Raw genomic sequence first — 57,671 nt, forward strand, 5'->3', positions numbered from 1 at the left:
GCTCGTCGGAAGCGTAAGATTTGTAAAAGAGACATTAAAAATACTGAATAAAAGAATTTGTTATTTCAGAAGTCAAGGCCGAAACCGCCGTACTCGTGGGACTTATCACTCAGGAGCAGGATGAGGCAAAGACCAAAGAATACCTTGACGAACTGGAATTCCTTGCGGATACAGCAGGAGCCGTCACCGTGAAACGCTTCACACAGAAGGTGCAAGGCCCCAGCCAGGTTACCTATGTGGGTAAGGGAAAACTGGAAGAAATCAAGCAATATATCAAAATGCAAGAGGATGCTGCCGACGACGACCCTACCGGCGAAACCCAACCTGTAGGTATGGTGATATTCGATGATGAGCTGTCTGCCAAACAGATGCGCAATATCGAGGCTGAACTGAAAGTAAAGATTCTCGACCGCACCTCGTTGATTCTTGATATATTCGCCATGCGCGCACAGACTGCCGAAGCTAAAACACAAGTAGAATTGGCACAGTATCGCTATATGTTGCCTCGTCTGCAACGCCTGTGGACCCACTTGGAACGCCAAGGCGGCGGCTCTGGTAGCGGTGGTGGTAAAGGTAGTGTTGGTCTTCGTGGTCCTGGTGAAACACAGTTGGAGATGGACCGCCGTATCATTTTGCACCGCATTACGCTATTGAAACAACGTTTAGTAGAAATCGACAAGCAGAAAACCACCCAACGTAAAAACCGCGGTCGCCTGATTCGTGTAGCCTTGGTGGGATATACGAACGTAGGAAAATCGACCATGATGAATCTGCTTTCTAAGAGCGATGTGTTTGCAGAAAACAAGCTATTCGCCACGCTCGATACCACAGTACGCAAGATGGTTATCGACAATCTCCCTTTCCTACTTGCCGATACAGTAGGTTTCATCCGTAAGTTGCCAACCGACTTGGTAGATTCCTTCAAATCCACTCTTGACGAAGTGCGCGAGGCCGATTTATTGGTACATGTGGTAGATATCTCGCATCCCGACTTTGAGGAACAGATAAAAGTTGTGGAGAAAACCTTATCCGATTTAGGCTGTGCCGACAAACCGTCAATGATTGTATTCAACAAAATTGATGCCTACACCTGGATAGAAAAAGAGGCAGACGACCTCACTCCCTCTACCAAAGAGAATGTGACACTCGACGAATTGAAGAAAACCTGGATGGCAAAAATGCAGGGAGACTGTCTCTTTATATCAGCCAAAGAAAAGCGAAACATCGACACGCTTCGTGAGATCCTCTATCAAAAGGTTCGCCAACTCCATGTACAGAAATATCCCTACAACGATTTTCTCTATCAAGTAGAGGAATCAGAAGCATTGTGAGCAGAAACGTCATATAGAACATACAACAACAAAGTAAAGCATGTACAATCAAACACAGATAGAAATGAGAGATTACAGACAATTGACCCAAGAGGAAATAGACGTCCTCGAACGGAATAACTGCTGGGCAGAAAATTGGGAAAGCGTTAAAGTGGCAGATGATTTCTCACCATACGGATTCCACCGCGTGATGTTTTATGGCGACATTCGGCTTGGCGTATTCGACCTTCAAGTAGAAGTCACAAAGGGATTTACCAAACATGCAGGCATTAACGATGCCACACTTCGCAACGTAACCATTGGTGACAACTGTCTGATAGAGAAGATTGGCAATTTCATCAACAACTATACCATCGGCGACAACTGTTATATCTCTAACGTATCAACAATGGAGACGACAGAGGGAGCTACCTATGGTGAAGACCACATGATATCGGTGCTAAACGAAATGGGCGATGGCAACTTGGTGCTTTTCCATGACCTCAACTCCCAGTTAGCCGCTTTCATGGTGAAACACTTCAACGATAAGGTATTAAAAGAGAAGATTACTCGTCTCATCCGCGAAGAAGTGCGTTTCTCCCTTCCCGACCGTGGTACCATCGGCAACAACGTAAAGATTATCAATACCAAGGAGATTACCAATACGGTTGTGAAAGATGACTGTGAGATCAATGGCGCATCACGATTGAGCGATTGCACGATCCTCAGTTCGAAAGATGCCTCTGTATATATTGGCACAGGTGTAATCTGCGAAAACTCCATCATTTCCAATGGTTGCAGTATCACCAATTCTGTCAAGATGCAAGACTGTTTTGTAGGCGAAGCCTGTCAGGTGGCCAACGGATTCACAGCCCAAGCCAGCGTCTTCTTTGCCAATTCCTATATGGCCAACGGTGAGGCATGTGCTGCCTTTTGCGGACCATTCTCAGCCTCCCACCACAAATCAAGTTTGCTCATCGGCGGCGAGTTTTCGTTCTATAATGCCGGTTCAAACACCAATTTCTCCAACCATGCTTACAAAATGGGACCATTACATTACGGCACTCTGGAGCGCGGCACCAAGACGGCCAGTGGTGCCTATGTCCTTATGCCAGCAAAGATTGGAGCCTTCTCCGTATGTTTCGGCAAACTGATGAACCACCCCGACATGCGTTGTCTGCCTTTCGCCTATCTGCTGGCTTACGGCGACACCATGTATATCGTACCTGGACGCAACATCACCACGGTAGGTCTCTACCGCGATATCAAGAAGTGGCCCAAGCGTGACAAGCGTGCCGCCTCCTGTCGTAAGAGCATCATCAACTTCGACTGGCTATCACCCTTTACCGTGGGCGAAATCGTGCAAGGCAAGAAAATCCTTGAAGCACTTCGCCAAGCCGGAGGTGACAACGTATCTTCATACAACTACCATGAATACATCATCAATGCCACATCGCTACGCAAAGGCATTAAGTATTACGATATTGCACTTCGCATCTATATGGGTGCCGTTCTAAAGCGCGCCATCAAAGGCGGATTCCTCGGCAAACCAACATCAGATATCGGTTTGGGCCACTGGACAGATCTCTCAGGCCTTCTCTTGCCCATCAGCGAAGAGGAACGACTTATTGATGATATCAAGAATGGCAACATTGAAAGCATCAAAGAGATTCTCGACCGCTTTATCGATATCGACAACCACTATCGCCAATACCAGTGGACCTGGACCTATCGTCTCATTCTCGACTACTATGGACTCGACGAACTGAGCGATAGCGACCTGCCCCGCATCCGCGAAGACTATATCCGCGCACGTCGTGCATGGGTGGCAGAGATTCGTAAGGATGCCGAGAAAGAGTTTGCCATGGGCGATGTAGAACAGTCTGTATTCGATGATTTCATCACAAAACTCGATCACGAAATAGACTTTGAAGACTAAGCCGATACGATAGCTAAGTGTTGCAGCGACGCAGAACAACAAAAAGACAACTCACACGCTTCTCAATCCGCAAACATCGGAAGTAGGCAAAACATCTGGAAGAATAACAGAACAAAATATAAAACATCCGCATATGAAATTAAAGAGTATCCTCTCCCTGTTGGCACTTGCTGTTGCCACCACAGCGGCAGCCAAGGACTACAAGTTTGAGACCGTCAGCGGCGACATGACGAAAACCCGCATCTACACGCTTGACAACGGTCTGAAGGTTTATCTTAGCGTCAACAAAGATAAGCCACGTATTGAGGCACACATCGCCGTTCGCACCGGTTCGAAGAACGATCCTGCCGAAACCACGGGTCTCGCCCACTATCTGGAGCATCTGATGTTTAAAGGCACCAACCATTTCGGTACCAATAATGCCGAATCCGAAGCACCATTGCTTGCCGACATCGAGGCTCGTTATGAGCGTTACCGCCAACTGACCGATGCCATGGCACGCAAGCAGGCCTACCACGAGATAGACAGCGTGAGCCAAATAGCAGCCCGCTACTTCATCCCCAACGAGTATGACAAACTCATGTCAACCATCGGCGCACAGGGTACCAATGCTTATACCAGCAACGATGTGACCTGCTATACAGAAGATATTCCCTCCAACGAGATTGACAACTGGGCCAAGATTCAGTCTGATCGTTTTCAGAATATGGTAATTCGCGGCTTCCATACCGAACTTGAGGCCGTTTATGAGGAGTACAATATCTATCTCACCGACGATAACGACAAACTTTGGAGCGCCATTGGCAAGAAACTTACCCCAACCCATCCCTATGGCACACAGACTACCATCGGTACCCAGAATCACCTGAAGAACCCTTCCATCACCAATATCAAGAACTATTTCAGGAAGTGGTATGTGCCCAACAATATGGCGATCTGTATGGCTGGTGATTTCGATCCCGATCAGGTAGTAGCCATCATCGACAAGTATTTCGGCACTATGCAACCCGGTCAGGATGTCAGCCAACCAATATTCCCTGCCCAACCAGTATTGACCACTCCGTCCGATACAACTATCGTTGGTCAGCAGGCAGCCTTTGTCTGTGTGGCATGGCGTGGCGAAAAGGCAGCATCTCTGCAGTCCGACACCCTTGACGTCATTTCTTCTATGCTGAGCAACGGTCGTGCCGGACTCTTCGACACAAACCTCAATCAGCCTATGAAGGTTATGGCAGCACAGGCTTTCTGTCAAACTCAACAAGACTACTCCAGCTTTGTACTCTATGGCGTTCCCCGTCAGGGCCAGACACTGGAAGAGGTAAAGGATCTGATGGTAGCCCAATTGGATAATCTGAAGAAAGGAAACATCGACGATGACCTGTTGCCTTCTATTGTCAACAACCTCAAGCGCAGATATATGCAAGCACTCGACAACAACAGATGGCGCGTCTCAGAGATGGTCAACTCGTTTGTCAATGGTGACAGTTGGCAACAGCATGCCAATAGCATTGCACGCATTGAGAAGATGACAAAGCAGGATATTGTGGCTTTTGCCAATCGTTTCTTCACCAACGGTTATGCTGTAATCTACAAAACACAGGGCACCGACAGTCTTGCCAAGAAGATTGACAAGCCTGCCATCACTCCTATTCCTGCCAACCGCGACATGGTGAGCCAGTTTGTGAAAGACATTCAGAACACAGAGGTGACGCCCATCCAACCCGTCTTTGTGGATTTCAAGAAAGACTTGACCCTTGCCACCACCAAGAAAGGCATACCCGTTGTCTATAAGAAAAACACCGATAATGGTCTCTTCTTTCTCGGTTTCGCCTACGATTTCGGTAATCAAGACGACAACCGTTACGATATGGCAAGCAACTATCTGAACTATGTTGGAACCGACAAATACTCGGTGGCAGAACTTAAACGCAAGTTCTACAAGCTGGGTTGTGACTATGGAATTAGTGTATCTGGCAACCGTATCACCATCCGTCTGAACGGCTTGAGTGAGAACATGGCAGAAGCACTGTCACTGATGGAGAATGTGCTCCAAAATGCTAAAGCCGACCAAGCATCCTACGACCAGTTCGTATCGCTCATCTTGAAAGAGCGCGACGATGACAAGAAAGACCAACGTAACTGCGCCGAACATCTATACGCTTATGGTGTATATGGTAGCCGTAATATCTATACCGACATGATGAGTGCCGACCAGTTGCGCAATACCAATCCACAGGAGTTGCTCGATCTCATCAAAGGTCTCCGCAACATGAAGCATGAGCTCTACTACTATGGTCCGATGGAGTTGAAAGACATGACAGCCGTTATCACAAAGTTGCACGCCACTCCCAAAAAACTTCAGGACGTGCCCCATGCCACTCCCTATCAAGCCACTCAGACTCCAACAAACGAAGTGTTGATGGCACCGTTTGATGCCAAAAACATCTATTTCCGCATGTACCACAATGAAGGCCGTCCCTTCAATCTTGCCGATGCAGGAAAGATTTCCGTATTCAACGAATACTTCGGTGGCGGTATGAACAGCATCGTATTCCAGGAGATGCGCGAAGCACGCGGTCTTGCCTATAGCGCCGGAGCCGTATATACCCGCCCTTCAAAGAAGAGCGACAAGGAGAGTTTCTTTGCAAATATCATCACTCAAAACGATAAGATGGGCGATTGCATCAGCGAGTTCCACAACATTCTCGATACCATCCCACAGAGCGAAGCAGCCTTCAATATTGCCAAGGATGCCGTCATCAAGCGTCTTGCCAGCCAGCGCGTCACCAAGTCATCGGTTATCGACCGTTACTTCAGCATGCGCAAATTGGGATTCGACTACGATATCAACGAGACCATCTACAAGGATGTACAGCGAGTAACGCTACAGGACATTGTGAATTTCGAGAAATCACAAGCAGCCGGTAAACCCTATCGATACATGATCCTTGGCAATGACAAAGAGCTCGATATGAAGGTTCTGGAGCGCATAGCACCAGTAAAGAAACTCACTCTTGAGGATATCTTCGGTTATTGATAAACCAATCAACAGGTATTAATTATTCATTATAAAAAACTAAACGAATATGAATCCAGAATTCAAGTATGCCCCTATGTTCCAGTTGGGCAAGGACGACACTGAGTACAGACTGCTCTCGAAAGAAGGCGTCAGCACAGCTGAATTTGAGGGTAAAGAAATCGTAAAAGTATCGAAAGAAGCCCTGACGCTGTTGGCTCAGCAGGCATTCCACGATGTAGAGTTTATGCTGCGTCGCGCCCACAACGAGCAGGTAGCCCAGATTCTTACCGATCCTGAATCGTCTGAAAACGACAAGTATGTAGCCTTGCAGTTCCTGCGCAATGCCGAAACAGCTGTCAAAGGTGTTCTTCCTTTCTGTCAGGACACCGGCACAGCCATTATCCATGGTGAGAAAGGTCAGCAGGTATGGACCGGATTTGAGGATGAGGAAGCCCTCAGCCTTGGTGTATATAACACTTTCACACAAGACAATCTGCGTTATTCTCAAAACGCCCCGCTCAACATGTACGACGAAGTCAACACCCGTTGCAACCTTCCCGCACAGATTGACATCGAGGCTACAGAGGGTGCCGAATATCGCTTTGTGATGGTTGCCAAGGGTGGTGGTTCTGCCAACAAGACCTACTTCTACCCCATGACCAAGGCCACCATTCAGAATGAAGGCACGCTGTTACCCTTCCTCGTAGAGAAGATGAAGAGCCTCGGAACTGCTGCATGTCCTCCTTACCACATCGCATTTGTTATCGGTGGAACTTCAGCAGAGAAAAACTTGCTGACAGTGAAACTGGCAAGTATCAAGTACTACGACAACCTGCCTACCACTGGTGATGAGACAGGACGCGCTTTCCGCGATATCGACCTTGAGGCAAAACTCCTCGACGAAGCCCACAAGATTGGACTGGGTGCACAGTTTGGCGGTAAGGCTCTGGCTCACGACATCCGCGTGATCCGTCTGCCTCGCCACGGCGCATCATGCCCCATCGGTATGGGTGTCAGCTGTTCGGCAGACCGCAATATCAAGGCTAAGATCAACCGCGACGGTATCTGGTTGGAGAAGATGGATGAGAACCCCACAGAGCTTATCCCTGAGGAACTGCGCAATCCGGGCGAAGGCACCAAGGGTATCGAGATTGACCTCGACAAGGGTATTGATGCTGTTCGTGCCGAACTGTCTAAATATCCCGTATCTACTCGCGTCAACCTGAAAGGTACCATCATCGTGGCACGCGACATCGCCCATGCCAAGCTCAAGGCACGCCTCGATGCAGGTGAAGACCTACCACAGTATTTCAAAGACTATCCCGTGCTCTACGCTGGTCCTGCTAAGACCCCAGAGGGTTATCCTTGCGGTTCAATGGGACCAACCACAGCCAACCGCATGGACCCATACGTTGATGAGTTCCAGGATCACGGTGGTTCACTGGTGATGATAGCCAAGGGCAACCGTTCACAGATGGTTACCGATGCTTGTCAGAAGCATGGTGGATTCTATCTCGGCACTATCGGTGGTGTGGCTGCTGTACTGTCTCAGTCGAGCATCAAGAGCATCGAATGTGTGGAATATCCCGAACTGGGTATGGAAGCCATTTGGAAAATCACTGTTGAAGACTTCCCCGCATTCATCCTTGTTGACGACAAGGGCAACGATTTCTTCAAGCAGTTGAAGCCTTGGACACCTTGTAAAGCCTAATGGCAATATGGGGTTCTAAGCTATAACCCAACTCCTTACAAAAGGGGAAAACATGTTGATTTACTCGGCAATTCCACGTGAATTGCTGGGTAAATCAATTTTTTATTGCCTAAATGCCTGTTCCTCTTTCAGACAATAGCGCAACACACAAAGACACCATGTGTGCATACATTTTTTCAGTTTTTCAAAAATATTCGACCACAAGGCCACACCAAAAGCTCAAAACACTACTATTCAATATCTTAAGCTGTGGTCGATGGCGGTTGCTACGGTATTTTCGACCATGCTTCGACCACACTATAAAAATTGTTGGCAACATGACCATCTTCAAAGCGAACGATATTTTCTGAGTTTTTCTAACCGCTGATAAAAGTATTATCAAACGTTGGATAAAAGTATTGTCAAACGTTGGATAAAAGTATTATCAAACGTTAGAAAGAAGTCTTTTCAAACGTTAGAAAGAAGTCTTTTCAAACATTGGAAAGAAGTCTTTTAAACGTTAGACAAAAGTATTGCCAAATATAGGGCAAAGGTATTGGCCAAACATTTGGCAAAAACATTTTCAGCATCATGATTTACTCTGGCAAAATACAAACATCGTCTTTATGACAACCTCACGCTTACAACAAACAACACTTGTGGTGGTCGAAAGGTGGTCGAAAACACCCCTCAAAAACGATTCGACCACCAACATAAGACAATATTGCTCAACCTGTTACAACACGCTGGTGGTCGAGTGGTCGATTTCTTGCGACATCGCGTGCGCGTGCGCGTATAGAAATAAAAGAGGTTCGTCCGACAGCATCGGACGAACCATCTTATATGTTTAGATGTTATCTTGCAGGTTACAGTCTATCAGTCACGCTGATAGTCGAAGCTATCCACATCGACCCATCCACCTGTCTGACGTGTGGCAAAGTTATAGATAGCGAAACGTGTGCCCATAAACAATCGGCGATAATCATAAATCATACGGAAATCTTTGATGGCATCTGTCCATTGTTTACCATCTGCGCTGTACGACAGTGTGGCAAGGTCTTTGCCCAATCGGAAGTCGCACGCCATGCGCAACCAAACCTCTTTGCCCTTGAGTTCGCGACGGAACACTTCCTCTCGTTTTACACCCACAACAGCTTTATCCTTATCGGTCAACTCCACCGACTCTTTCGTTGCTACAATATATAGGCGTTTGCCTTTCTTCACAACCGACAGTAAGGCTGCATCGCCTTGGAAGGCAGAGAGTCCAGCCACGTCGCCATCCTTCATATTGCTCAGATCAAGATGTATTGTTCCTTGGCATGCAGGACCCTCGGTACGGTTTGTCAGCGTATTGGGAGCAAGGAAGATGTGTGGTGCGATGCGTGATGTCTTCAGTCGGAGCCAACCTTTGCGATCGGTCAGCGACCATGCCTCATCCACTGGATTGTGGTTCCACTGCCATTGCAGCGCCAACTTATCGCTGTCAAAATGGTCGCTATAGACTATGGATTTCTTCTCAAATCCCTTCACAGGAACAGGCATTAAATAGGGAATCTTACCATCCCAATCGGTCAAGATAGGCCATCCGTCGAGCCAGCGAACGGGTTCGAGCGTTGGTGTGCGCCCCACTCCGTCACGGTCTTGGAAGATGATAGCATACCAACGTCCGTCGGGTGTATCGACAATGGTGCCTTGTCCCACACCGCCTTTACCTCCAAATTCGGTTTCAAGAATAACCTTTTTCTCGTATGGACCGTAGATATGGTCTGCACGATAGCACACTTCACGACGCGGATGTCCATTGGTCAAAGATATCATCAGCAGGTAGTATTTACCATTGTGCTTAATCATGCGAGAGCCTTCAAGTAGGTTGGTTTCGGTTTTATCGCGTTTGAAAAGTATATGATGACTGCCTTCTACCACATCGGTCAAATCGTCATTGAGTTGCATGATTTCTCCTGTACCATACACGATATAGCCCTTTCCGTCATCGTCGAACATCAACGTAGCGTCGTGGAAGTGGCGCATACGGCTATGAATGGTCCATTCTCCCTCTGCACGGTCAGCCACACAGAGATAGGTTTCACCGTCAGAATTATCGTTTGGTGCAAAGAGTGCATAGAATTTGCCATTGTGATATTTCAGCGAAGTGGCCCACTGACCACGCCCATAGACAGTACCTTCGCGCATATCGTAACGTGGCGAGCCGGTCAGTCGGGGGAAGATATAGTTGACAATCTCCCAGTTGACCAGATCTTTCGAAGCCATGATAGGAGCTCCGGGCATGAGATGCATGGTGGTGCTGACCATATAATAGGTGTCACCCACACGAATCACATCGGGATCGGGCACGTCGCTCCACAGCACAGGATTGTGCATCATGCCTTCTGCTGCCACTTGATTCTGATCGAAACGCCACCAGTCGAAGGTGAAGAGTTTGAGACCTTTCAGGCCTTTGAATACGAAATAGAGATCGTGTTTGCCCACAAGAGGACGCTCTACAAGTGTCTCTACAGTCTGCCACTTCTCCCATCCACCGGTATAGGGCACTTTCACTTGTGCCACAAGTGGACCTGCCACGCTGTCGGTACGCACTTCAAGCCATCCGCCTTGTAGGGCGCTTGCCACACGAGCTTCGAAACGCAACGGTTGTTGCTGACCGAAATCCACTTCACGCACTTTGATATAATCGCCATTATGAATATCTGAAAGATACACACCGGTATCTTCATTCCACTCTGACTTAATGCCCTTCGACCATGCCATAGTCTCTGCTTCCACACGATTGTATGGGCAAAGTGTACCTATAGGACGCACTCCTTCGGCTGTAGCATTGATGATAGGGAATGTACCATCTGGTTGATAGGTAAACTCTTCAACTGCTACGCTGCGACCAAAGCCACCTCCCAACTTGCCGGTATGATAGAAGAAATATGAATGTCCCTTGAAATCAGCTACACCACAATGGTTGGTAAACGAACCTGTGTCCTGCAGTGGCATGATGTTGCCCATGTATTTCCAAGGTCCTGTAGGCGTCTTGCTCATAGAATAAGCAATATGTTCGGGCACTCCACCTGCGGCATAGAGCATGTAATAGTTGTTGCCACGCTTACTAATCCATGGACCTTCAGTATAGCAATCTTTGTATTTTACATTTTTGTCGCGCTTTTCCATATCGGGAGCGCCGAAGCCTTCAACACGCTGTTCGATGCGTTCCACTTCGCCACGGATAGATATCATATCATCGTTAAGACGGGCACAGTAGAGATGCGGATTGCCCCAATAGAGGTATGCCTGACCATCGGTATCTATCAAAACCGTGGGGTCTATATTGTCCCACGAACCGTTATCGAATAATGGTTTGCCTAAGGCATCACGGAAAGGACCTGTCGGTGTGTCGCCTACAGCCACACCGATAGCCATGCCACCGGTTATTTTGGAGTGGGCACAGACATACCAATAATACTTTCCATTGCGCTCGATTGCCTGTGCTGCCCACGCACGGTCGTCAGCCCAAGCAAATGACGATTGATTGAGTGGTGAACCATGGTCAGTCCAGTTGACCATATCGGTTGAAGAATACACACGCCATTCATTCATCCAGAAGAAATCGGCATGGTCTTCATCGTGGCCGGTATATACATAGATGCGGTCACCACACACCAAAGGCGCAGGATCGGTAGTCAGCTGGGTTTGAATAATAGGATTCTGTGCCAAGGCTACAGTTGAGGATGCCAAAGCTGTGGCGAGAAAAAGAATGTTGTTGTTTGATTTCATCGTTTTATTTCTTAAAAAGGTGTGGAACAAACTGGCGAAGACAACGACGCCAGGTGAGCCATTCGTGGGCAGTACCCTTCGACTCATAATAAGTAACATTGATGCCAAGGGCCTTCAGGTCGTTGACCATCTTGCCTGTACCGAAGTTTTCCTCCGTACCGCAACCCATGAACATATACTTCATCTGCTTGTTGAAACGGTCAGCATCGGCAAACACACCGTTGTGACAGGTCTTTACATCAACACCGAATATGGCACCACTAAAGGTTCCAAGATATGCAAACCGGTCGAGATGGGTCAATACGGTATTGAAACTTTGGAAACCGCCCCAAGACAGTCCTGCCATTGCACGACTTTCGCGATCGGTTTTAGTACGGAAGGTCTTGTCTATCATCGGGATGAGGTCGTCGTTGAGAACCTGATAGAACGATGCACCATAACCGTTGCGCGATGCATCAGGAGTCGCTCCACGCTTAGGTACGAAGGGCGCTTTCACATCACCACTCTCCATAACAACTATCATGGGCACACACTCGCCAGTGGCTATCAGATTGTCGAGAATATGGTTCATGTGGCCTTGATGACTCCATCCGGTTTCATCTTCACCCATGCCATGCTGCAGATAGAGCACAGGATAGCGCTTGCTCTTATTACGTTCGTATTCGGCTGGCGTATATACCATGGCGCGACGGAACTTGCCTTGCGAAGCTGCAAAATAAGCGCAAGAGCGTACTTGTCCCTGTGCCACGCCCTGTTGGGGATGGTAATAGTTACCCTCGTCACCTTCAGGAACATCCAAACCGCTCATCAGACGGTGGCATCCGAAATAAGTATCACAAGCAGGATCAGTAACCGAGACACCATCTACATTGAAGACATAATAGTGGAAACCAACAACCAACGGATCGGTCACTCCATACCATTCGCCGTTGGAATCGCGCAACATGGGATATTTCTTGCCACAGATATCTACCTTCACATCACGTGCTTCGGGAGCATGCAGACGGAAATAAGCACGATGCTGGGCATCAATGCGAGGAAATTCGTTGCCTTCAATAGCATTTTCTGCCAAACTACCTTTTTTGGCAGAAGCATGCATCTGCTTGGGGGCACCCAATAGTTGAAGCATTACATCGGCATAGCGTTTGCCAAGGATTCGATAGCCTTCCGCGGTGAAATGCAGTCCATCGCCACGCTGAGGGCAATCCTTCGACGATATCACATGAGCGGTTGGTATGGTCTTGGCAATATCATCTATGATAGCATTGTGTGAACCACAGTGTCCTCCCTGATCGGTCTGAACCACCTCGCCCATCAGCAATGGGACGTCGACTGCTTGCAGGCCGAGGTCGGCAAGAATATCATCATAGACCGTTTTTACACGTGCTGGCCATGTTGGATCGGCAGTATTGGTCTCACCCTGATGGAAGAGTATTCCCTTAATGACACCTTGCTTCATGGCCTCACGAGCGGCTGCTATCAAGCAAGCATAAGGGTTGCCGTCATAGCGGCGAGCAAAGTTTTTCATCCAATCGGGCTGTTTCTTGAGGTAATCGCTATAGAGGCGCTTGTCAAACAGGTCGATGCTGGCGCCGCCAACAGCTGCCATTACCACACCCACCCTGACTTCTTCGGGCAGAAAATCCACCATGCGACGACCGAAGTAATCGGCAGGAGTAAGACCTGTCTGAGGTGCTACCAATGGCGGAACAGCTGTGCGCCATTGGAATTTGTGCCATCCAGCCTTTTCATCGTCAAATACATTCATCGACACAAAGCGGGGATTTACACCTACACGGTCACATGCCTCAGGAGTGGCATTGCCTTCCATGTTTGACTGTCCCAAGCAGAGATAGATTTGGAAATTAGGATCTACTCCAACCGATAAGACCGTCTGGTCTGCTGACGATGCACTGACATGCAATATCATCAACAGCAACATACTGATAATAAGTTTGAGTCTTTTCATCATTATTGGTATTTTAGGTTTGAATTAGTATCACTACCTGCCGTCCCATGACAAACGCAATGTGGATTTCTTCATACAGTCAGCAGTCAGCGCAACGGCTTTCGTTTGCAAATATAGCAATTATTCCACGTGCGGTCTTTGTCTTATGTTACACCTTTTATCCAAAATTGTTCATGAGGTCAAAAAATAGTTTTCAAATACCCAAAAGCAACAGATGATGGTAGGGATAATAATATCCCTTCCACACCATAGGTGCAACTGGGAATAAATGAATATATCAGTCGTGCGACACTATGAGAAGGCCGCTTCTGTTGACAGTTACTGATCAGGATCACCCAAATAATGGTATTCCTGCACATTGGGATTCTCACCCAAGTCATCATCGGTAATAACCGGTGGAGTGATAATATGTGTCTTGTTGTAGTTCTTGATTGGACTGACAAATAGTATCAAATCCTTATAACTCACCGTAGGAATGACAACACCAAACACACCGATACCGACACGGACGCCACTGGGATGAATATTATTAATAATGTGTGCGGTAGAATAGAATGGATGCTGGTATACTTCCAAACGGTTAAACTTCTTGTAAGCAGCAACGACATCACTGTCGGAGGCTAACTCACCGGCAGTTGTGAAGATGTTGCAGAAGTTGTTGACAACATCATCAACGCCATCTGCCTTGATGCTATCGTTTTCCTGGAGGCATTCGCGAATGTTGTCTTCCATCTCATCGAGCATCTGCTGCTTTGTAGGACGGGTAATCAATGCCACAAACAGCAACAGTGCCATCATCAGCAACAGGATTATAATCTTGCCGAAACAACTGTGATAGAACTCTTGCAGAAGGTTCTGATTGGTCTTGTATGATTCTTTCTGATTGGCTGCCATGGGTGTATGTTTATTAGTTTTATGAATGATTAGGAGTTACTTATTATGGATGAGGTTCATGAATTCTTGGCGAGTTTTGGCCTGGTTGAAGGCACCACTGAAGTCGCTCGTGGTAGTGATAGAGTTTATTTTCTCTACACCACGCATCTGCATACACATGTGCTGAGCCTCGACCACAACCATCACACCTAGCGGATGCAAGGTCTGTTCGATACATTCCTTAATTTGCAGGGTCATACGCTCTTGCACTTGAAGGCGATGACTAAAGATATCTACTACACGGGCAATCTTTGAAAGGCCAGTAATATATCCATTTGGAATATACGCCACATGCACTTTACCATAGAAAGGCAACATATGGTGTTCACACAATGAAAAGAAATCGATGTCCTTGACAATGACCATCTGACTATAATCTTCCTTGAAAAGTGCATCAGTCAGCACTTTATGAGCGTCCATTTTGTAGCCACGTGTCAATATCTGCATGGCCTTTGCCACACGCATGGGGGTCTTAAGCAATCCCTCTCGTTCGGGATCTTCACCCAGTAGCGACAACACTTCATGGTAGTGCTCGGCCAACTGGTCAAGTCCTTCTCTATATTCTGTTTCTGGATTCATTTAATACTGTACGGTTATTTTTCCTTTCACAATGGATGCCTGCTTATAGCCAAGCCGTTGCAGGTTAACCAACATATGGTGCGCTTCCTCGTATGTACGGTAGTTGCCGACACGACAAATCCATCTAGGAGAATAGAAATGCACATAGACAGGTACATGAGGATAGTGAGCTTTGATAGCGTTGCGGGTGCGTTCGGCATTCTGACGATCTTGACGCGAGTTGCCACCGGCAAAGGCCTGTACACGATAGCCCATGACTTTTTGGGCATTACGCATCACCTTTTTAGACATATCGACCTCTGCTTCACTGCTACTCTCCGGCGCATTAACTTTCGCTATTGGGGAATTAGCAGCAGAAGGGTTGCCGCTATATTTGTCTGCACCTGATGGTGTCGGAGTATTGGATTTGCCACTTGACACAGCCTTATCCGCAGAAGGTTTAGTTGCTGTGGTACTGCTGGGCGATGTGGGTTGCACATTGACCAGTCGGTCTATCTCCTGACTATGATGAATGGTAACAGTACCCTGACCATCCACTTTCTTCTGGATGCGTTGTGTAAAAGACTGTGCACCGGCATGGATTGCCATGCCGATACACAGAATCATGGTGACTATCCAACGGTCACGACGAAGAGTCTGATGCTTCATCTTGAGTCCGGTTGGTTTGAGCCTTATTTCTTCCAAGCGTCGATAATGCCCTTGAAGTCTGCACATTTTAGTGAAGCACCTCCGATAAGACCACCGTCGATGTCGGGCTTTGCAAAGAGTTCAGGAGCGTTGCTGGCTTTGCAGCTACCACCGTAAAGGATAGTTGTGTCATCAGCCACAGTTGCACCATACTTCTCTTCTACGATAGAGCGGATATAGGCATGGATTTCTTCTGCCTGCTCTGCGGTAGCGGTTTTACCGGTACCAATAGCCCAAATTGGCTCGTAAGCTATAACGATGTTGCGGAATTCTTCCTCGCTGAGGTTGAATACGCTTCCTTCGAGTTCAGCCTTCACTACTTCGTTCTGCTTGTTAGCCTCACGCTCTTCGAGAGTTTCACCGATACAGAAGATAACCTTAAGACCGTTCTTCAGTGCGAGTTGCACCTTCTCTTTCAGGATCTCTGGAGTCTCGCTGTAATACTGGCGACGCTCTGAGTGGCCCAGAATAACATACTGTGCACCAGTGCTCTTAACCATTTCAGCGCTAACCTCACCGGTATAAGCACCCTTTTCCTTGTCAGCGCAGTTTTCTGCACCGAGGCCAATAACATTGGCATCAAGCACCTGAGCTACAGAAGCCAGATGGATGAATGGTGTGCAGATTATAACATCGCAATTGGGTTTGTCGGCAGCAAGTGCCTCGTTAAGTTCTTTGGCCAAAGCCACACCGTCTTGCAGGTTCAGGTTCATTTTCCAGTTTCCTGCTACAATTTTCTTTCTCATTTTCTTTTTTCTTAAGAGTTTAAATATCTTGTTTGTTTCTTCTTTGCGTTTCATCCATTTCGACCAAGCCCAGAGTCGGTCTGCTATGGTCAGTAGGAAGAGGGGCAACATATACCACAATACGATATCAAGTATCTTTCTTGGAGTGGTATCTTTTGGCAGATGTCCAATATCCAACTGCTCCAAAGACTTGTTTGCCTGTTCTTCATCGAGTTGTGGCAGATTGTTATGACTCCATTTGCGCACGATTGTTCCGTCTTTCAGCAACAATAGTCCTGGGTTACTACGTATGATGGTCTTCAACACCGTTTCGTCTGATTGACAGAAAGTGTATTCAGCCCCTGTCATGTCGCGCCATTGTCCTATGGCTTTTTCATCGCTTGCGGTGAGTCCATAGAAGCGGTAACCATGATCGCGCGAATATTCATAGAGTTCGTTGATGCGGTCAAACTGGCTATCGTCTGCACTCCCAAGATGTGGTGTCACCAGCAGGAATAGGTATCCCTTCTGTTCCAACAGTTGCATGGTGATGTCTTCTCCTGTTTCTATGTCATTGATATAGAAATCGTGGATGGGCGGTTCATATCCCTTGGTCAGTTGTCGAGTATTGGCCTCGATAAGAGTCCAAGTAGAATCAGGATAGTGGTCTATATCGAATGTCTGCCTCTTACCGTCCTTCTCCATCAGGTATGTCGTTTCGAAGGTTGGCATTTCTGCACCTTCTGGAATCTCCATTCCCTTCAAGATATTGGTTCCTACATGATAAGGACGAAAGTCAAATTGTGGCAAATCATATAGCGACCATGCCGATACAGCAAAGATGAAGAGCATCGAATAGTTGGTCACAATCCATTGATTGGTCTTCGATACAAAGCGCATCATATCGAGCGGCCTGTATCTCACGATAGCGACACAACCCAGAAGCACCACATTTTTTGTAAATGTCTGCCAATTGGTGAGGGTGACAGCATCGCCGAAACACCCACAATCGGTGACAGGGTTGGCCACTGCCAACCATAGTGTTAATGCCGTCATGGGAATCATCATGCAAAGTGCAAGTAGTGACACCAACCGACGGCGTATAGCAAAGAGCATACAGATGCCCAATCCAAATTCCACTGCCGACAAAAGTACAGATGCAGTAAGTGTGAGGAAATCGGGTACAAATGTCCCCAGCTGCATTGCCTTGAGATAGTCGACAATCTTATATTGTGTGCCCAGCGGATCTACAGCTTTGACAAATCCTGATAGGATAAATGTCATTGCGATGACCAAACGGGCAACGTTTACTGCTATTTTTCTAACCATCATTCACTCAACTTGATTGCTCCAAAGACGGCATAGTTGATGATGTCCATGTAATTGGCATCAATGCCTTCACTGACAAGGGTGTCTCCACCGATGTTCTCTATCTCTTTGATGCGTTCTATTTTGGTGAGGATGAAATCGGTATAACTGCTGACGCGCATGGATCTCCATGCCTCATCATAATCGTGATTCTTACGTATCATCAGTTGCAAGGCATCATCGGCATACTTGTCATAGAGTGCAAGGGCTTCATCGGGTTGCATATCGACAGTATCAGAAAATCCGTGGCTGAGCTGTATCAATCCAATAATGCCATAATTGATGAGGGCTATAAATTCTGGTCGTATGCCTTCGCCCACAAGCGATTCCTTCTTAATTTCCAAGGAGCGTATGCGCTTGGCCTTGATAAACAATTGGTCGGTAAGCGACTGTGGGCGCAGTATTCGCCATGAAGCTCCATAATCATGCAACTTCTTGGTGAACAAGGTGCGACATTCACTCATCACCTGTTCAAACTGGGCCTCTGTCGTGTGGTTATCTTTTGTCATAATCGATTGCAAAATTAAAAAATTCCTACCATATCACCAAGGATTAGCGTCAGGAAAATACCTATTTATTATATTTCTTTCTGCTTTTTATGAATATACTTGATTTTGGCACATGCCACATCGAAGCGATTCTGAAGCGAGTCTTTACGCGCTTTCAACTGATTCGCTGTGCGGTTGTGGCGCTTCCATGCCTCTTGATCACCTGATTTATCGGCCTGATTTTGCAGTTGACGGACTTCATTGTATGCACTTCCCACCACCGCCAACAGGGAATCAACTACTGCCAGTTCGTCTTGAGTGCGCAAAAGTTCTGCTTTTTGCCATAGCGGTAAAGCCTGTTTTCGCTCTTCAATGGCACGTGGATATTTATTGCGCAAGGTGTCAATCTTGGCAAGCACATCATCGTAACGCCGTTCGTCTAGTGCCAAACGCGCTTCATCGAGCAATGCTTTCGCTTTGTTGTTGGTATTGCCACAAGCCACTATAAATAGCACTGCGGATAGTATGATAATCAGTTTCTTCGTCATTCTAAGGTGCAAAGTTACAAAAAAATGCGCAATGAACAGCCGAAATAGATGAAATTTGCGTACCTTTGCACACGACAAAGTAGAAAAACATACCATCATGAAGCTATATTCAGACGCTGCACTGGCTAAAATACTCGATAAGCCGATATTCCGCCAAATCAGTGCTTCCGCCGACGAACTGGGGTTAGAATGTTATGTTGTGGGCGGATTTGTTCGTGATATATTCCTCGAACGCCCCAGCAACGACATTGACGTAGTTGTCGTAGGCAGTGGCATTGAAGTGGCCCGACAACTGCAAAAGAATTTGGGAAAAAACCCAAAGACTGGCAGATGGCGTGCACACCTCTCGGTATTTCGTAATTTTGGCACAGCACAAGTAAAGATGGGAAACATGGAAGTGGAATTTGTGGGAGCTCGCAAAGAGAGCTATAGCCACGATTCACGCAAGCCTATTGTGGAAGACGGTACGCTGGAAGATGACCAAAACCGTCGAGATTTCACCATCAATGCTATGGCAATCTGCCTCAACAACGCTCGATTCGGCGAATTGGTAGATCCATTTGACGGTATTGCCGATATGGAAGACCGCATTATTGCTACTCCACTCGACCCTGAAATCACATTCTCCGACGATCCTTTGCGTATGATGCGCTGCATTCGTTTCGCCACTCAGCTCAATTTTCAAATTGAGGACGATACGTTTGAAGCTTTGGAACGCATGGTAGATCGCATCAAGATTGTTAGCGGAGAGCGTATCGAGGTGGAGCTCAATAAAATCATGATGGCACCACACCCAAGCATTGGCTTCGAATACCTACAACGTAGCGGCTTATTACAGCGCATGCTTCCTGAACTTTCCGCACTCGACATTGTAGAAAAGAAAGAAGGCCGGGCTCATAAAAACAATTTCCACCACACCATGGAAGTGCTGGAAAACGTCTGCCAGCATAGCGATAACCTATGGTTGCGATGGGGGGCGTTACTCCACGATATCGGAAAAACGCGTGCCAAGCGTTGGGAGCCTAAGGCTGGATGGACTTTCCACAACCATGACTATCTTGGTGGAAAAATGGTGCCGGAGATATTCCGCCGGCTGAAATTGCCTATGGGCAGCGAGATGCGTTTCGTACAGAAAATGGTAGAACTGCACATGCGCCCCATAGCCATTGCCGATGAGATTGTAACCGATTCTGCCGTTCGACGCCTGCTCAACGATGCCGGTGACGACATCAACGATCTAATGACCCTATGCGAAGCCGACATCACCTCAAAGAATGAGGTGCGTAAACAAATGTTTTTGGAGAATTTCCGCATGGTGCGTGAAAAACTCACCGATTTACAAGAAAAGGATTATAAACGGTTGTTACAACCTGTAATTGACGGCAACGAAATCATGGAGATGTTCCATCTGAAACCCTCTCGCGAGGTGGGAACACTCAAACAATACCTAAAAGATGCCGTACTCGACAATCGGGTGGAAAATGAACGTGAACCATTGATGCGTCTGCTCATGGAGCGCGCCAATGCCATGGGGCTCTCCACCGAACATCAGGAGCAACAATGACCATAGAAAAATAGAAACTATCACAACACTACAATCTATTGATCGTGACAGTCTGCCAAATGGTACCATACCACCATCGGCATTATCTTCTACGACGAGGCTTTGTGCAGTTTGCGCAAAGCCTTGTCGCGTATTTGGCGCACACGCTCACGCTTCAACCCAAGTTCACCACCAATTTCCGCCATGGCCATACGATCAAAACCTAATCCGAAATACCTTTTAATGACTGCTGCCTCGCGCTGGTCGAGCAGATAGATACAACGCTCCAAGTCTGACTTCAACAGTTCCCGTTCCATCTCGGCATCAGCCCGTTGCGAGTTTTTATCCTCCAACACATTTAGTAGCGTATAATTATTACGTGACCCTGCAGGGATACTCTCGTCCGTCGATTTCACTGTCACTTCACCAGTCACTCGACGTATAGCAGCTTCAATGGCGGTACGAATATAAGGTGCGGCAAAAGTAACAAAAGGCTTACCCCGATTCGGATCAAACTTTTCCGCCGCCTTGATAATACCGATAGTTCCTTCACTCACCAAGTCATCTGTATCAAGAAGTTCGCAGGAATATTGGCGCGCCAATGTGACCACATACCCCATATTATCTGTTATCAGTTTTTCTTTATCTGTCATATTCGCTATTTTTAGTCATTATTCTACCTTGCAAAGATACGAATAATTCCGCAAACCACCAAACTTCATCAATCATGCAAGCAAAACCCTTATCATATATTCAACAAAACTAAAAAAAACAGTTTATATAAACAAGGAGATACAGACATAACAAAATAGCGGGCTGCAAAACGAATTTTGCAGCCCGCTACATACGTTTATGTTAAAGTGACTATACTTTCAGCTACGTTATGCAATCTCAATTGCACGTGCCACTTTACTATCTTCCTTCTTCAATTTAGGCATCACCACAGTAAGAATACCGTTGTCAACCTTAGCAGAAATTCTATCCTTAGCTACATCGTCAGGCAAAGTGTAAGTCTGCTGATAGTTTGTATAACTGAACTCACGACGCAGATAATGCTGTTTCTTATCCTCATCCTTATGTTCCATCTTGTTTTCAATGGCTACATGAAGGTTGCCGTCATCGGTCAACTGTACACGACAATACTCTTTTTTGATACCAGGCACAGCCATCTCCATGGTATATTCATTAAGATCTTCTCTGACGTTGACTGCCGGAGCGGTCGTTGTGGCAGTTGCCATTGCATCACTGTTGAAGAAATCATCGAACACTGTTGGGAACCAACTGTTTTTAAACATTACTGGTAACATAATCATACCTCCTAATTTTATTTGTTTAATTGTTCTGTTTTATATGTTGTTTACCGAGCGCCTCTGCCTTCGCTTCCGCGTTCACTAACAATTAATGCAAGTCTCATGCCACACCAATAAAACATGTCACATTGTCACCTTTGTGTGTCATATTGTCGTTTTGTATATAAAATAGCATGCTATTCACTCGTTTATATTCCTCACGAACAACAATTACCGACCAACACCATGGACCACATATGTTTTCCGTTTTTTATAGGCAAATATCTGGCATTTATTGGTTGCGTAGCATAAATATTGTTAAATGTATTATATATATTATATAATTATATATAAGAGTATTTTTTTTTATGTATCTTTGCACTTCGAAAACCAAACTTAAATATTCGGTTTTCCAGTACACAAACAAATAGTATTGAATTTAAGAATAGTTTAAATAAATAGGTATGAAAAGTAAAAACGTTATTACCATTGCGGTTTTTGCTGCAATCGCGATTTTAACCTCATGTGGAGGAAGCAAGAAGGATGGTCTGCCCAACTTCAGTGACGACGAGTTTGCCGTAAGCACCATCAGCACATCAAGTGCTGCTTTACAAACCACGTACCCCGCCACCATTAAAGGTATTCAGGATGTTGAGGTTCGCCCAAAGGTTTCAGGATTCATCACAAAAGTATTTGTCCATGAAGGCCAAACGGTATCAGCCGGTCAACCATTGTTCTCTATCGACAGCGAGACCTATCAGGCTGCTGTCCGTCAATGTCAGGCAGCAGTCAATACGGCAAAGGCACAGGCTAACACCGCCAAGCTGACTTACAAAAACAACAAGAATCTTTTCGATAGTCACATTATCGGTGAGTACGAACTTTCAACCGCAGCCAATACTCTTGCTACCGCAGAAGCACAGGTTGCACAGGCAGAAGCTGCATTGGCATCAGCTCGCGAACAATTGGCATGGTGTGTAGTAAAGAGTCCTTCGGCTGGTGTTGTGGGAAGTCTCCCCTTCAAAGAAGGTGCTTTGGTTAGCGCTTCTGGCCAGGCATTGACCACCGTTTCAAACATCAGTACCATGGAAGTTTTCTTCTCTGTATCTGAGTCTGAACTCTTGAATATGGGCAAAAACAACGGCAATATGCAGGCTGCCATCGCAGCCTTCCCTCCCGTCAAACTGCAACTTGCAGATGGTTCATTCTACGAACAACCGGGTAAGGTTGTAAAAATGAGTGGCGTCATCGATGCTTCTACAGGTGCCGTATCGCTGATTGCACACTTTGCCAATCCCGACAAACTGCTGAAGAGCGGTGGTTCTGGCTCTATCGTTATTTCTAACGACAACAGCAACGCCATCGTTGTTCCACAGGAAGCATGTTCTCAAGTACAGGATAAAATTTTTGTTTATGCCGTAGGCAAAGACAACAAAGTGAAATATACAGAAATCAAAGTTAATCCACAAGATGACGGCAAGAACTACATTGTGACCTCTGGACTCCGTACCGGTGACCGCATCGTTGTAAAAGGCATTACCAAATTGACTGATGGCCAACAGATTAAGCCTATCACACTAGAGCGCTACAATCAGAAGATAGCCGAAGCAGCCAAACTCGCAGAGTCGCAAGACAATGCCCATGAGTTTGCCAAAGCCATGAGCGGCAAGAAGTAATTGCATCATCACTATCAAGCAAGAAGCAATTCTTCAGCAAATAACCATTTATAATATAAGGTATAAAGAAAATAGTAAATTATGACATTTACAAACTTTATAAAACGCCCAGTACTATCGACGGTGGTTTCCATCTTCTTCGTCTTGCTGGGTACCATCGGCTTGATATCGCTACCTATTGAGCAGTATCCAAATATCGCGCCGCCTACTATCTCGGTATCTACCACCTATCAAGGTGCCGATGCCCAGACGGTATTGAATTCAGTCATCGCCCCGCTGGAGGAGAGTATCAACGGTGTGGAAAACATGACCTACATGACCTCTTCTGCGTCAAACTCAGGTTATGCCAGCATCACCGTTTACTTCAAACAGGGTTCAGACCCTGATATGGCTGCCGTCAACGTGCAGAACCGTGTATCACAGGCACTGTCTTTGTTGCCTGCCGAGGTTACACGTGTAGGTGTTACGGTTACCAAACGTCAGAGTTCTAACGTGATTCTGTTCTCGCTAACCACAGACGACGGACGCTACGATGACCAGTTTGTGACCAACTATGCTTTGATCAACGTGGTTCCACAGTTGAAGCGTATCAATGGTGTGGGTGATGTGCAGAGCCCTTCTACCCGTAACTACTCTATGCGTATATGGCTGAAGCCTGAGAAAATGAAGGAGTTTGGTCTCGTACCATCTGACATCTCCAATGCTTTAGCGGAACAGAACATCGAGGCTGCCCCTGGTAGCTTTGGTGAAAGTTCTGATATGCAGTACGAATACACCCTGCGTTACAAGGGTCGCTTGAAGACTCCTATTGAGTATGAGAACATCCTCATCAAGAGCAATACTTCTGGTCAGACACTCCGCCTCGGCGAGGTTGCCAAGGTAGAACTGGGCGGTCTGGTATATAGCGTAAACCTGCTCAACAACGGCCAACCTGCCGTAATGGGTATGGTACAGCAAATTGCTGGTTCTAACGCCACACAGATTGCAACCGATGTTAAGAAAGAACTGGAAGAACTGAGCAAGAACTTCCCTCCTGGCCTAAAATACACCATCGAGCAGGACATCACCGAATTCCTCTTTGCTTCTATTGAGGAAGTAGTATTTACGCTGATTATCACCCTTTTGTTGGTATTCGTCGTGGTATATGTCTTCCTGCAAGACTTCCGATCTACTCTAATACCTATGATTGCCGTACCTGTGGCATTGATTGGTACATTCTTTTTCCTATGGATATTCGGTTTCTCCATCAACCTATTGACGCTGTCAGCCTTGTTGTTGGCTATCGCCATTGTGGTCGATGACGCCATCGTGGTGGTTGAAGCGGTCCATGCCAAACTCGACCAGGGTTATAAGAGTGCACTTACAGCATCTATCGATGCCATGAACGAAATTTCGAGCGCCATCATCTCTATCACATTGGTAATGTCAGCCGTGTTCGTTCCTGTATCATTCATCGGTGGAACCTCAGGATATTTCTACCGTGAATTTGGTGTGACCATGGCTGTATCTATCGTAATTTCTGCCGTCAATGCGTTGACACTATCTCCTGCACTCTGTGCCATCTTCCTGAAACCACACGAAGAAGGACATGAGAAGAAAATGTCGATCATCGACCGTTTCCATACAGGATTCAACTATCAGTTTGAGAAGATTACCAATAAATATAAGAAAGGTGTACAGTGGGTCATTGGGCATGGCGTCATCGCCGGAGGTGTTGTTGCAACAGGTATTATAGCTCTTGTAGCACTAATGGGTGTCACCAAAACAGGTTTGGTACCTAACGAAGATACTGGAACACTGTTTGTTTGTATCTCTACAGCCCCAGGTACTACACAGCAGCGCACAACCGAAGTAGTGAAGCAAATCGACAAAATGCTGGAAGCCAACCCAGCCATCCAGCGCCGTGAAGCTATCATGGGTTATAGCTTTATCGCTGGTGCCGGTTCCAACCAAGGTACTATCATCATCAAACTCAAACCTTTTGAGGAGCGTCCAGGTGGATTCTTCCATCGCATCAAGAGTGCGCTGACAGGTGGTGGCATCGAAGCATTGTTCGTCAACCCCATGGAATATACTTCAGTTTTGGGTATGATTTACAAACAGACCGCAACCATCAAGGATGCTCAGATCCTTGCATTCTCACCGCCAATGATTTCAGGATTCTCTGCCCAGAGTGGTATTACAATGACCATGCAGGACAAGACCGGTGGTGATCTGAACCGTTTCTTTGATATTGTAAAGAATTTCCTAAAGGAGCTCAACGACCGTCCGGAAATCCAGACTGCACAGACCCAGTATAACCCTAACTATCCCCAGTATATGGTGGATGTGGATGTGGCAAAGACCAAACAGGCAGGCATCTCGCCATCATCCGTACTTGCTGTCATGCAGGGCTACCTCGGCGGACTCTACGCCTCCAACTTCAACTCATACGGTAAACTCTATCGTGTAATGATACAAGCAGGTCCCGAAAGCCGCATGCGTCCTGACGATATGAGCAAAATCTATGTGCGTTGCGCCAACGGCACGATGTCTCCCGTGAGCGAGTTTGTTAATCTGAAGAAGGTTTATGGTCCTTCAAACATCACCCGTTTCAACCTGTTTACGTCTATGGACGTATCAGTAACGCCTAACACGGGATATTCTTCAGGTGATGGTATGAAGGCAATTGCCGAAGTGGCTAAGACCACTTTGCCCGAAGGTTATAGCTACGAGTATTCTGGCTTGACCCGTTCAGAGGCTGAATCAAGCAACTCTACTGGTCTGATTTTCGCACTCTGTATTGTATTCGTTTACTTGATTCTGAGTGCCCAGTACGAGAGTTACATCTTGCCATTGTCGGTAGTACTCTCTATTCCATTCGGTCTGGCAGGTGCATTCACCTTCACCAACATCTTCGGCCACGCTAACGATATCTATATGCAGATATCACTCATTATGTTGATTGGTCTGTTGGCGAAGAATGCCATCCTTATCGTACAGTTCGCCCTTGAGCGTCGCCGTACGGGTATGGCCATTAAATACTCTGCCATTCTGGGTGCAGGAGCTCGTCTGCGTCCTATTTTGATGACTTCATTAGCTATGATTATCGGTCTATTGCCACTGATGTTCGCATCAGGTGTAGGTAAGAATGGTAACCAGACTCTAGGTGCTTCTGCTGTAGGCGGTATGCTGATTGGCACCCTACTCCAGATATTCATCGTACCTGCGCTATTCGCCCTATTCCAATGGTTGCAAGAGAAGATTTCTCCGCTCCGTTTCGACGATGAAGACAACGAAGAGGCTGCTGCAGAACTGGCTCAGTATGCAGAGGCTTCTGCCCGCAAAAATTCAAAGAAATAAGGTAGAACACGCAAGTGTAGAATAATAAATGCAAAGCAAAAGATGAAAAAGAATATCACATGCATCATACTGTGTCTCGCAGCGCTCTCTCTGAGCAGCTGCAAGACTCTCTACGGAAAATATGAGCGTCCGGATGTGAAGACCAGCGGTATCGTTCGCGATGTAGCTTCTGATACAGATACTTTGGCTGTAAAGGATACTACTACCTTCGCCAACATCCCTTGGCGCAGCGTCTTCACCGACCCTCAGCTCCAGTCGATCATTGAGAAGGGATTGAACAATAATGTCAACCTCCTCAATGCGGCTTTGAACGTGAAGATGGCAGAGGAACAGTTGAAATGTGCAAAGTTGGCATTCGTGCCTTCTTTGTCTTTCACTCCTCAGGGAACTATCGCTTCCTGGGATGGTAACGCTGCTACCAAGACTTACAGCTTGCCTGTTACAGCCAGTTGGACGGTTGACCTCTTCGGCAACCTGCTCTCTCAGAAGCGCAGTGCCCAGATGGCTCTGCTCCAGTTGAAGGACTATCAGGTGTCTGTACAGACCAACCTCATCGCCAACATCGCCAACATGTATTATACCTTGTTGATGCTCGACAAGCAGGTGGAGCTGGTTAACAATATGGAAGGATTGACCAAGGATACCTGGGAGACCATGAAGGTGCTGAAGGATACCAAGATTGGTTATCGCGGAACTTCCGTGCAGGCTGCCGAGAGCAACTACTATGCAGTGTTGACTCAGAAGACCGACCTGATGCGCCAGATTCGTGAGACAGAGAACTCCCTGAGTCTTCTCATCGGCGACCAGGCTCATTCCATTGCCCGTGGCAAGCTGGAGAATCAGAGTCTTCCTGCAACCTTCTCTACCGGTGTAGGCATCCAGTTGCTCAACAACCGTGCTGATGTTCACGCAGCCGAGATGAATCTGGCTCAGTGCTTCTATGGCATAGAGACTGCCCGCAGCAAGTTCTATCCATCTATCACCATCTCTGGTACAGGTGCATTCACCAATTCTGCTGGTGCAGGTATTGTGAATCCAGGCAAGTGGTTGCTTTCTGCTGTTGGTTCATTGGTTCAGCCAATCTTCCAGAATGGTAGAATCATTGCCGGCTTGAAGGTGGCTAAGATGCAGTACGAGCAGGCTTACAATACTTGGCAGAACACCGTACTGAAGGCTGGTAGCGAGGTGAGCAATGCCCTTGTGCTCTACAACTATTCTGACGAAAAGGGTAAGGTGGAGGCTAAACGCATCGCCGTACTCGAGAAGAATGTGGAGGATACACGTAAGTTGATGTCAGAGGCTGGCGGTTCTTATCTGGAGGTAATCCAGGCGCAGTCTTCACTGCTCAACGTACAACTCTCAAAGGTAGCTGATGACTTCTACAAGATGCAGGCAGTGGTAAATCTCTACTATGCATTAGGAGGTGGCGCAAAATAATCATCGGATGATACATCCAGGAAGCATATCAACCATCATTGTCATGGCGATTTAGCTGCTGGATCTATATAAATATATAAATCAGAAATTATGGCAAGTATTATCAGTCCCAAAGCAGACGTTTCGCCCAAAGCAAAGATTGGCGACAACTGCAAAATATACCCCTTTGTCTATATCGAAGACGATGTAGTGATTGGCGACAACTGCGTACTCTACCCCTTCGTAAGTATCCTCAACGGCACACGCTTGGGCAATAACAACAAAGTGTTCCAAGGCGCAGTTATTGCTGCCTTACCTCAGGATTTCAATTTCGAAGGTGCTGAGAGCTTTGTGGAAATTGGCAACAACAATACCATCCGCGAGAATGTTGTCATCAACCGTGGCACATACGCAGGAAGCAAAACCGTATTGGGCAATAAGAACTTCCTGATGGAAGGTGCACATATCTCCCACGATACTGTAGTGGGTGATGGCTGTGTATTCGGCTATGGTACGAAGATTGCCGGTGACTGCGTCATTGGCAATGGTGTCATCTACAGCACTTCGGTGGTGGAGAATGCCAAGACTCGTGTGGGCGACCTCGCCATGATCCAGGCAGGTACTACCTTTTCGAAAGACATTCCTCCCTACATCATCGCAAGTGGCAAACCTGTGAAATATAGCTGTCCTAACAATGTCATCATGGAAGCAGCAGGTTTCGACCCACGTGTTCGCAAGCATATTGCCAACGCCTACCGCTTGGTATTCCACGGTCAAACATCAGTTTTCGATGCCGTCAACCAGATCAAGGATCAGGTGCCCGATGGTCCAGAGGTGCGCAACATCATTTCGTTTATCGAAGGTACCAAACTTGGCATCATCTCTAAGATGTAGTCCAACCGCTTGGTAATTCCACCGAGCACAACAAACAGTAACCATCCACTACAGTTTGTTTGTAGCCGGAACATCATAATACTTTCATCCGCAATACTGAGACATTTGGTATTGTGGATGATTTTGTTTTTGTTAGGATCTCAAAGCAAAATCAGCAAATATCGATAAATTGTTTTTGCATTCCATCTAACAACCAATTATGGACTTGTTATCCACAAAAGATACAGCATCTATTGATTGACTACTCATCTCTATCAAAGGCGTTTAGTTATTTTTTACGCAGAGTCTATGCAAAAGAGTCTATAAATAAGTTAAATAAAATAAAAAACAAGCATAGAGAGTGACAAAGGCGGACATCTGGGTTTTGTGATATTGTATCTTTGCAAACCAACCTGATAATAAATTCACAAACAAGAAGGCACCTTGGTAACAAACTATTGATCGTACAATTAAAAAAGGTGTTTATGTTTACAGAAACGACATTCAACAACCCAAACTGGTTACAACAGAAGGACCATGAGTCTTCAATTAACACCCGACTGGTTCTCGTTAACTTCTCGTTCGCTTCTCGTTCGTCTCTCGTTCGTTATTCGTTAGTCTATCGAAGACCGATCGAGAACCGAACGAGGATCTATCTAAGAACGAAAGATGAACGAGAAGTTATCGAAGACACGACGAAAAAATGTCAAACCTGACGAGAATGGCAGACTTCAATTTCCGGACTCTTTCTGGTTATGCCAAACAAATACAAAACGCCCCCGTAATGCATTTAATAACTTGCTGAGCAAGGGATGCCAACTGCAACAACCCGATCCCGAATGGCATCAAGCTGTTCATGGGTAGCTTTGAGAAGTCCATGGGCAGGTGTTTCTCGGTCTATCGTATAAACCATTACTTGTTGAGGTGCAATCGTCTTGACCGCTTCAAGCCAAGGAACCACATATTCCTCAGCAGTATTATCCACACTTTCACCATTACAATCCCCACGCATAAACATCGTCTGAATGATGACATGTCCGTTGAAAGCCTTCATACGTTCAATAATCTGGTTGACGTCATAGTTGCCAGCCGGACGATCCACCCGATGGATGTAAGCGCTATCCACGGTATCGAGTTTGAGAATATTGTCATCCACCTTCATCAGCGCATCATGTACCGATTGACGATGAATCTGCGTAGAGTTGCTCAACACACAGACTTTGGCATCCGGACAATATGCATTACGCAAACGAATGGTATCATCTATAATTTCCGGAAAATGGGGATGACATGTCGGTTCACCATTACCAGCAAACGTCAGCACATCGGGCAACTGTCCCTCGCTTTTCATACGCTGTAGTGTCAGTTGGAGTTTTTCTGCAACATCCTGCCTTGTAGGCATCGTTTGTTTAGGTCGATGATCCTCGTTGAACCCACATTCACAATAGATACAGTCAAACGAGCAAACCTTGCCATCGGCAGGAAGCAGGTTGATGCCAAGCGAAATTCCCAAGCGTCGGCTATGAATGGGACCGAAGATGGGAGATGGATAGATAATTGTACTCATAAATCCAAATGTTTTGTTATCGACTGCAAAATTAGCAAATAAAACGTAATTTGTTTTGCAATCTGAGTGAATTATTGTAATTTTGCAAGAAATTAGGTATATTACGGACATTTAGGAACAATGGCAAAAAAAAGAAAAGCTATCAGTTGTCGTAGAGGTATGCAGGGAGTCACCTTATGCATCAGTACCGCCATGGTGCTTATCTTGCTTGGAATGGTGGTATTCTCCGTACTATTGGCACGCAACTTATCCAACCACATGAAAGAAAATCTGACCATGAGCGTCATGTTGAAAGACTATGTCACGGTCAATCAGGGCCACCTACTCTGCCGCGATCTCTATCATAAGCCATGGTCACACCATATCGACTATATCAGTAAAGAACAGGCACAGCGCGAACAGATTAAGGAGTTGGGCAGCGACCCATCAGAGTTTCTCGGCTTCAACCCGTTTCCTGCCACACTGGAGATATGGCTCAATGCCAACTACGCCAACCGCGACTCCTTGCGCATCATATCCAAAGAGTTACGCAAGGATGCCCGCATTAGCGACGTAGCATATATGGAAGACCTTGTGGATCAAGTCAACTACAATCTGAGCCGTATCAGCATCATCCTCCTTGTGCTTGCCATCCTGCTGACATGCGTTTCCTTCTCGCTCATCAGCAATACTGTCCGACTTAGCGTCTATGCACGACGTTTTCTCATCCACACCATGAAACTTGTTGGTGCCTCTTGGGGATTCATCCGTCGTCCGTTCCTTTACCATGCCATGGGAGTGGGTATCATCGCTGCACTCATAGCCATTGCCGTATTGGGCGGATGCTTCTACGGACTCTACGTGATGCAGCCTGGCATACTAACCGTCATCACTTGGGTGGAACTTACTATCACCGGCGTAGCAGTATTTCTCTTCGGTTTGCTCATCACAGCCCTCTGTGCATGGCTTGCCGTCAACCGTTTCTTGAGAATGACAGCTGGCGAACTCTACAAAATCTGACAACACATCAATTTGCGAACAATACATTATGAACAAAAGAAATCTCGCTTTTGACCGCACCAACTATCTGCTTTTGGCATTAGGCATGGCTATCGTCATCATCGGATTCATTCTGATGAGTGGCAGCGGTTCCGACTTAGAGGCATACAATGCCGACATCTTCAGCACACGCCGCATCACCATAGCTCCTATCACCTGCTTGTTCGGGTTTGTATTCATGATCTATGGTGTGATGCGCAAGCCCAAAAACACCGAGACAACAGCTAACGAAACAGAGGAGGGTTGCGCACAATGAATTGGTTTGAAGCACTTATACTCGGACTCATCCAGGGACTGACAGAGTATCTCCCCGTCAGCAGTAGCGGTCACCTCGCCATTGGCGCCTATCTCGTCGACATCAACGGTGAAGACAACCTCACTTTCACCATCATGGTACATGTTGCCACGGTATTGAGCACCTTAGTTATTCTGTGGAAAGAAATCGACTGGATACTGAAAGGACTCCTCAAATTCCAGATGAACGATGAAACCAAATACGCCCTCAACATCATCATCTCTATGATACCTGTGGGCATCGTGGGTGTGTTCTTCAAAGACCAAGTAGAGGAAATATTCGGTTCGGGCCTGCTCATAGTAGGTTGCATGCTTCTCGTAACAGCACTACTTCTGTCGTTCTCCTACTTTGCCAAGCCCCGTCAGCGTGAAAACATCAGTCCACTGCATGCTTTCATCATCGGTTTAGGTCAGGCTCTTGCCGTACTGCCCGGACTCTCCCGATCTGGCACAACCATTGCCACAGGTCTCCTATTAGGCAATAAGAAAGAAAAGATGGCACAGTTCTCGTTCCTCATGGTCATCCCTCCCATCCTTGGTGAGGCATTACTCGACCTATTGAAAGGACTGAAAGGAGAAGAAACCCTTGGCGGCATCGACACCTTCCCCATGGTAGTAGGATTCGTTGCAGCCTTCTTGTCTGGATGCCTTGCCTGCAAGTGGATGATCAACATCGTGAAGAAAGGCAAGCTCATCTATTTCGGTATCTATTGTGCCATAGCAGGTGCTATCACCATCATATGCTCACTCATTTAATACTCACATTTACCTTATGCCCCTGACCTGGTTAGGACATATTCTAAATAACATATATGAATTTTACACAAGGAGAAGTCATCTATATCGATAAGCCCTATCGCATGTCGAGTTTCGGCGCGTTGGCACACATCCGCTATCTCGTATCCCGTAAGATTGGCGTAAAACGAGTGAAGATGGGACATGCAGGAACACTCGATCCCCTTGCCACTGGTGTACTCATACTATGTACCGGCAAAATGACCAAGGAGATTGAGCGCATGCAGTACCACACCAAGGAATATACAGCTACGCTGCAACTCGGTGCTACCACAGCCAGCTACGACAAAGAGCATACCGTCAATATGACCTACCCCACCCAGCATATCACACGCCAGCTCATCGACGACACGCTGCCACAATTTCTCGGTGATATCCAGCAAGTGCCACCACAGTATTCGGCAGTCAAGGTAGCCGGTGAACGTGCCTACCGCATGAAGCGCAACGGCGAAGAAGTGAAGCTTGCAGCCAAAACCGTACATATCGACGAGATTGAGGTAACGTCATTCGACCAACAGCTCATGCAGCTCTCCATCCGAGTGGTATGTGGAAAAGGCACTTACATCCGGTCGCTTGCACGCGACATCGGTCGCGCATTAGGAAGCGGTGCCTACCTCACCGCACTACGCCGCACCCGTTTGGGCGAAGTCAGCATCGAACATTGCATCCAGATGGACGATTTCCCTGCATGGCTTGCCCACCAAGACATAGAAGACATCAAGAAGAAAAAAACAACTTAAAAAAACTATAAGCAATGAAACTGTCACAATTTAAATTCAAGTTGCCCGAGTCACAGGTAGCCCTTGAGCCACCACACAAAGCATTCGAAAATGAAGACGGAACCATTGATAAAGTATATCGGCGCGATGAATGTCGCCTGATGGTTGTACACCGCAAAAGCGAAACATTCGACATCTTCAAGAAAGATGATGAAGGAAACGACACCAATCAACCGCTGTTATTCCGCGACATCATCAACTATTTCGATGAAGGTGACGTAATGATTCTCAACGATACAAAGGTGTTCCCTGCACGCCTCTATGGCACCAAAGAAAAGACCGACGCAAAGATTGAAGTATTCCTGCTTCGCGAACTCAATGAGGAACTGCGTCTTTGGGACGTACTCGTAGAACCAGCACGTAAGATACGTATTGGCAACAAACTCTTCTTCGATGAAGACGGGCCTATGGTAGCAGAAGTCATCGACAATACCACCAGCCGTGGACGCACATTGCGTTTTCTCTACGACTGTCCCCACGATGAGTTTAAGCGCGAGCTCTTTGCCTTGGGCTCTGCCCCACTACCACGCTATATCGTTGACAAACGTGATGTAACTCCCGAAGACGAAGAAAACTTCCAGACCATCTATGCCCGCCATGAAGGAGCTGTTACCGCTCCAGCCTCAGGTCTCCATTTCAGCCGCGAAGTGATGAAACGTTTGGAAATCCGTGGTATCGACTTCTCCTACATCACCGTACACTGTGGTCTTGGCAGTTTCGACGCCATTGAGGTAGAAGACCTCACCAAGCACAAAATGAATTCCGAGCAGATGATTATCGACAGTAAAGCCTGCTCTACAGTCAATAATGCCAAGAAGGAAGGCCGTAAAATCTGCGCCGTCGGCATTTCTACCCTACGTGCTACAGAGAGCGCCGTCGGCACCGACTGCATGTTGAAAGAGTTTTCTGGTTGGACCAATAAGTTCATCTTCCCACCCTACAACTTCAATCTGGCAGATTCGCTGATAGCCAATTTCTATCATCCCGAATCAACCATGATGATGGCAACCGCCGCCTTCGGTGGTTACGATCTCATCTACAACGCCTACGAAGCTGCCGTCAAAAATGGTTTCATGTTCGGTTGCTATGGCGATGCAATGCTCATCCTTAATGACTAACATTTCTCAGCAACAGACAGAGACAACAAGCGACGATCACCTCCATGAGGTGTATCTCGCTTTAGGTTCCAATCTGGGCAACCGTCAGGAAATGCTCGACGAGGCAGTTAGACAGATAGGTCGCCGCATCGGCAAGGTCATTCGTCGATCATCATGGATAGAGACCGAACCTTGGGGGTTTGAATCTTCCAACCGTTTCCTCAACGGCGCAGTATGTTGTCACACCAATCATACGCCCCACGAAGTGCTTCTGCTGACGCAAGCCATTGAACGCGATATGGGTCGTAAGCGCAAAACCGATAGCCATCATGGCTATTCTGACCGCACAATCGATATCGACATACTGCTCTATGACGATCTGCGAATAGACAGTGCCGAGCTAGTCATTCCCCACCCGTTAATGGAAGAACGCGATTTCGTAATGATTCCCCTTCACGAAATTCTGCAAAAAGTTCTGTAGCGAATAATTGATACTACAATGTAATCAAGCATCATGCTGACGGTAGATAAACATCACGTCAATATGCTATAACAAAAATTATCCCGCTTTCTCTTACGAGTCAGCGGGATAATTTTTGTTATGTACCTTTCGTTATTACTTACGCAGTCCGAGGGCTTTGATCAGTTCACGATAGCGGTTGATGTCCTTGTTGTAGAGATACTTCAAAAGTTTACGACGACGACCTACCATTTTGGTCAAGCTACGAGCTGTACCGAAATCCTTGCGGTTCTGCTTCAAATGCTCGGTGAGGTGACTGATGCGATAGGTGAACAGAGCTACCTGGCTTTCGATAGAACCGGTGTCAGTAGCCGACTGTCCGTGCTTCTCGAAGATTTCTTTCTTCTTAGCTGAATCTAAATACATAATTGTTGATGATTTAATTAAATTGTTAATAATATGACATCTTTCAGATGCTCCCCGTCTTCATCACGGCGGTTCACATTTTCAAATGCGGGTGCAAAGGTACGAATAAGTGAGCGAAAAACCAAATAAAACCTTATATAATTATTTATTTTCATAATGCGAGTAGCTAAAATTGGACGTTTTCGTTAAACCATGAGCAGAATAAAGCTCGCTTTAATTATGCCATGGCGAGAAAAAGTGCCATGACTATGGAAGATTAGAGGTACGAATTTCTCCCTTCTGCTACCTTTATTTTCCCATTCGTTTCCCAATTTTTAATAGGAACTAGAAAAAGAGCACATCAATCACCAAAACGCAGCCTGTTAGCAGGAAATCCCCTATAACGTATGCATTTATGCATTATTCCTCAAAAAAACGTTAAAAAGCAAGCAAAAAGGCCGTGTTAGTTCCAAAAAAATGTTACTTTTGTGCAAACAAATCATACACTTCAATAATTATAAAACAAAAACTATGGAACAGCAGCAAACAGGAAGCAGATCCTATTTGATTTCTATTGTGATGGTTGCCGTATTAGGCGGCCTTCTTTTTGGTTATGACACCGCAGTAATCTCTGGCGCAGAGAAAGGACTTCAAGCCTTCTTTATGGGAGCTAAAGACTTCCAATATACCGATTTCTGGCATGGCTTCACCAGTTCAAGTGCCCTCATCGGTTGTATCATCGGTTCAGCCATCTCTGGTTTGCTTGCTACAAAATTTGGAAGAAAACGTTCATTGATATTCGCCGGCATCATGTTCTTCATATCGGCATGGGGTTCTATGTGTCCTGAGAGCATGTTGTTGCCCGAAGGCAAACCCACCCTCACCCTGCTCATCGTGTTCAATCTCTATCGTGTGATAGGTGGTATCGGCGTAGGCCTTGCCTCTGCTGTTTGCCCCATGTATATTGGTGAGATTGCGCCAAGTGGTATTCGTGGCATGTTGGTATCATGGAACCAGTTTGCTATCATCTTCGGACAGTTGGTGGTTTATTTCGTCAACTTCTTCATCCTTGGCGACCATATTGCCCCAGCCATTGCAAGTGTTGGTGGCGGTTTGAACGAAATACTCAACGGCACAGAAGCCCAATGGGCTATCGAGACTGGCTGGCGCTATATGTTTGGATCGGAAATGATTCCAGCCGGACTGTTTACCATCCTCATCTGCTTTGTACCTGAGACACCACGCTATCTTGCTATGATTGGCGAAGATGCCAAAGCAGAGCGCATCCTTGCAAAGATCAATGGTGCAGCAGCAGCCAAACAGATTCTGTTTGACATTAAGAACACCGTTACAGAGAAGACCGAGAAACTCATGACCTACGGATTCCTTTGCATCTTTGTTGGTGTGATGTTGTCGGTATTCCAACAGGCAGTAGGTATCAATGCTGTGCTCTATTATGCCCCACGCATCTATGAAGCCATGGGTTTCGACAATCCTATGATGCTTACCGTATTCAACGGCATCGTCAATCTGAGCTTCACCTGTGTAGCAATCTTCACTGTAGAGAAGCTCGGTCGTAAGCCCTTGCTCATCGTTGGTTCTCTCGGCATGGCAATAGGTGCTATCGGTGTAGCATGTACCTTCGGCAATCCCGAACTGCAGCTCGTCTGCATGGTATCTATCATGATCTATTCAGCTTCGTTCATGTTCTCATGGGGTCCCATCTGCTGGGTACTCATCGCCGAAGTATTCCCCAATACCATCCGCGGTGCAGCAGTAGCCATTGCCGTAGCCTTCCAGTGGATATTCAACTGGATCGTATCAACATCGTTTGTCCCCTTGGCCAACAGTCTGGGTTATTGGTTCACCTATAGCCTCTATGGTGTTATCTGTGTGTTGGCAGCTCTCTTCGTATGGAAGTTGGTACCTGAGACCAAAGGCAAGACCTTGGAGGATATGACCAAACTCTGGAAAGACAGAAAATAAGAATAAAACAAAAGAAATGAATATGAAACGTATCTTAGTAGCAGAAGACAACGAAAGCAACTACGTGCTGATGACTTACGTATTGAGAAATCGATATGAAGTGGTACGCGCCAGCAACGGCAAAGAAGCTGTTGAACTGTCTGACCAACAACAATTCGACTTAATCATGATGGACATGAAGATGCCCGTGATGGATGGTCTTGAGGCAACACGCCTCATCAAGGAGAAACATCCTGACCTCCCCATCATCGCATTGACTGCAAACGCTTTTGAAACCGACCGCCAAGCCACATTCGAAGCTGGCTGCTGCGATTTCATATCGAAGCCATTTAGCAGAGAAAAGTGTTTGGAAACCATCGCAAAGTATATCGGTGAATAAAACCGAAACCTCACCACCAGTACGATAGTCACACGATGACAACTATCGTCTGCTTCTAAAGAAATCTTGCATAAGTTGGCGACATTCTTCCTCAAGAATGCCGCCACTTATTGTTGTACGGGGGTGTAATGCCTTGGGGGCATAGACATGGAATCCTCGTTTATCGTCGGCAGCACCATAGACAATACGCGGAATCTGCGCCCAGCCCAATGCACCTGCACACATAGGACAGGGTTCTACGGTAACATAGAGTGTGCAATCGGTCAGATACTTCCCTCCCAATTCGTTTGCAGCTGCCGTTATGGCTTGCATCTCAGCATGCGCAGTAACATCGTTGAGAGTTTCCGTGAGGTTGTGGGCACGGGCAATAACCCTGCCCTGACATACGATTACAGCACCAATAGGTATTTCACCTGCTGCTCCAGCAGCTTCAGCTTCCACCAATGCCATACGCATATAGCGTTCGTCGGTTTTCAATTGTTCTTTTTGTGTCATGGTTGCGAAATTACAAAAAAATAGTTGAATATCCTCAGAAAAGGATCATAAATGCAGAAGAAAACCGTTTTCACACTAAAATTTCATATACCTTGTTTCATTTAATAAAGGTACGCATGCTTGCGTACGCGCACGCGTTATCATCAAACACCTGCTATCAAACAGCCATCAAAACAGCAAGTTGCCTGCTGTTGTAAGCAAGAGAAATCACAGGCGAATGGTCGTACCACCTACACATATAGTTAATTCAGTTTTCAAAAAAATTCGACCACTCGACCACCGATACTTGCATCATACTATCCTTCAATCTATTATAGGTGTGGTCGATTGTCATTTTGTGGGGTTTTCGACCACCATTCGACCACCATCCGATTTTGGTTTTCACTAACCAGTGATTACCATCTTAAGTAGGCAGCACCTCGGGAATAAAAATAAAAACGAGTTTTTATTTTGTATTCCATTCGGTTTGCACTACCTTTGAAAGGATTTCTTAAGTAGGCGGCACCTCAGGAATAAAAATAAAAACGAGTTTTTATTTTGTATTCCATTCGGTTTGCACTACCTTTGAAAGGACTTCTTAAGTAGGCGGCACCTCAGGAATAAAAATAAAAACGAGTTTTTATTTTGTATTCCATTCGGTTTGCACTACCTTTGTACTATGAAAGAAAAAATAGTGTATATCGAGGAGACAGATTCCACGAACCGATGGCTGAGAGAACATGGCGGTGATGAAGACTGTGTGGTATGGGCAAACTATCAGACAGATGGACACGGACAAGGATCAAACCATTGGGAATCGGAACGAGGCAAAAACCTCACGTTCTCGGTATTGATGCACCCCACACACGTACCAGCCAACCGACAGTTTCATATCTCTATGGCAGTATCACTGGCGGTGACCGACGCATTAGGACAATATATAGGCGACTTAAGCGTGAAATGGCCTAACGATATCTATTGGCGAAATGCTAAGATCTGTGGCATGCTGATAGAAAACAGACTGAAAGGCATGCAGATATGCGATAGCATTGCGGGCATAGGCATCAACGTAAACCAACGCGAATTTCAAAGCGATGCTCCAAACCCCATATCGCTCTGGCAGATAACCGGACAGGAAACCAACCGGCAAGCACTATTGGAAGATATTATCTGTCGCATTGAAAGCTATATGCTGCAGGATGTAAGGGAACGCTACATGCAGGCCCTATACCGCCGAAAAGGCTTTCACCCCTACTGCGATGCGCAAGGCGCTTTTATGGCACGCATAGAAGATGTGGAGGAAGACGGACACCTGGTACTGATGACCGAAGATGGAGAGCGACGCCGCTATGCTTTCAAAGAAGTATCGTTTGTGATCTGAACACCCCTACTACATGATGATAGACAATAATCAATAAAAAACAAAGATAATATGGCAAGATTTAAAAGAATCCTCCTGAAGCTCTCTGGTGAGAGTTTGATGGGCAATCAAGGTTACGGTATCGACGCAGAACGCCTCAGCGACTATGCCCGACAAATTAAGGAAGTCAGTGAGATGGGCGTACAGATTGGTATCGTCATCGGCGGTGGCAACATCTTCCGCGGACTTAGCGGCAGTCAGAAAGGCTTCGACCGCGTGAAAGGCGACCAGATGGGCATGTGTGCCACAGTAATCAATTCGCTGGCACTATCATCAGCTTTGGGAGCTATCGGTGTGAAGAACAAGGTGCTGACAGCCATCCGCATGGAGCCTATCGGCGAATTCTACACCAAATGGAAAGCTATCGAGGCGATGGAAGCAGGACAGGTATGCATCTTCTCTGCAGGTACTGGCAACCCCTATTTCACTACCGATACCGGCAGTAGTCTGCGTGGCATAGAGATAGAAGCCGACGTGATGCTGAAGGGCACACGCGTAGATGGCATTTATACCGCCGACCCCGAAAAGGACCCAACCGCTACTAAGTTTGACGAAATCTCCTATAAAGAAGTATTGTCACGCGGTTTGAAGGTCATGGATCTTACCGCTATCTGCATGTGTCAGGACAACAATCTGCCTATCTATGTATTCAACATGGACGTGGTGGGCAATCTGAAGAAAGTCATGGACGGTGAGGAAATTGGAACCCTCGTACATCCTTAATCCCACTTACTTATACCAACAAAGCGAGCCGCAACACAGAATGTTGCGGCTCGCTTTGTTATATTGATATACTATTTGGATTATTTCTCTTCCTTGAAATCGACGTATTCTCCATCGCCATCATCAAAGATCTTCTTGTTTTCACGACCTCTGCGGTCTATGATGGTTTCACCAAATTGTGTCGTGGTATGCACCTCGACAGGATCTTCCTCTACCGTTTCATTCTCCCATCGACTATTGGTATAACCAGCCGTCTGTGCACGACGATCATACTGTTGGCGCTGCCGTCCAGTCTCGTTGCGATACTGTCTGGCATGTTCGCCTGCAGCATCACGCATCTGTCTCTGCATGCGGCGAATCATTCGCAACACCTGTCCCCCCACAAGTAGGACAAGAAACACGATAAAGAAAAAAACAAAGAGGATCATTCCTCCTATGGCTTTAAACATGACTATAGGGTTTACTTATTTCTTCTTGTTGATATTGGTAAACAATGACAATACCACATACCAGGCAATGATAACGGCAATGCCGCTGACCTGGAGTAGTAAGAGCAATGGAATGCAAGAGAGAATGAATATATACTTCACCTCGTTGCCACGCCATCCCCAATGCTTAAACTTCAAAGCGAAAAGGGGAATCTCAGCGATAAGCAGATAGCTGGTGAAGAAGATGGCAGCCACCACAACATAAATGCTGTAGGGTAATGCCTCAATAGCTTTGCCACTACCCACAATCAAAGCCCCCCAAAAGAGGGCATTTGCAGGAGTGGGCACACCGATAAACGATGTGGTCTGACGCTCATCGAGATTGAATTTAGCCAAGCGCAACGCTGAGAAGGCAGCCATCACAAAGGCGACATAAGGCAACAGGGAATATAATCCTCCCATGCCTTCAACCTGACAATACAGATAGTCGAAGAGGATTGCAGAAGGTGCAAAACCAAAAGTGATGTCATCAGCCAACGAGTCGAGTTCCTTACCAATGGGTGAGCTAACACCAAGGAGGCGTGCACTCATACCATCGAAGAAGTCGAATACCGCACCAATAACGATAAACAGCAATGCCTTATCCCATTCGCTGTAGAATGCCATACATGTTGCGATGCACCCAGAGATGAGATTGCAACAGGTTATGGTGTTAGGAATATGTTTTTTGATGCTCATAATGTAGAATTCGTAAAATGTAACTGTATTACTTCAATACCGCCAATACGGTTTGGTCGCCAGTGGTAGGCTGATCCATGCGGACACGCACCTCTGTACCTATTGGCAGATAGACATCCACACGCGATCCGAGCTTGATGAAGCCTAAGTGCTCGTCGATGTTACATTCCTCTTCAGCCTTTGCATAGGTAACTATGCGACGGGCCATAGCACCGGCAATCTGTCTGACCAGCACATCCTCACCTTCTGGAGTGGTAATCATGATGTCTGCATGCTCGTTTTCCTCACTGGCTTTGGGCAACCAAGCCTTGTGATAATTTCCATTGTGATGACTCACAAACTTCACCTTACCGTCAACGGGAAACCAGTTGGCATGCACATTGAGCGGACTCATAAAGATGCTGATGAGCAAACGCTTATCGTGGAAATAGACATTCTCATCCACTTCCTCAATTACAACGATCTTTCCATCGGCAGGTGCCACGACCATCTTGTGGGTATCTCCATTGAAATAACGGATAGGACAGCGATAGAAATTGAGCGCCAGCATCCATGCCGTGCCCAAACCAAGTATGCTAATCCAAAAAGGAATCTTCGTATCGAAGGCAAACCACAATCCGATAGCCAAAACAATGATAAGTATCATGCTAATGGCCAATTCGCTTGTACCTTCACGGTGTATTCTAATTTTCTTAAGTTTCTTTAGTCTTTTTCCCATACGTAGTGGTACGATTGTTTTATTCCATCTGCAAAGGTACGCTATTTTTATCTATTTCACAAATTTTTTATTCCATTCTTTTGGAGTTCTCACCTTTTAGGCGTAACTTTACACCACATTTATCAAACAATAAACAATAGATATGCAAGATTTCATACATTTACACGTCCACACCTATTACTCTATTCTCGACGGTCAGTCGAGCATTAAGAAACTGGTGGATAAAGCCGTTGGGAACGGCATGCGCGGCATGGCCATCACCGACCACGGCGACATGTTTGGCATCAAGGAATTCCACGATTATGTGGGCGGTGTCAACAAGGGACGTAAGAAGGAAGGTCTCGAGCCTTTCAAGCCCATATTCGGATGTGAGATGTATGTGGCTCGCCGTGGTAGCAAGGAGAATCGCCAAGGCAAGGAAGACATGGGCGGTTACCACCTCATTGTGCTCGCTAAGAATTATAAAGGTTATAAGAATCTGATCAAACTGGTGAGCAATTCCTGGATCGATGGTTTCTATATGCGCCCTCGTACCGACCGTGCCGACTTGGAGAAATACCACGAAGGACTCATCATCTGCTCGGCATGTATTGCCGGCGAAGTGCCCAAAAAGATTCTTGACGGTGATATGGCTGGTGCACGCGAAGCTTTGGAATGGTATCACCGCGTGTTTGGCGACGACTATTATCTTGAACTGCAGCGCCATGAGGTGCGCGATCCCCACCAGCGTGCCAACCGCGAAACCTTCCCTTTGCAGCAACAAGCCAACAAGGTATTGATAGAACTGGCACACGAATACGGCATCAAGCTCGTCTGTTCAAACGATGCCCACTTTGTGGATCAAGAGAATGCCGAGGCCCACGACCACTTGCTCTGCCTCTCTACGGGTAAGGATTTGGACGACCCTACACGTATGCTCTACTCCAAACAGGAGTGGTTTAAGACCCGCGAAGAGATGAACGAGGTGTTTGCCGACATTCCCGAAGCCCTCTCGAACACAACCGAAATACTCGATAAGGTTGAGATCTACAGTCTCGACCACGACCCTATCATGCCTTTCTTCCCCATCCCCGAATCGTTTGGTACCGAAGAAGAATGGCGCCAGAAATACACCGAACAACAACTCTACGACGAGTTTACCACCGACGAGAATGGTGAAAACCCTCTCTCGCCAGAGGAAGGAGAGAAGAAAATCAAGAAACTTGGCGGTTACGACAAAATATACCGTATCAAGTATGAAGCCGACTATCTGGCAAAACTCGCCTATGAGGGTGCCCGCAACCGCTATGGCGACCCTATCCCCGACGAGGTGCACGACCGTGTAAAGTTTGAACTGCACATCATGAAGACGATGGGTTTCCCCGGCTACTTCCTCATTGTGCAAGACTTCATCAACTCTGCACGCGATGAACTCGGTGTAATGGTAGGCCCCGGACGTGGCTCTGCTGCCGGTTCTGTGGTAGCCTACTGTCTGGGAATTACAAAGATTGACCCGTTGAAATACGACCTGCTGTTTGAGCGTTTCCTCAATCCCGACCGTATCTCACTTCCTGATATCGATACCGACTTCGACGATGACGGACGTGGTAAAGTGCTGAAATGGGTGGAAGATAAATACGGTCATGAGAACTGTGCGCATATTATTACTTATGCGTCGATGGCAACCAAAAACTCGCTGAAGGACGTGGCTCGTGTGGAAAAGCTGCCCCTTGCCGAAGCCAATGCCCTCTGTAAAGCCATTCCCGACAAGTTGCCCGATGGCAAAAAGATGAACCTCACCAATGCCATAGCCTGCGTGCCGGAGCTGCGCGATGCCGAGGTATCGACCGATTCGAAGATGGCAAACACTATCAAATATGCGAAGATGTTGGAGGGAACGGTGCGCGGTACGGGCATCCATGCCTGCGGATTCATCATCTGTCGAGACCCCATCAGCGACTGGGTGCCGGTATCTACTGCCGACGACCCCGATTTCAAGGGTGAGAAAACCAACTGCACCCAATACGATGGTCACGTCATTGAATCGACCGGACTGATCAAGATGGACTTCCTTGGACTGAAGACACTGTCGGAGTTGAAGGAGGCCTGTGCCATTATCAAGCAGACCCGTGGCATAGAAGTGGATCTCGATACCATCCCGATAGACGATGCCAAGACCTACGAACTCTATCAGCAAGGACGCACCATCGGTACCTTCCAGTTTGAATCGGCAGGTATGCAGAAGTATCTTCGCGAGCTCCACCCTACCGTTTTCGAAGACCTTATCGCCATGAACGCCCTCTACCGACCGGGTCCAATGGACTATATCCCATCGTTTATCGCGCGTAAAAACGGCAAAGAGGAAATCTCCTACGATATTCCCTGCATGGAGAAATATCTGAAAGACACCTACGGCATCACCGTTTATCAAGAGCAGGTGATGTTGTTGTCACGTCAGTTGGCAGACTTCACCCGTGGTGAGAGTGATGCGCTGCGTAAGGCGATGGGTAAGAAGAAAAAGGACATCGTTGATGCGATGAAGCCTAAATTCATCGAAGGCGGCAAGAAAAACGGGCACGATCCTAAGGTATTGGAGAAGATATGGGCAGACTGGGAGAAGTTTGCATCCTATGCGTTCAACAAGTCACATGCGGCATGTTACTCATGGGTGGCATTCCAGACAGCCTATATGAAAGCCAACTACCCTGCCGAGTTTATGGCAGCCATCATGAGCCGACGTCGCGATCAGATTACAGAAATCACCAAACTGATGGATGAATGTAAGGCCATGGGCATTGCAACACTGGGTCCCGATGTGAACGAGAGCTATCAGAAGTTTGGTGTGAACAAGAAAGGAGAGATACGTTTCGGTCTCGCAGCCATTAAAGGCGTGGGCGACCCTGCCGCCATAGCCATCATTACCGAGCGCGAGAAAAACGGTCTTTACAAGGACATCTTCGACTTTGTGCAGCGTGTAAGCCTCAGCGCTGTCAACCGCAAGACGATAGAAAGTCTTGCGCTGAGCGGTGGCTTCGACGGTTTCCGTATTCCGCGCGAAAATTTCTTCGCAAAGAACAACAAGGGCGAATCGTTTCTCGACACCCTTGTGCGCTACGGACAGATGTATCAGGCCGAGCAGCAAGAGGCGCGCAACTCACTCTTTGGTGGTGAAAATGCTGTGGAGATAGCCACACCGCCCATTCCCAAAGGCGAACAGTGGAGCAACATTATGCGACTAAACAAGGAGCGCGATCTGGTGGGCATCTATCTTTCTGCCCATCCGCTCGATGAATATAAAGTGGTGATTGACGCACTTTGCAACACCAAATGTGCCGAACTGGCAGACATCAATGCATTGGCAGACCGCGAAACAGTGGTGCTGGGCGGTATTGTCACCAATGTAGAACAGAAGTTTACCAAGCGTGGCGACCCCTGCGGCTTTGTCACCATCGAGGATTTTGAAGGTTCTGGGCGTCTCGCACTATTCGGCGAAAGCTGGGGACAGATGCGCGGCATGTTTGAAGTGGGAGCCACGGTCTATGTGACCGGCAAGGTGGTTTCGCGCTACTCTCAGTATGGCAATAAAGATGACAACGGCCCTAAAGACCTGCGCGTCTCCTCGGTAGAATACATGCAGAGTGTCAAGGACAAAGCCATTGAGCGCATCACCATCTCTATCGACGTATCGCAACTCGACTCACAGATAGTGACCGAACTGGGCGAACTGGCTCACGAGAGTCCTGGCAAGACCCAGCTGTTTTTCCAATTTGTGGATCAGAGCAAACGCCGCCGCATACTGTTGCGCAGCCAATCGACCGCTATTGATGTGAAACCCGCATTGCTCAACTATATAGAGCAATCGTCTGCCCTGTCGTATAAGATTAACTAAACGGGGAAAATGGCACGATGTTTGCCTTTTAACCCATGAGTGTATAAATACCTATAGTATTAATTAACAAACTTACAATTATGGAATTGAATGTCACAAACGAAAACTTTGCAGAGCTGAAAAACAGCGATCTGCCCCTTGTAGTAGATTTCTGGGCCACATGGTGTGGCCCCTGCCGCATGATAGCTCCTATAGTAGAAGAGTTGGCAAAAGAATATGAAGGTCGCGTCAATGTGGCTAAGTGTGATATTGAGGAGTGTGAAGATATTGCCGCCGAACTGGGCATTCGCAACATCCCCACCCTGCTGTTCATCAAAGGCGGACAGGTTGTTGACAAGTTGGTAGGTGCCCAATCCAAGACTAAGTTGCAGGAGAAGATTGAAAATCTGCTGTAGTACCAATACCCTGACAACAATGACAAGCATTGAAGAAGAGCTTCTCATGGACGAAGAGAACGATGCCCGTGAGGCGGAATATATTCTCCACACCTTGTCCAGCGAGCTTCAAGACCGATACACCACCGATGATATCCGTACTATGATGGATCTCATCGTGGAGTATTACTACGACAGCGGTATGCTGGAGTGTACCGATGCGGAAGTAGAGATAGACCTTCAGGATGTGGCAGACTATGTGGCCAAGCATGCCAAGGAGTACCACGAGAAGGATTATCCGGTAGAAGACGTGTTCTTTGTGGTGCAAGCCGATTTCGACTGGCAGGAACAAAACCTGTAGGAGCCACTCTCGGTTCTGCTACCGCCATACCAAGAACAGGAGGCAATCACGACCTGAAGTCGGTGATTGCCTCCTGTTATGATATGGTTGAGACGGATCAGAACGTCAGCAGACGACTACCGTCGGCTTGTTCTTCGATGGTGACGCGGACGGTATCATCGGGCAATACGTCTTCAATGAGTTCGGGCCACTCTATCAGACAAAGTGCCCCTGAGTAGAAATACTCTTCGTATCCCATGTCATAGACCTCTTCGAGTTTCTTAATGCGATAGAAATCGAAGTGATATACAGGTTGTTGTTCGCCGTCAGTATATTCGTTGACGATGGCAAAGGTGGGCGAAGTGATGACATCGTCACACCCCAGTTCTTCACAAAGTGCTTTGACAAATGTGGTTTTTCCTGCACCCATCTTGCCATAGAAGGCAAAGACACGCGAGCTACCGATATTCTCGATAAACTGTCGTGCGGCGCTGCGTATGGTGTCAAGACCGTTGATCGTGATTTCCATATCTTTATTGTTTTATCTGTTATCTGTTTTTTCCTTTCAGTGTGACCAGTGGGATGATCATCTCTTCCATAGAGATGCCGCCGTGCTGGAACGTGTTGCGATAGTAGGCAACATAGTAGTTGTAGTTGTTGGGATAGGCCAGGAAGGTGTTGCCCGTGGCAAACACATAACTGGTGCTTATATTTGGCGAGGGCAGAAAGACGCTCTTAGGGTCTTTGACGGTAAACACGTCGCGACTTTCACAAGCGAGGTTGCGTCCCAACTTATAGCGCAGATTGGTGTTGGTATTGCGATCGCCAATGATTTTCACCGGTGTATCGGTGCGAATGCTGCCGTGGTCGGTGGTCAGCACAACGCGACAGTCTGCCTGTGACAACCGATGGAGCAACTGGCTGATGGCGGAGTGGCGAAACCAAGAGAGCGTCAGCGAACGGTAGGCAGCCTCATCGTGAGCGAGTTCGCGCACCATCTTTGATTCAGTTCGGGCATGCGACAACATATCGATGAAATTGACCACCACAACATTGAGGCTGTTGCGTTGCAAGAGTTCGTCGGCTTCTGCCAAGAGTTGTTCGGCTTCATCGGTGGCGTTGATCTTATGATAGGAGAAGGTATCGCGACGACGCACGCGGTCGAGGAAAGCTTGTATGAGGTGTGGCTCATTGAGGTTTTTGCTCTCTTCGGCATCTTCTTCAGTCCACCAATCGGGATAGCGTTGCTTGATTTCGCTGGGCATCATTCCTGCAAAGAGGGCATTGCGAGCATATTGCGTGGCAGTGGGCAGAATGCTGCAACACAGTTGTTCGGTGATGTCGTAATCGGTCAGTTCGGTTTCGATAGCCTTCCACTGGTCGTAGCGGAAATTGTCGAACACCACGAGAAAAACTCTCTCACCCTGTTTGAGCATAGGCAATATGTGGTGTTGCATGACGTCGTGGTTCATCGTGAAATCGTGGTGTTGCATCCAATCGACATAGTTGCGCTTCACGAATTTGGCAAATCCGAGATTGGCTTCTGCCTTCTGCATGCGAAGCATGTCTGCCAGTGCTGGATCAGCCGAAACGAGCTTGAGTTCCCAATCTACGAGTTGTCGGTAGAGCACAGCCCAATCGTTCCAACAGCAACAATCCATCATTTGCATGGATAGTTGCTGAAAATGCTGCTGATAGGCAGTTTGCGTGGTTTCTGCCACCAGTTCTTTACGATGGATAAGTTTTTTGAGCGAGAGCAGAATCTGATTGGGGTTGACGGGTTTGATGAGGTAGTCGGCAATATTGCGGCCCACCGCTTCGTTCATGATATTCTCTTCTTCGCTCTTCGTCACCATGACTACGGGCACCGTGGGTTGTATCAGTTTGATGCGTTCGAGCGCTTGCAGTCCGGTAATACCGGGCATCATTTCATCGAGCAGAATCACATCGAACTGCTGTTGCTTACAGAGTTCTACGGCGTCGGTACCGTTGGTAGCGGTCACGACATCGTAGCCCTTTCTTTCCAGAAAGAGCAGATGAGGACGGAGCAGTTCCATCTCATCGTCAGCCCAAAGTATTCGTCCGTTGGTCATTGCTTATTATCAATATGTGTGCAAAATTAGTGTTTTTTTCTGAAATAACCTGCTTTCGCTACTGATAAATGCCATCTGCCTTGGTCATCGACCGCACATGGACTGCCCCAAAACGTCAGCTATCACTGATTAAAATAGCAGATAGAAAAGTAAAATCAATGAATTTGCTGAGGAAATTCAATGAATTTGGTCGGCAATTTCGATGAATTTGCTGAGGAAACTCCGAATTTCAGTCCGTATTTCTCACATGCCTTGGATAGTTCTCCAACGATATCGCCTTCTCCGTTTTTGTATGGAGTATTGCGGATACAATAGTCGGTGTGCTCTTTAGCGAAAGGCAGCATAGCAATAAACTCGTTGATAATCTCTGCCACACGCTCCAGATTCTCTGGAGTATTCTCATATATATTAAGGTACTGTTACCTTTTCTGTAATCAGATTGCCGCAGAAATCGCTTGCAGCAAGAGCCAAACAGTCCATTTCTGGATTCACACCCACGAAATAGCCAGCTGCCGGCATGAGGTCATAGACCATTGGTATGCGTCCGGCAGAGTTATCTTTCTTCCCTGCCTCTCTTACAAGCCCTGCCTTCATGAGTTCGTTGATGACGCATGTAGTAGTAGGAAGACTTACTCCGACCGCCTTCGACATCTCAGGTAGTGTAAAGGCACCTTGCGAGACAAATTTCTCCAATATACGCCCTTGAACTGAGGATTTCTTATTTATATTTTTAATATTTTTAATTATATCACAAAAACATAAATAATATTTTTTATTTGCAAAGATAGACTTTTTTAATATTCATAACTATCATTTTGTGGTTAATAAATCTTAAACCGATAAAAATTATCTGTTTTCATCCAAACTTTTCAGCAACAATTCACCCCACACCTTATTATATATAGAATACAAGCAAAGAAGCACAGACTTGTTTTTACACCAGCAAACGCATCATACGTTACACACCAACAATTTCTCCCAGCATACTCCCATGACCTTCTGCTAATAAATGAGACTTACTTGGGAGGCAGTTGGGACTTACTTTGGATTTGCACAAAAACACCTCTCACGCACAACCAACCACAACCCGAAGACATCCCGAAACCATCCCGAAGATAAAGAAAATCAATACACTTGTGAAAAACAAACCAAATTTTCACATGCAAATGACTAAAACCACAAACACTCAATCGAGCATCCACCATCCACAAGCCACTACAAACAGGCCCAGCACAAGCAAAAACGCAACGATTTCAAGCCATTAAGACCTCATCTCAGAAAAAAAATGATACGTTTTAGAAATATTAACCATAAAACGCTTGCATTATATGATAAAACTTGTAACTTTGTGAAATAAAATATTTTAGTTATCGCATAACTGTTAATAAATTAGTTTATAAATGAGTATTTAGCACCCATCAACGGTATTACTCAAGCAAAAACAATAAGGCAATTGAATTATGGAATACGGCGCAAAATCTTTAGTGATAGGCTTGGATTTGGGAGGAACCAATTCCGTGTTTGGTGTCGTCGATAGCAAAGGCGAGATTATAGCCACTACTTCTATCAAGACACAAGCTTACCCAAGTGTAGATCAGTATATCATGGAATCTGTAAAAGCTATCAAACAGATAGCCGAACAAGTCGGTGGTATGGAAAAGATCCGTGCCATGGGCATTGGTGCTCCATGCGGTAACTATTACAAAGGCACTATAGAACACGCAGCAAATCTGGTTTGGGCCAAAGGTATTGTACCATTAGCCAATATGTTTGTCAACGAATTAGGGATCCCCGTTGTAGTGACCAACGACGCCAAGGCTGCAGCCATGGGTGAGATGAAATATGGAGCGGCTGTTGGCATGAACAACTTTGTAGAACTGACATTAGGCACAGGCGTAGGTTCAGGAATTGTGGCCAACGGTCAACTCATCTACGGATTCGACGGATTTGCCGGAGAGTTGGGCCACATGATTGTTGAGCCAGACGGAAGACCCTGCGGCTGCGGCAGAAAAGGTTGCCTTGAAACCTATTGTTCTGCAACGGGAGTAGTACGCACAGCAATAGCCATGTTGGAAGAATCGTCAGAAACCACCTCTCTGAGAGATATTGCCACCGACAAGCTCACATCATATGAAGTATATAAAGCAGCAATGGCAGGAGACACCATGGCTCAAGAAGTATTCAAACAGACAGGAAGAAGAATCGGTATCGCATGCGCCAATATCGCAACATTCCTAAGTCCCGAAGCATTCATCTTCTTCGGAGGTCTTGCCCAGGCAGGCGAACTGTTGCTCCGTCCGATAGAAGAAGCGTATAACGAAAATGTCCTTTCATTATATAAAGGTAAGGCCAGATTCTTGATGAGCGGTCTTGATGGTGCTAATGCCGCCATTTTGGGTGCCTCAGCCATAGCATGGGACTTAAAATAAACGACTAACAGACCTCATCAGATATATAACAACAACAGAAAGTTATCCTCAAGCCATGAATTGAACTAAACATGTTTAGCAAAACTGTGACGAGAGTATAAAGACTAAAAAGACATCCTATTTAAAATTGATATTGACTATGAGGCTCAATCTTAGTTCACAGATCGTACTTAACAAAGTTCCAGTTGAATTCTACAAGCCAAAGACTACCGTAGAATACTCCGAAATCTCCAGAATGGAGAAGATTCATACCGACATCTTTGCCTCTATGGCAGAAGGTGCCAGTCATGTTGCCGACGGAATCGAAGCCGGCATCAAAGCAGCACAACATGAAGGAAAGTTTTATGTAATGGCATTGGGCACAGGTTCGTCGCTCAGCGCAGTCTATGAAGAACTTATCCGCCGTTATCAGACAAAGAGACTGAGTTTCCGCAATGTAGTCGTATTCAACGCCTATGAATACTATCCGCTCCAGAAGAACAGCTCTATCCGCAGCATCAACCAGTTGAAGGAGCATTTCCTCGACCATATAGATATTGAAGAACAAAATATCTTCACGCTCGACGGTTTTGTAGCGCAAGAGAGCGTACAGGATTGCTGCCGCCTTTACGAACAGCGCATCAAGTCGTTCGGTGGTTTAGACATTGCCCTTATCGGCATTGGCCGTTCAGGAAACATTGCAGCCAACGAACCAGGATCAAGCATCCAGTCGATGACCCGCATCATTCTGATAGGCAACATCTCACGTAAGGAAATGGAAGCAAGTGAGAAAACCAAGGAGACCATCCCTCCCTGCTCACTCACCATGGGTATTGCCACCCTGCTTTCTGCCAAGACCGTATATCTTACCGCTTGGGGTGAGGAAAAGGCAGAGATCATGCAGAAAGTAGTGGAAAACTCTTTCACCGACACACTTCCTGCGTCATTTCTACAGACTCACCCAGATGCTCATGTTGTTCTTGACTTAGGCGCAGCATGCCAACTTACCCGCATCGTACACCCCTGGCTGGTCACATCTTGCCAATGGACAGACAAGATGATCCGTTCTGCCTTGGTTTGGCTCTGCCAGAAAATCGGCAAATCCATATTGAAACTGACCAATAAAGACTATAACGAGAACGGATTGAGCGAGCTCTTGGCCCTATACGGTTCAGCCTATAACGCCAATATCAAGATTTTCAACGATCTGCAGCATACTATCACAGGCTGGCCAGGCGGTAAGCCCAATGCCGACGACACCTATCGTCCAGAGCGCTCTACCCCATACCCCAAGCGCGTCATCGTATTCTCCCCACACCCCGATGACGACGTGATTTCTATGGGCGGCACCATTCGTCGATTGGTACAACAGAATCACGACGTACACGTGGCCTACGAAACTTCGGGAAATATTGCTGTTGGCGACGAGGAAGTTACACGATTCATGCACTTCATCAACGGCTTCAACCAGCTCTTCACCGACTCTAAGGATAGTGTCATCTCTACCAAATACAAAGAAATCAAGTCGTTCTTTGCCAACAAGAAAGAAAGTGACTTCGACACTAAAGACGTGCTGACCATCAAGGGATTGATACGTCGCGGTGAAGCTCGTACCGCATGCACCTACAATCAAATACCCCTCGACCACGTACACTTCCTTGATTTGCCTTTCTACGAAAGCGGTAAGATAGAGAAGTTGCCTATGACCGAAAAGGACGTAGAAATCGTAAGAGCACTATTGCAGAAGGTAAAGCCTCATCAGATTTATGTGGCAGGCGACCTTGCCGATCCTCATGGCACACACAAGAAATGTACCGATGCGGTACTCGCAGCCATTGATCTTGAGAAGGAAGCAGGTGCTGAGTGGTTGAAAGACTGCCGTATCTGGATGTACCGTGGCGCATGGGCAGAATGGGAAATAGAGAATATCGAGATGTGCGTTCCACTTAGTCCAGAGGAATTGAGAGCAAAGCGCAACTCTATTCTCAAGCACCAATCCCAAATGGAGAGTGCACCATTCTTAGGTAACGATGAACGCCTGTTCTGGCAGAGAGCCGAAGACCGCAACCGCGCTACCGCAAAGCTCTATGACCATTTAGGACTGGCTTGCTATGAGGCTATGGAAGCCTTCGTAGAATACAAACCGCTATAAGATAAAACAACTAACAATACTATTCATGAACATGAAAAAGATTCATCAGATATTTTGTTCGTTGGCAGTTTGCGCTATAATGCTGGGTGGTAACACCACTCCAGCATGCGCTGGCGATGTCAATATCATCCCTGTTCCTGTCAAGACGCAGGTCATGAAAGGGGAATTTGTGTTACCACAAACAGTAACCATCTCCTATCAAACACCCGAAGGCAGAAACATAGCCCAATATCTTGCCGACAAGCTAAAAGCCTCAACAGGATATGCCGTAAGTCTTGGCGAGAAGAAGGGACATATCTCCATACAAATCACTCCCTCCTTGAAGATGACAGACGAAGGCTACCGCCTCACGGTCACTTCCAAAGGTGTGGTTATCAAGGCGAAGACTGGCAAAGGTGCTTTCTACGGCATGCAGAGCTTTATGCAACTGTTACCCGCACAGATAGAAAGTCCCGTTATGGTAAGCGGAGTGAAGTGGGCCGCACAATGTTGCGACATCACAGACGCCCCACGTTTCGGCTATCGCGGTTTCCACCTCGACCCATGCCGCCATTTCATCACGGTGGAGAATGTGAAGAAACAGTTGGATCTGATGTCCATGTTCAAGGTAAACACGATGCACTTCCACCTCACCGAGGACCAAGGCTGGCGCATAGAAATCAAGAAATATCCTAAACTGACCTCTGTTGGCAGTCTGCGCACCGAAGGCGACGTAAAGGCAAGTACGATGAACGACAGCTCTGTGGCATTGGCCAAAGGGTTACACCCCATCAAGGTCGTCTTCTTGGCAAATATCATTGGAGGATGGCCTTCATGGTGGAGCAGTACCGCTATTGAAATGCGTAAAGACAACGAAAAGGAGTTTACCGCTGTTGGTGGCTCTCAACTATTCAGATAATTTAAAACAATAATTATAGATCTATGAATTTCAGAAGAATTGTAAAAGTATCGATTTGCCTCGCCATGCTTTCTGTAAGTACTGGCCTATGGGCTCAGAATGAGTCACGCTGGCAAAATGTGGACATCAATCAGCAAAACCGCGAACCGCGTCGTGCATCTTTCTTTGCATACGAGTCGCAGGACAAGGCTCAAGGCTTTGACAAAAAGAAGTCTGCCAACTATCTTTCGATGGAGGGCATGTGGAAATTCAATTTTGTAAAGGACCACAACAAGCGTCCCGCAAAATTCTTTGCAGTCAACTATGACGATTCAAAGTGGAAAGACTTCCCCGTTCCCGGACTTTTCGAACTGAACGGTTACGGTGATGCCACCTATAAAAACGTGGGCTATGCGTGGGCAACTCAGTTTGACCCTAATCCACCTTATATCAGCGAGACCAACAACTATACCGGTTCTTACCGTCGCACATTCGACCTTCCCACGGATTGGAAAGGCAAAGACGTATATTTCCACGTAGGTTCTGCTACAAGCAACCTGACTCTTTGGGTCAACGGTAAGTATGTAGGCTATAGCGAAGACAGCAAGGTTGCTGCTGAATTCAACATCTCCAAATATCTCAAACCTGGCAAAAACCTGATTGCCATGCAGGTGATGCGCTGGTGTGACGGTTCCTATTTCGAGGACCAAGACTTCTGGCGCTTTACAGGTATCGCACGCGAAGTTTATCTCTATGCACGTCCCAAACTGCATGCTGCCGACATCCGCTTGGATGCTGGACTGGAAAACAACTATCGCGACGGTGTGTTGAACTATAACGTTTCGCTGAAGGGCGGTAAGACCGATGTTGCGATTGCCTTGTTTGACAAGGATGGCAAACAGATTGCCGAGGCCTCTGGAGCGCAGGGTACGATCAAAGTGCCTAACGTAAAGGCATGGACTGCCGAGACTCCCAACCTCTACAAAGCATTTATTACGCTGAAAAACAAGCAGGGCATATTGGAAGTGATTCCACAGAAGATCGGTTTCCGCAACGTGGAAATCAAGAATGCACAATTGCTGATCAACGGACAGCCTATCCTCATCAAGGGTGCCAACCGTCATGAAGTAGATCCAGACGGTGGTTATCTGGTTAGCGTAGAGCGCATGATTCAGGACATCAAGATTATGAAGCGACTGAACATCAATGCTGTTCGCACCTGCCACTACCCAGACGACCCACGTTGGTACGACCTTTGCGATGAATACGGATTGTATATCACTGCCGAGGCAAATCTCGAAACACACGGTATGGGCTACGGCGAGAAGTCGCTTGCTAAATTCCCAGAATACCTCCTGCCCCACATTGAGCGCAACGAAGGCAATGTGAAAAGCTTCATCAACCATCCTTCTATCATCGTATGGAGCTTGGGTAATGAGGGTGGCTATGGTATCAACTTTGAAAAAACCTATGATTGGGTGAAGGCACAAGACACCACACGCCCCGTACAGTATGAGCGTGGCGGATACGACAGCAAGACTGACATCCATTGTCCTATGTATGTTGACTATAAAGGAAGCGAGAAGTATTGCCAAAGCGATGGCACAAAGCCCTACATCCAGTGTGAATATGCCCATGCCATGGGTAACTCAGAGGGAGGTTTCAAGGAGTATTGGGATCTCATCCGCAAGTATCCAAAATACCAAGGTGGTTACATCTGGGACTTTGTAGATCAGGGTCTGCGCGACAAGAGCCCCATCACCGGTAAGGAAATCTTCACCTATGGTGGCGACTACGGTCGCTATCCTGCCAGCGACTACAACTTCAACTGCAATGGCATCATTGCTCCCGACCGTCGTTTGAATCCTCACGCTTATGAGATTCAGTATTATCATCAGAACATCTGGATTAACGATTTCGATGCTGTAAACGGTGCATTCAAGGTGTATAATGAGAATTTCTTCAAGACCACCGATAACCAGAATCTGACTGCCACCGTCTATGCCAACGGTCAGAAGCTCACCGTTGTTGAGATTCCAGAGGCAAAGGGTATCGCTCCTCAGACCACCAAATTGATCAAGAGCGACGCTTTGAAATATGCTATTGGTGAGGCTGAATCGAAACATGCCAAAGAGGAAATCACCGTCAACTTCGCATTTGCCAGCGACGGCACAGAAGCTCTGGTTGATAAAGGCCAAGTGACTTCACGCCAGCAATTCATTGTCAGCGAGTATCAGTTCGACAAGCTGGAGGCTCCTGAAATGGCCGAAGCACCTGCCAAAAACGGCAAGATGCAAGCTGCAAGCAACATTGAGGTGGAAGAAACCAACGCCTATGTGAAGGTGACTGCCAACAGAATGACTGTCACAGTTGGCAAGGCTACTGGTATGATTGACTATCTCGATGTGGATGGCGAACCCATGCTGAAGTTCCGCGAAAGCATGAAGCCTGAGTTCTGGCGTGCACCTACCGACAACGACTTTGGCGCATCTCTGCAGAAAGAGTTGCGCGTTTGGAGAAATCCACAGATGAAGTTGACCTCATTCAACAAGTCTGTCGGCACCGACAACGTGGTGCTTACCGCCCAGTTTGACATGCCTGAAGTGAAGGCACAGCTGATGCTTACCTATCGCATCAATACCGCCGGCGAGGTGATCGTCACCGAGAAGATGACCACCGACAAGGAGGCTAAGGTAGCCGATCTGTTCAGATATGGTATGCAGTTACAGATGCCCGAAACATTCTCTAAGCTGGAATACTACGGCAGAGGTCCCGAAGAAAACTATATCGACCGCCACTCTTCAGCCTTTATCGGCAAATATGAGGCTAACGTGAAGGATGAGTATTATCCATACGTTCGTCCACAAGAGAGCGGTAACCATACCGACATTCGCTATTTCTCTATCTTCAATCCCGCTACTGGCAAGGGACTGACCTTCGAAAGCAACGCCCCCATGGAGTGCAGCGCCATTCCATACCTGGTAGAAGATTTGGATTCTGGCATCAAGAAAGAGCATGCTTGGGGACAACATAGTGGCGACTTGGTAGAAAAAGGACTTGTTCAGCTTCACATCCAGCAACGCCAAT

Annotated in this window: 46 protein-coding genes (1 of these 46 running past the window's edge); 26 read left to right on the top strand and 20 right to left on the bottom strand. The window is 46.7% G+C overall.

Annotation, left to right across the window (positions count from 1 at the left end; all coding sequences use genetic code 11):
* The first annotated feature begins 47 nt into the window (after nt 1-47).
* The 4 genes from hflX to CIK93_RS03060 all read left to right on the top strand — a co-directional run bounded on the left by hflX (nt 48) and on the right by CIK93_RS03060 (nt 7,979).
* On the top strand, nt 48-1,331 hold the full coding sequence (hflX, locus tag CIK93_RS03045) for a GTPase HflX (protein ID WP_094446545.1): 1,284 nt from the start codon (nt 48-50) through the stop codon (nt 1,329-1,331).
* Between the two features lie 64 nt (nt 1,332-1,395).
* The gene (locus tag CIK93_RS03050) at nt 1,396-3,249 is read left to right on the top strand and encodes a DUF4954 family protein (protein WP_094391313.1); all 1,854 of its coding nucleotides are present in this window, start codon (nt 1,396-1,398) and stop codon (nt 3,247-3,249) included.
* 133 nt (nt 3,250-3,382) lie between these two features.
* Nucleotides 3,383-6,286 carry a pitrilysin family protein gene (locus tag CIK93_RS03055; protein WP_094446546.1) on the top strand — a complete coding sequence of 968 codons (2,904 nt, stop codon included), beginning with the start codon at nt 3,383-3,385 and terminating at the stop codon, nt 6,284-6,286.
* Nucleotides 6,287-6,335: 49 nt separating this feature from the next.
* A complete protein-coding gene (locus CIK93_RS03060; RefSeq protein ID WP_094436591.1) occupies nt 6,336-7,979 on the top strand; it encodes a fumarate hydratase in 1,644 nt (547 codons plus the stop codon).
* A gap of 855 nt (nt 7,980-8,834) precedes the next feature.
* On the opposite strand, the gene CIK93_RS13870 is transcribed toward CIK93_RS03060, so the two are convergent.
* The 8 genes from CIK93_RS13870 to CIK93_RS03105 all read right to left on the bottom strand — a co-directional run bounded on the left by CIK93_RS13870 (nt 8,835) and on the right by CIK93_RS03105 (nt 19,032).
* Entirely contained in the window at nt 8,835-11,735 is a 2,901-nt protein-coding gene (locus tag CIK93_RS13870; protein ID WP_254046719.1) for a family 43 glycosylhydrolase, read from the bottom strand.
* A gap of 4 nt (nt 11,736-11,739) precedes the next feature.
* A complete protein-coding gene (locus CIK93_RS03075) occupies nt 11,740-13,665 on the bottom strand; it encodes a sialate O-acetylesterase (RefSeq protein ID WP_371327194.1) in 1,926 nt (641 codons plus the stop codon).
* A 357-nt stretch (nt 13,666-14,022) separates the two neighbouring features.
* The gene (locus tag CIK93_RS03080) at nt 14,023-14,598 is read right to left on the bottom strand and encodes a hypothetical protein (protein ID WP_094391290.1); all 576 of its coding nucleotides are present in this window, start codon (nt 14,596-14,598) and stop codon (nt 14,023-14,025) included.
* A gap of 36 nt (nt 14,599-14,634) precedes the next feature.
* Nucleotides 14,635-15,216, bottom strand: a complete 582-nt coding sequence (folE, locus tag CIK93_RS03085) for a GTP cyclohydrolase I FolE (RefSeq protein WP_094439451.1) — start codon at nt 15,214-15,216, stop codon at nt 14,635-14,637.
* Nucleotides 15,217-15,930 (bottom strand): SPOR domain-containing protein, encoded by a 714-nt coding sequence (locus tag CIK93_RS03090; RefSeq protein WP_254046720.1) that lies wholly within the window; start codon nt 15,928-15,930, stop codon nt 15,217-15,219.
* A complete protein-coding gene (locus CIK93_RS03095) occupies nt 15,888-17,960 on the bottom strand; it encodes a BT_3928 family protein (protein WP_254046721.1) in 2,073 nt (690 codons plus the stop codon). The genes CIK93_RS03090 and CIK93_RS03095 overlap by 43 nt, the downstream gene beginning before the upstream one ends.
* Nucleotides 17,957-18,505 (bottom strand): DUF1599 domain-containing protein, encoded by a 549-nt coding sequence (locus CIK93_RS03100; RefSeq protein WP_094391287.1) that lies wholly within the window; start codon nt 18,503-18,505, stop codon nt 17,957-17,959. The genes CIK93_RS03095 and CIK93_RS03100 overlap by 4 nt, the downstream gene beginning before the upstream one ends.
* 68 nt (nt 18,506-18,573) lie before the next feature.
* Nucleotides 18,574-19,032, bottom strand: coding sequence for a hypothetical protein (locus CIK93_RS03105; protein ID WP_094391286.1), 459 nt, complete (start codon nt 19,030-19,032; stop codon nt 18,574-18,576).
* 97 nt (nt 19,033-19,129) lie between these two features.
* Between CIK93_RS03105 and CIK93_RS03110 the strand changes: the two genes are divergently transcribed.
* Nucleotides 19,130-20,596 (top strand): CCA tRNA nucleotidyltransferase, encoded by a 1,467-nt coding sequence (locus CIK93_RS03110; RefSeq protein WP_094391285.1) that lies wholly within the window; start codon nt 19,130-19,132, stop codon nt 20,594-20,596.
* A gap of 89 nt (nt 20,597-20,685) precedes the next feature.
* Here CIK93_RS03110 and CIK93_RS03115 read toward each other — a convergent pair whose 3' ends face one another.
* The gene (locus CIK93_RS03115; protein WP_094446547.1) at nt 20,686-21,228 is read right to left on the bottom strand and encodes a sigma-70 family RNA polymerase sigma factor; all 543 of its coding nucleotides are present in this window, start codon (nt 21,226-21,228) and stop codon (nt 20,686-20,688) included.
* A 228-nt stretch (nt 21,229-21,456) separates the two neighbouring features.
* Nucleotides 21,457-21,888: an Hsp20/alpha crystallin family protein gene (locus tag CIK93_RS03120; RefSeq protein WP_254046722.1), complete on the bottom strand. Its 432-nt coding sequence runs from the start codon at nt 21,886-21,888 to the stop codon at nt 21,457-21,459.
* Between the two features lie 440 nt (nt 21,889-22,328).
* Here CIK93_RS03120 and CIK93_RS03125 point away from each other — a divergent pair, with 440 nt between their 5' ends.
* The 4 genes from CIK93_RS03125 to lpxA all read left to right on the top strand — a co-directional run bounded on the left by CIK93_RS03125 (nt 22,329) and on the right by lpxA (nt 29,192).
* Nucleotides 22,329-23,540, top strand: a complete 1,212-nt coding sequence (locus tag CIK93_RS03125; protein ID WP_094391283.1) for an efflux RND transporter periplasmic adaptor subunit — start codon at nt 22,329-22,331, stop codon at nt 23,538-23,540.
* An 81-nt stretch (nt 23,541-23,621) separates the two neighbouring features.
* The gene (locus CIK93_RS03130) at nt 23,622-26,882 is read left to right on the top strand and encodes an efflux RND transporter permease subunit (RefSeq protein ID WP_094446548.1); all 3,261 of its coding nucleotides are present in this window, start codon (nt 23,622-23,624) and stop codon (nt 26,880-26,882) included.
* Nucleotides 26,883-26,924: 42 nt separating this feature from the next.
* On the top strand, nt 26,925-28,319 hold the full coding sequence (locus CIK93_RS03135) for an efflux transporter outer membrane subunit (protein ID WP_094391281.1): 1,395 nt from the start codon (nt 26,925-26,927) through the stop codon (nt 28,317-28,319).
* A gap of 90 nt (nt 28,320-28,409) precedes the next feature.
* On the top strand, nt 28,410-29,192 hold the full coding sequence (lpxA, locus tag CIK93_RS03140; protein ID WP_094391280.1) for an acyl-ACP--UDP-N-acetylglucosamine O-acyltransferase: 783 nt from the start codon (nt 28,410-28,412) through the stop codon (nt 29,190-29,192).
* Nucleotides 29,193-29,961: 769 nt separating this feature from the next.
* Here the strand turns inward: lpxA and CIK93_RS03145 are convergent.
* Nucleotides 29,962-30,738, bottom strand: a complete 777-nt coding sequence (locus CIK93_RS03145; protein ID WP_094439461.1) for a radical SAM protein — start codon at nt 30,736-30,738, stop codon at nt 29,962-29,964.
* Between the two features lie 120 nt (nt 30,739-30,858).
* Between CIK93_RS03145 and CIK93_RS03150 the strand changes: the two genes are divergently transcribed.
* Genes CIK93_RS03150 through folK form a run of 6 tightly spaced genes read left to right on the top strand, consistent with a single transcriptional unit; the run spans nt 30,859 to nt 35,222 of the window.
* Nucleotides 30,859-31,737, top strand: a complete 879-nt coding sequence (locus CIK93_RS03150; RefSeq protein WP_094391278.1) for an ABC transporter permease — start codon at nt 30,859-30,861, stop codon at nt 31,735-31,737.
* A gap of 28 nt (nt 31,738-31,765) precedes the next feature.
* Complete coding sequence (locus CIK93_RS03155) at nt 31,766-32,032, top strand: DUF3098 domain-containing protein (RefSeq protein WP_094391277.1); 267 nt, start codon at nt 31,766-31,768, stop codon at nt 32,030-32,032.
* On the top strand, nt 32,029-32,826 hold the full coding sequence (locus CIK93_RS03160; RefSeq protein WP_094446549.1) for an undecaprenyl-diphosphate phosphatase: 798 nt from the start codon (nt 32,029-32,031) through the stop codon (nt 32,824-32,826). Before CIK93_RS03155 ends, CIK93_RS03160 begins: the two co-directional genes overlap by 4 nt.
* Before the next feature lie 56 nt (nt 32,827-32,882).
* The gene (gene truB / locus CIK93_RS03165; RefSeq protein WP_094446550.1) at nt 32,883-33,605 is read left to right on the top strand and encodes a tRNA pseudouridine(55) synthase TruB; all 723 of its coding nucleotides are present in this window, start codon (nt 32,883-32,885) and stop codon (nt 33,603-33,605) included.
* Nucleotides 33,606-33,619: 14 nt separating this feature from the next.
* A complete protein-coding gene (gene queA / locus CIK93_RS03170; protein WP_094391274.1) occupies nt 33,620-34,762 on the top strand; it encodes a tRNA preQ1(34) S-adenosylmethionine ribosyltransferase-isomerase QueA in 1,143 nt (380 codons plus the stop codon).
* Nucleotides 34,755-35,222, top strand: coding sequence for a 2-amino-4-hydroxy-6-hydroxymethyldihydropteridine diphosphokinase (folK, locus tag CIK93_RS03175; protein WP_094446551.1), 468 nt, complete (start codon nt 34,755-34,757; stop codon nt 35,220-35,222). Before queA ends, folK begins: the two co-directional genes overlap by 8 nt.
* A gap of 135 nt (nt 35,223-35,357) precedes the next feature.
* On the opposite strand, the gene rpsO is transcribed toward folK, so the two are convergent.
* Nucleotides 35,358-35,627: a 30S ribosomal protein S15 gene (gene rpsO / locus CIK93_RS03180; RefSeq protein WP_094391272.1), complete on the bottom strand. Its 270-nt coding sequence runs from the start codon at nt 35,625-35,627 to the stop codon at nt 35,358-35,360.
* A 510-nt stretch (nt 35,628-36,137) separates the two neighbouring features.
* Between rpsO and xylE the strand changes: the two genes are divergently transcribed.
* Both xylE and CIK93_RS03190 read left to right on the top strand, forming a co-directional pair.
* Nucleotides 36,138-37,592 (top strand): D-xylose transporter XylE, encoded by a 1,455-nt coding sequence (gene xylE / locus CIK93_RS03185; protein ID WP_094446552.1) that lies wholly within the window; start codon nt 36,138-36,140, stop codon nt 37,590-37,592.
* Nucleotides 37,593-37,614: 22 nt separating this feature from the next.
* A complete protein-coding gene (locus tag CIK93_RS03190) occupies nt 37,615-37,971 on the top strand; it encodes a response regulator (RefSeq protein WP_094446553.1) in 357 nt (118 codons plus the stop codon).
* Between the two features lie 42 nt (nt 37,972-38,013).
* Here CIK93_RS03190 and CIK93_RS03195 read toward each other — a convergent pair whose 3' ends face one another.
* Nucleotides 38,014-38,466 (bottom strand): nucleoside deaminase, encoded by a 453-nt coding sequence (locus CIK93_RS03195; RefSeq protein ID WP_094446554.1) that lies wholly within the window; start codon nt 38,464-38,466, stop codon nt 38,014-38,016.
* Nucleotides 38,467-39,124: 658 nt separating this feature from the next.
* Here CIK93_RS03195 and CIK93_RS03200 point away from each other — a divergent pair.
* Nucleotides 39,125-39,826, top strand: a complete 702-nt coding sequence (locus tag CIK93_RS03200; RefSeq protein WP_094446555.1) for a biotin--[acetyl-CoA-carboxylase] ligase — start codon at nt 39,125-39,127, stop codon at nt 39,824-39,826.
* Between the two features lie 51 nt (nt 39,827-39,877).
* Nucleotides 39,878-40,588 carry a UMP kinase gene (pyrH, locus tag CIK93_RS03205; protein WP_094391268.1) on the top strand — a complete coding sequence of 237 codons (711 nt, stop codon included), beginning with the start codon at nt 39,878-39,880 and terminating at the stop codon, nt 40,586-40,588.
* Between the two features lie 80 nt (nt 40,589-40,668).
* Here pyrH and CIK93_RS03210 read toward each other — a convergent pair whose 3' ends face one another.
* The 3 genes from CIK93_RS03210 to CIK93_RS03220 are packed head-to-tail and all read right to left on the bottom strand — an operon-like array spanning nt 40,669 to nt 42,472.
* Nucleotides 40,669-41,037 (bottom strand): DUF4834 family protein, encoded by a 369-nt coding sequence (locus CIK93_RS03210; RefSeq protein WP_094446556.1) that lies wholly within the window; start codon nt 41,035-41,037, stop codon nt 40,669-40,671.
* Between the two features lie 15 nt (nt 41,038-41,052).
* Nucleotides 41,053-41,754: a phosphatidylcholine/phosphatidylserine synthase gene (locus CIK93_RS03215; RefSeq protein ID WP_094446557.1), complete on the bottom strand. Its 702-nt coding sequence runs from the start codon at nt 41,752-41,754 to the stop codon at nt 41,053-41,055.
* 28 nt (nt 41,755-41,782) lie between these two features.
* Complete coding sequence (locus tag CIK93_RS03220) at nt 41,783-42,472, bottom strand: phosphatidylserine decarboxylase family protein (protein WP_094391265.1); 690 nt, start codon at nt 42,470-42,472, stop codon at nt 41,783-41,785.
* 142 nt (nt 42,473-42,614) lie between these two features.
* Between CIK93_RS03220 and dnaE the strand changes: the two genes are divergently transcribed.
* The 3 genes from dnaE to CIK93_RS03235 all read left to right on the top strand — a co-directional run bounded on the left by dnaE (nt 42,615) and on the right by CIK93_RS03235 (nt 47,075).
* Nucleotides 42,615-46,340 carry a DNA polymerase III subunit alpha gene (dnaE, locus tag CIK93_RS03225; RefSeq protein WP_094446558.1) on the top strand — a complete coding sequence of 1,242 codons (3,726 nt, stop codon included), beginning with the start codon at nt 42,615-42,617 and terminating at the stop codon, nt 46,338-46,340.
* Nucleotides 46,341-46,420: 80 nt separating this feature from the next.
* Nucleotides 46,421-46,735 (top strand): thioredoxin, encoded by a 315-nt coding sequence (trxA, locus tag CIK93_RS03230; RefSeq protein WP_094391263.1) that lies wholly within the window; start codon nt 46,421-46,423, stop codon nt 46,733-46,735.
* Nucleotides 46,736-46,754: 19 nt separating this feature from the next.
* Nucleotides 46,755-47,075, top strand: coding sequence for a hypothetical protein (locus tag CIK93_RS03235; RefSeq protein WP_094391262.1), 321 nt, complete (start codon nt 46,755-46,757; stop codon nt 47,073-47,075).
* A 97-nt stretch (nt 47,076-47,172) separates the two neighbouring features.
* Here CIK93_RS03235 and tsaE read toward each other — a convergent pair whose 3' ends face one another.
* From tsaE to CIK93_RS03255, 4 genes are all read right to left on the bottom strand, one after another.
* Complete coding sequence (gene tsaE, locus CIK93_RS03240) at nt 47,173-47,583, bottom strand: tRNA (adenosine(37)-N6)-threonylcarbamoyltransferase complex ATPase subunit type 1 TsaE (RefSeq protein WP_094391261.1); 411 nt, start codon at nt 47,581-47,583, stop codon at nt 47,173-47,175.
* Nucleotides 47,584-47,602: 19 nt separating this feature from the next.
* On the bottom strand, nt 47,603-49,147 hold the full coding sequence (locus CIK93_RS03245) for a bifunctional response regulator/alkaline phosphatase family protein (protein ID WP_094446559.1): 1,545 nt from the start codon (nt 49,145-49,147) through the stop codon (nt 47,603-47,605).
* Between the two features lie 155 nt (nt 49,148-49,302).
* A complete protein-coding gene (locus tag CIK93_RS03250; RefSeq protein WP_094446560.1) occupies nt 49,303-49,521 on the bottom strand; it encodes a hypothetical protein in 219 nt (72 codons plus the stop codon).
* A gap of 34 nt (nt 49,522-49,555) precedes the next feature.
* Nucleotides 49,556-49,840: a hypothetical protein gene (locus tag CIK93_RS03255; RefSeq protein ID WP_144007605.1), complete on the bottom strand. Its 285-nt coding sequence runs from the start codon at nt 49,838-49,840 to the stop codon at nt 49,556-49,558.
* A 767-nt stretch (nt 49,841-50,607) separates the two neighbouring features.
* On the opposite strand from CIK93_RS03255, the gene CIK93_RS03260 reads away from it, so the two are divergent.
* The 4 genes from CIK93_RS03260 to CIK93_RS03275 form a co-directional block, all read left to right on the top strand.
* On the top strand, nt 50,608-51,576 hold the full coding sequence (locus CIK93_RS03260; protein ID WP_094446562.1) for an ROK family protein: 969 nt from the start codon (nt 50,608-50,610) through the stop codon (nt 51,574-51,576).
* 139 nt (nt 51,577-51,715) lie between these two features.
* Nucleotides 51,716-53,707 (top strand): glucosamine-6-phosphate deaminase, encoded by a 1,992-nt coding sequence (locus tag CIK93_RS03265; protein WP_094446563.1) that lies wholly within the window; start codon nt 51,716-51,718, stop codon nt 53,705-53,707.
* Between the two features lie 31 nt (nt 53,708-53,738).
* Nucleotides 53,739-54,605: a family 20 glycosylhydrolase gene (locus CIK93_RS03270; protein WP_254046723.1), complete on the top strand. Its 867-nt coding sequence runs from the start codon at nt 53,739-53,741 to the stop codon at nt 54,603-54,605.
* Nucleotides 54,606-54,628: 23 nt separating this feature from the next.
* Nucleotides 54,629-57,671, top strand: partial view of a glycoside hydrolase family 2 TIM barrel-domain containing protein gene (locus tag CIK93_RS03275; RefSeq protein ID WP_094446565.1) — the 5' portion only. The gene runs 101 nt beyond the window's last position; only the first 3,043 of its 3,144 coding nucleotides appear in the window; the start codon lies at nt 54,629-54,631; its stop codon lies off the right edge, out of view.

The sequence above is a fragment of the Prevotella sp. P3-92 genome (assembly GCF_002251205.1).
In the GTDB taxonomy this organism is placed as follows: domain Bacteria; phylum Bacteroidota; class Bacteroidia; order Bacteroidales; family Bacteroidaceae; genus Prevotella.

Excerpts from the sequence above, each read along its gene's own strand:
- queA (WP_094391274.1), top strand. The coding sequence starts at position 33,620 with ATGAAACTGTCACAATTTAAATTCAAGTTGCCCGAGTCACAGGTAGCC.
- CIK93_RS03190 (WP_094446553.1), top strand. The coding sequence starts at position 37,615 with ATGAAACGTATCTTAGTAGCAGAAGACAACGAAAGCAACTACGTGCTG.
- CIK93_RS03195 (WP_094446554.1), bottom strand. The coding sequence starts at position 38,466 with ATGACACAAAAAGAACAATTGAAAACCGACGAACGCTATATGCGTATG.
- CIK93_RS03105 (WP_094391286.1), bottom strand. The coding sequence starts at position 19,032 with ATGACGAAGAAACTGATTATCATACTATCCGCAGTGCTATTTATAGTG.
- CIK93_RS03235 (WP_094391262.1), top strand. The coding sequence starts at position 46,755 with ATGACAAGCATTGAAGAAGAGCTTCTCATGGACGAAGAGAACGATGCC.
- pyrH (WP_094391268.1), top strand. The coding sequence starts at position 39,878 with ATGGCAAGATTTAAAAGAATCCTCCTGAAGCTCTCTGGTGAGAGTTTG.
- lpxA (WP_094391280.1), top strand. The coding sequence starts at position 28,410 with ATGGCAAGTATTATCAGTCCCAAAGCAGACGTTTCGCCCAAAGCAAAG.
- CIK93_RS03145 (WP_094439461.1), bottom strand. The coding sequence starts at position 30,738 with ATGAGTACAATTATCTATCCATCTCCCATCTTCGGTCCCATTCATAGC.
- tsaE (WP_094391261.1), bottom strand. The coding sequence starts at position 47,583 with ATGGAAATCACGATCAACGGTCTTGACACCATACGCAGCGCCGCACGA.
- CIK93_RS03120 (WP_254046722.1), bottom strand. The coding sequence starts at position 21,888 with ATGATTATGTTACCAGTAATGTTTAAAAACAGTTGGTTCCCAACAGTG.
- CIK93_RS03095 (WP_254046721.1), bottom strand. The coding sequence starts at position 17,960 with ATGATGGTTAGAAAAATAGCAGTAAACGTTGCCCGTTTGGTCATCGCA.
- rpsO (WP_094391272.1), bottom strand. The coding sequence starts at position 35,627 with ATGTATTTAGATTCAGCTAAGAAGAAAGAAATCTTCGAGAAGCACGGA.
- CIK93_RS03220 (WP_094391265.1), bottom strand. The coding sequence starts at position 42,472 with ATGGGAAAAAGACTAAAGAAACTTAAGAAAATTAGAATACACCGTGAA.
- CIK93_RS03060 (WP_094436591.1), top strand. The coding sequence starts at position 6,336 with ATGAATCCAGAATTCAAGTATGCCCCTATGTTCCAGTTGGGCAAGGAC.
- CIK93_RS03155 (WP_094391277.1), top strand. The coding sequence starts at position 31,766 with ATGAACAAAAGAAATCTCGCTTTTGACCGCACCAACTATCTGCTTTTG.
- folE (WP_094439451.1), bottom strand. The coding sequence starts at position 15,216 with ATGAATCCAGAAACAGAATATAGAGAAGGACTTGACCAGTTGGCCGAG.
- CIK93_RS03075 (WP_371327194.1), bottom strand. The coding sequence starts at position 13,665 with ATGATATTGCATGTCAGTGCATCGTCAGCAGACCAGACGGTCTTATCG.
- trxA (WP_094391263.1), top strand. The coding sequence starts at position 46,421 with ATGGAATTGAATGTCACAAACGAAAACTTTGCAGAGCTGAAAAACAGC.
- CIK93_RS03160 (WP_094446549.1), top strand. The coding sequence starts at position 32,029 with ATGAATTGGTTTGAAGCACTTATACTCGGACTCATCCAGGGACTGACA.
- CIK93_RS03265 (WP_094446563.1), top strand. The coding sequence starts at position 51,716 with ATGAGGCTCAATCTTAGTTCACAGATCGTACTTAACAAAGTTCCAGTT.
- truB (WP_094446550.1), top strand. The coding sequence starts at position 32,883 with ATGAATTTTACACAAGGAGAAGTCATCTATATCGATAAGCCCTATCGC.
- CIK93_RS03110 (WP_094391285.1), top strand. The coding sequence starts at position 19,130 with ATGAAGCTATATTCAGACGCTGCACTGGCTAAAATACTCGATAAGCCG.
- CIK93_RS03100 (WP_094391287.1), bottom strand. The coding sequence starts at position 18,505 with ATGACAAAAGATAACCACACGACAGAGGCCCAGTTTGAACAGGTGATG.
- CIK93_RS03080 (WP_094391290.1), bottom strand. The coding sequence starts at position 14,598 with ATGGCAGCCAATCAGAAAGAATCATACAAGACCAATCAGAACCTTCTG.
- CIK93_RS03245 (WP_094446559.1), bottom strand. The coding sequence starts at position 49,147 with ATGACCAACGGACGAATACTTTGGGCTGACGATGAGATGGAACTGCTC.
- dnaE (WP_094446558.1), top strand. The coding sequence starts at position 42,615 with ATGCAAGATTTCATACATTTACACGTCCACACCTATTACTCTATTCTC.
- CIK93_RS03115 (WP_094446547.1), bottom strand. The coding sequence starts at position 21,228 with ATGACAGATAAAGAAAAACTGATAACAGATAATATGGGGTATGTGGTC.
- CIK93_RS03135 (WP_094391281.1), top strand. The coding sequence starts at position 26,925 with ATGAAAAAGAATATCACATGCATCATACTGTGTCTCGCAGCGCTCTCT.
- CIK93_RS03150 (WP_094391278.1), top strand. The coding sequence starts at position 30,859 with ATGGCAAAAAAAAGAAAAGCTATCAGTTGTCGTAGAGGTATGCAGGGA.
- CIK93_RS03200 (WP_094446555.1), top strand. The coding sequence starts at position 39,125 with ATGAAAGAAAAAATAGTGTATATCGAGGAGACAGATTCCACGAACCGA.
- xylE (WP_094446552.1), top strand. The coding sequence starts at position 36,138 with ATGGAACAGCAGCAAACAGGAAGCAGATCCTATTTGATTTCTATTGTG.
- CIK93_RS03210 (WP_094446556.1), bottom strand. The coding sequence starts at position 41,037 with ATGTTTAAAGCCATAGGAGGAATGATCCTCTTTGTTTTTTTCTTTATC.
- CIK93_RS03260 (WP_094446562.1), top strand. The coding sequence starts at position 50,608 with ATGGAATACGGCGCAAAATCTTTAGTGATAGGCTTGGATTTGGGAGGA.
- CIK93_RS03055 (WP_094446546.1), top strand. The coding sequence starts at position 3,383 with ATGAAATTAAAGAGTATCCTCTCCCTGTTGGCACTTGCTGTTGCCACC.
- folK (WP_094446551.1), top strand. The coding sequence starts at position 34,755 with ATGACTAACATTTCTCAGCAACAGACAGAGACAACAAGCGACGATCAC.
- CIK93_RS03050 (WP_094391313.1), top strand. The coding sequence starts at position 1,396 with ATGAGAGATTACAGACAATTGACCCAAGAGGAAATAGACGTCCTCGAA.
- CIK93_RS03125 (WP_094391283.1), top strand. The coding sequence starts at position 22,329 with ATGAAAAGTAAAAACGTTATTACCATTGCGGTTTTTGCTGCAATCGCG.
- CIK93_RS03090 (WP_254046720.1), bottom strand. The coding sequence starts at position 15,930 with ATGTGCAGACTTCAAGGGCATTATCGACGCTTGGAAGAAATAAGGCTC.
- CIK93_RS03215 (WP_094446557.1), bottom strand. The coding sequence starts at position 41,754 with ATGAGCATCAAAAAACATATTCCTAACACCATAACCTGTTGCAATCTC.
- CIK93_RS03130 (WP_094446548.1), top strand. The coding sequence starts at position 23,622 with ATGACATTTACAAACTTTATAAAACGCCCAGTACTATCGACGGTGGTT.
- CIK93_RS13870 (WP_254046719.1), bottom strand. The coding sequence starts at position 11,735 with ATGAAATCAAACAACAACATTCTTTTTCTCGCCACAGCTTTGGCATCC.
- CIK93_RS03270 (WP_254046723.1), top strand. The coding sequence starts at position 53,739 with ATGAAAAAGATTCATCAGATATTTTGTTCGTTGGCAGTTTGCGCTATA.